Consider the following 57,671-nt stretch of genomic DNA (forward strand, 5'->3'; position numbering starts at 1 on the left):
CTCTTTGAAATTTCAGCGCAAAGTATCTGATGCAGTAAAGAAGGCACGCCAGATGGCATTGCTTCCGTACGTAGCAGACCTTTTAAAATAGTTTATAAGACCTTTTAAAATAGTTTATAATTACAAGGGTAATTGTCAATGGTCAATTATCAAATTAATTAGTCACCTTCCCTAATCCTGCAATGCAGGAGACAGTCTTAAAGCAAATGCTGACTGGGCTCTTGGGAGCTAAACACAAGCAATGAAAGTAATTTTAATAAAAGATGTGGATAACCTGGGCGCACCCAACGAATTGGTTGAGGTAAAAAGCGGCTACGCGCGCAACTATCTTATCCCGATGAAATTAGCTGTTGAAGCTAATCCTTCTAACCTGAAACAATTAGAAGAAAAACAAAAAGTAAAAGCCAAGAAAGAAGCCAGCATGCTGGCTGAAATGAATAAAGTAGTAGAAGTACTGAAAGCAGCTCCTGTAAAACTTACAGCGAAAACCGGTACTTCAGGCAAAATATTCGGTAGCGTTACTTCCCTGCAGATAGCACGCGCCATACGCGAGCAGAAAGGCTACGATATTGACCGCAAGCGCATCAGTATTGTAGATGAAGTAAAAGAACTGGGCGTACACAAAGCAACCATTGATTTCGGTAACAACAACATTACAGAAATTGATTTTGAAGTTGTAGGCGAAAACGGTGAAACCGCTGCTGCTCCTGCTGCTGAAGCTGAAGCATAGCCGGTACTTTAAAGCATATTGAAGCCGTTCAATTTTTGAGCGGCTTTTTTTATTGCCGCTGTGTGAGATGTATGCACACGCCCTGTTTTTTGGTTAGATACATTCATATAATCAGCTTGTTTTGATTAACTTTAAGCCATATTTCAAAACTCAGATATGCTTACGAAACAAGAACAGGAAAAACGTTTTCAAACAATATATGAAGGCTTGAACGAAGCCCAGAAGAAAGCAGTTGATACCATAGAAGGCCCTGTAATGGTGATAGCAGGCCCGGGAACAGGCAAAACGCAAATACTTTCAGCACGCATAGGAAAAATATTATTGACAACAGATGCCCAGCCCGATAATATCCTTTGCCTTACTTATACAGATGCAGGCGTTGTGGCCATGCGCAAAAGGCTGCAATCTTTTATAGGCTCAGATGCTTACAGGGTGCATATAGCCACCTTTCATGCTTTCTGCAACGACATTATCCAGGATAATCTTTCTGTTTTTGAAAAAAATGCGCTTGATCCTGTTTCTGACCTGGAGAAGATTGAATACCTGAAAGAACTGATAGATGCATTTCCGAAAGGACATCCTTTAAAGCGCTATCGCGGAGATGTATATTATGAGATGATGCCGCTGAGCAACCTGTTCAGTACCATGAAGCGCGAAGGCTGGACACCGGATTTTCTCATAGAAAAAATAGATAAATTCCTGTGCGAGATACGTGACTGCGAAGAAGGCAGCAGCCATTTTAAAGCTTACAAATATCAACGTACTACCACCAATTACAAAAAAGGTGATCCCAGGCCTGCAATGCAGGAAATGATAGACAAGATGGAGAAACTGCGGGCAGCAGTAGGCGAATTTGATAACTACCAGGCGCTGATGCACAAAAGAAACCGCTATGATTTTGATGATATGATCAATTGGGTGATCAAAGCTTTTGAAGAAAACAATTTATTACTGCGAAAATACCAGGAGCAGTATCAATACATACTGGTAGATGAATACCAGGATACCAGCGGTACACAAAACCGCCTGGTAAAGCTGCTGATAAGTTTTTGGGATAAACCGAACGTATTTGTGGTAGGCGATGACGACCAGAGTATATACCGCTTCCAGGGCGCCAACGTAGAGAACATGATAGAATTTGCCAACCATTATACCAATGACCTGCTAACCATCATGCTCACCAACAATTACCGTTCATCTCAGCCGATACTGGATACGTCCATGCAGCTGATCAACAACAACCGCGAACGGTTAACGGTGCAACTTCCCGACATTTCCAAGCAACTTATATCGTCCAATGAAAAGGTAAAGAACATTACTTCTTTGCCTGAAGTGTTTGAATATGCGTGCCCGGCACACGAGATGATGGCAATCGCACTCAAGGCTGAAAGCCTGATACAGCAAGGCGTTGAGCCCGGCAGGATAGGAATTATTTATAAAGAGAATAAATACGGAGAGGAGCTGGCCCGCTACCTGCAGGTGAAACAAATACCTTACTATACCAAGCGCAGCGTAAACTTATTTCACGATCCGTTTGCAAAAAAGATATTGTTGTTACTGAGATACCTGGATGCTGAAATGGATACGCCCTACGGCGGCGATGCCATGCTTTTTGAAATACTGCATCATGATTGGTTTTCTATACCGGCTATAGAAATTGCAAAACTTGCCGTGGAAGTGGCCGATAAAAAGTTTACTGCCAATGCTACTTCCCTGCGCAGGGAGATCCACGACAGATCTGTAAAAAATAAAGCCACCTTATTTGACACCGATACCAATAAAAACTTTGCAAGAGCAAGTGACGCCATCGAAAAGCTCATCTCAGATGTGCCGAATGTAACACTGCTAACCCTGTTTGAGCATGTGCTCAACAATACCGGCATCATGCAGTACGTATTGCAGAGCCAGCGTAAAGTAAAATTATTACAGGTTCTTACTGCACTCTTCGATTTCCTGAAAGAAGAAACCAGGCGCGCGCCTATGATGACCCTGAAAGATTTTATTGTACGTTTAGACCTGATGCAGGCAGAAAACATACCGCTGCCGCTGGTAAACATTACCGGCACAGACAAAGGCGTGAACCTGATGACTGCACACGGTTCTAAAGGCCTGGAATTTGAATATGTATTCTTTGCAGGGTGCAATGCTAACTTTTGGGAAAAGAAAAGAAAGATAGGCTTGGGATACGCCTTACCCGGCAATCTCTATGATTCTATTACCGTAAATTCTGATAAGGACAGGGACATTGAAGAATTAAGGCGACTGTTCTATGTAGCCGTTACCCGGGCAGAGCGTGGCCTGCAGATTAGCTACAGCGCATGTAACCATGAAGGCAAAGCCCTGGAAGCTACCATGTTTATTGCTGAGATACTGCAGGCAGCAGATATTAAACCAGTGACGCAGGTATTGGATGATAGCGTGGTTGCTGAATTCCAGGCGCTGCAACTGTTGGAAAATAAAGCGCCGGAAATTGAAAATTCAGAAGCTGATCTTATGGACAGGCTGCTGGAAAAGTTTGTAATGAATGTGACGGCGTTGAATAACTACCTGGATTGCCCGCTGAAATTTTATTATAATAATTTATTGCGCATACCCTCTGCCAAGAATGAGGCTACGGAATTCGGATCTGCCGTGCACTTTGCCTTGCAGCGCCTTTTTGAAAGAATGAAAGACAATGATAATACCTTTCCTGCAAAGCATACCTTTATTGATGATTTTAAATGGTACCTGCACAGGCACCGGGAAAGCTTTACCGAAGAAAGCTACAAAAGACGGCTGGAGTACGGTGAAGAGATCCTTGGCAATTACTATGAAAAATATATCGCTGAGTGGAATAAAGTAGTGGTGGTAGAGCGTACGGTGAAGAACGTAACCGTCAACGGCATTCCCATTAAAGGAAAGCTGGATAAGCTGGAGTTTAGCGGTAAAGAAGTAAATGTTGTGGATTACAAAACGGGTAAATTTGAAAATGCGCTGAAAAAATTAAAAGCCCCTGATGAGAAAGCGCCCTTAGGCGGCGATTACTGGCGCCAGGCTGTGTTTTATAAGATACTCATGGACAATGACCGTATAAAGGACTGGCATGCCGTGAGTGCAGAATTTGATTTTATAGAACCGGATACTAAGAAACAATACAATAAAAAGAAAATAGTGGTATCACCGGAAGATGTGGCTTTTGTTACGGCCCAGATCAAAGATACCTGGCAAAAAATACAGCAAAGGGATTTCTACAAAGGCTGCGGCAAAGCTGACTGTGCTTATTGCAATTTTGTAAAAGACAATAATTTATTTGTGGCATTGCACAATACCCAGGCTGAGCAAGAAGCATGATTTGTGGAATTAAATTTGTATTCATTAAAATAAAAACATGAGTACAGAACTGATCACGGCTTTATTTTTGGGCATCGGGCTTAGTGCCTGCTGCGGTTTCAGGGTTTTTGTGCCATTGCTTGCAGCTTCTCTAGCAGGGCATTTTAATGTGTTGCCGTTTGTCGGAAATTTCTCAGGAAACTTTGCATGGCTGTCTACCTGGCCGGCTATTATAGCTTTTGGTTCTGCGTCGGTAGCAGAGATTCTGGCATATTATATTCCTGTTGTTGATAATTTTCTGGATACCCTAGCATCGCCACTGGCTATGATAGCGGGCGCTTTACTTACTACCTCTATCGTACCCGTTGACAATGAGATCTGGCGCTGGATACTGGGCCTGATTGTAGGTGGCGGCAGTGCGGGCATAGTGCAGTCCGGTACGGTTCTCACGCGTTTGTTTTCCAGCAAGGCCACCCTTACCACCGGCAATGCAGTGGTGTCTACCGGTGAAAATGCAGCAGCTATCGGTGGTTCTGTGCTGGCTATTGTAATACCGGTTGCTATGGGCGCGGTATTTATCCTGCTGTTTATTTTTATTATCCATAAAATGATCAAAAGAAGAAAGAAGGCGGTGGAGCAGTAGCTTTGATATAAACTATAATCGTGTCAAGTGAAGCTCCCTCACACTGCATAACCTGTAAAAGAAGAAAAAAAGCCGGGCAGAAAGCACTGAACAATCAGTCCTCAACTAATATGATTGCAAGCATGTTTTTTACTACATAATAAATTTAATTTTGCAGACGTTTTTTTGAGCAGCCAAAATGTTCCGGCGGCATGTATGAAAATTATTTACAGATAAGTTGTAAATAAAACATTGTTATGACAGTTATTGTCATTCATCATTGCCTCTGCATTGTATTTTCGTAAACTCTAAACATCTGCTGATGATCATTACTAATAAATGGGTAAAGCTTGCTTTGTTGAATATATTCCTGGTTTCGCTGATAGGCTTGCTGATGCGTTATAAGATTGTATTTCCTATGCCCGGCATAGAGCAAAAATACTTATTGCATGCACATTCTCACTTTGCTTTTGTAGGCTGGGTGTCTCATGTACTGTTTATGCTTATTGCAGCCAACCTGGGTAAATACCTCCCTCGGAAATTGCTCAGGAAATATGATTATATCATGGTGATAAATCTGATCAGCGCCTATGGCATGCTGGTTACTTTTTCCATACAGGGCTACGCATTTTTTTCCATTACATTCTCAACATTATCCATTTTTGTATTCTATCTTTTCAGCGTTTTTCTGCTGATGGATCTCAAAAAAATAAACGTTGAGTATCCTGCATCGAAATGGTATAAAGCCGCTGTATTTTTAGGGGTGCTGTCTACAGCCGGTACTTTTTACCTGGTAAAAATGATGGTGACCAAAAGCATCAACCAGGATCATTACCTGGGCGCTATTTATTTTTACCTGCACTTTCAGTACAATGGCTGGTTTTTGTTTGCAGCCTTTGGCATTATCAGCGAGTGGCTGCAAAACAAGCTGCTTGCCTGGAGGGAAGACAGGCGCATCTTCTGGTTGTTTTTCCTCAGCAGCATTCCCTGCTATTTCCTTTCTACATTATGGGCAAAACTGCCGCTATGGTTGTATGTGCTTGTAGTATTGGCCACCTTAGCACAGACTATAGGCTGGTTCTTATTTGCCAAGCAGATCATCGCGTTAAAAAATAATTTTGCACAAAAGATCAGCCGGCTGGCGCGCAATTTATTCGTGCTTGTTATTGTAGCTTTCACGCTAAAGATATTGCTGCAACTGGGTTCTGTGGTTCCTTTGCTGAGTAAGCTGGCCTTTGGCTTCCGCTCTATAGTAATAGCTTACCTGCACCTGATATTGCTTGGCGTGTTCACTATATTTTTTATCGCCTATTTCTTCAGTGAGAAAATGATACGCATCACCAAACTTTCTATAATGTCTGCAAGTGCATTTGTGGTTGGCATTATTTTAAATGAATTTGTATTGATGGTGCAGGGAGCTGCAGGCATCTCATTCAGATCGGTGCCTTATGCCAATGAAGCATTGTTTTACATTACAGTCGGCATGTTTGTAAGCCTGCTGCTTTTATTTATTTCGCAGTTTACCAGGAACAGTCATCATTCTTCCATGTAAACACGCCTAAGCTCCAGCATGTTCATCGGGTCGGAATAAAAGTTTTTAACCTTTGGTTGTATCAGCCGTATCACTTCGTCATAAAACAGCGGTACAATCGGCGCATCATTCATAATCATCTGATCCATTTTCCTGTAAAGATTGTAACGCAGGCTGTCATTGGTTTCCCGGATGGCCTCTTCGTAAAGCCGGTCATAAGCAGCGTTATTGTATCTTGTATAGTTGGGGGGTGCAGGGTTTTTGCTGTAGAAAACAGCCAGGTAATTTTCCGCATCGGGGTAATCTGCAATCCAACTGCCGCGGAAGAAAGCCGCCTGGGATTTAGCTGTCTGTTCCATGAGCACGCTTTTCTGTAATACTTCCAGTTGTAATTTTATGCCGATGTTTTCCAGTTCCCTTGCTACAAAAGAGCCGATATCTGCGTACATGGGTACGGATATCAGTTTTATCACCGGCAGATTCTTCCCTTTCGGAAAACCTGCCTCTTTCAGTAATTGCAGCGCTTTTGCAGGATCATAGTTGTATCCTTTTACAAATTCTGTATTTTCAGAGGGCAGGCCTCTTGGCACAAAACCCGCTTCGGCAGCCATTCCCAGCGAGTTTCTCAGGTAGAGCATAAATTTATTCCTGTCTATACCATAATTGATTGCCTGCCGTATTTTTTTTATTTTTAACGGCGAATTTTTTACCAGCGGGTTGCTTTCATCTACCAGTATGCCGTAGTATTCCACGTTCATAAAAGGCCCTTTCTTCAGCACAAATTTATCTTTCCATTCATCGCGCAGTTCTCCTTTTTTGGAGATTACTTCATCTTTAAACGCAGCATCCACATCATTGATGAAGCTGAGCTTATTTTGTCTTAATAATAAAAATTCTGTGGCTTTATTGGTGTTGTAGCTGATGGAAACCGCTTTCAGGTAGGGCAACCTTTTGCCTGAGGAATCGTACTCCCAGTAATTCGTGTTTTTCTCTAAAACCATGGCCTGGCCTTCGTCCCAGTACCTGAGCATAAACGGGCCCGTTCCGCAGGGATGTTTGCGAAAGTCCTTGCCGTATTTTTCTACTGCTTCTTTCGGAACTATAGAACAATATGGCATACTCAGGATACCAAGGATGGGATGGAAAGGCCTGGACAAATGGAGTTCAAAAATAGTATCGTTAACAGCCCTGAACCCGTCTTTATTTATTCTTTCATTGAATATCCATGCTCCCGGGCTTGCTGTGGCCGGGTCAATGATCCTGTTGAGGCTGTAGGCAACATCTGATGCAGTAAGTTTTCTGCCCCTGCCATTCGGGAAGGCATCGTTGTCATGAAAATAAATACTGTCTCGCAGGTAAAAAGTGTATACAAGCCTGTCGGGGCTTATGTTCCAGCGTTTGGCAATACCCGGCACAATGTTTAAATTTGAATCTATTTCTACAAGGGTATTATAGAGCTGGTGTACCGTCCACATTACAGACTGGCTCCTGGCAAATGCAGGATCCAGCGTTTGTACGCCGCTGGATTCATTGTAATAAAACACCTGGCTGTCATCGGTTGACTGGTTTTTACAACTTACAATCGAAAGCAGGAATACCAGAGATGTAAAAAGATACGTTATATTTTGGGTGCGGCACATACTCAAATATCTAAAAAAATGTACATTTAAAAAATGTTTTTGAAATTTTATTTAGGATGACAGGTAATGAATAGTTGTAAGGATGCTTTACATAAACCATGCATGATTATCCTGAACTACTCCCGGAAAAATCTCAGGGAGATATTAAAATAAATAAAAATACACATTAAACGATGGCTGATAAATTTTTCTCATCACGAAGGCTATTGCCGGAAATGTATATCGAAACATTTAAAATATTGAAAGATTTAAGTAGGAAAATATTCTTATTCTATATTTTTACTGCATTTGTAATTTCTTCGGAAGCACAATTTACAAATACTGCTTATGCGGATTCACGTGCAGATTCTTTGCGCGGAAGCATTACAAGAGAGCGGGCATGGTGGGATGTAATGCGCTACGATATTACGTTTCAGCCGGATTATAATAATAAATCCATCAAAGGAAAAACAGATATTATTTACAAAGTATTGGACGATGGAATAACTTTTATGCAGATAGACCTGCAGAAACCCATGCTTATTGACAGCATTATTTTAAACGGTTTTATCAAACTCAATGTAGCCAAACGCGATGAAAACCTTTTCTATGTAATAATGCCCAAACAGATCAAAAACAAGAAATATAAACTAACCGTGTATTTCGGTGGCAAACCCAAAGAAGCGGTGCGGCCGCCGTGGCAGGGTGGGTTTATCTGGGAAAAAGACAGCCTCGGCAGGCCCTGGATCTCTGTTGCCTGCCAGGGTTTAGGAGCATCTGCCTGGTTTCCATGCAAAGATCACCAAAGTGATAAGCCCGATGAAGGCGCTTCGCTAACAATGATTGTACCTGATACGCTTTCGGCAGTTGCCAACGGCAGGCTGGTTGAGAAAAAAACGTTGAACAATAATCTGGCAAGCTATAAATGGGAGGTGAAAAATCCTATTAATTCGTACAACATTATTCCTTCCATAGGAAAATACATTGCACAGAAACATGTGTACAGAGGTGAGAAAGGCAACCTGGATGTGACTTTATGGTCATTGGATTATAACGTGGCCAGAATGCGGTCGCACGCGCTTCCTGATGTAATGAGAACCCTGGCATCTTTCGAAAAATGGTTTGGTCCATATCCTTTTTATGAAGATGGCTACCAGCTTATAGAATCACCGCACCTCGGCATGGAACATCAGAGTGCTATTGCCTATGGAAACAATTATCTTAATGGCTACAGAGGAAATGACATATCCAATTCAAGCTCCGGGTTGAAGTTTGATTTTATTATTGTACATGAAAGCGGCCATGAGTGGTTTGGCAACAGCATTACTGCTTCGGATATTGCAGACATGTGGATACATGAAAGCTTTACCAACTACAGCGAGGTGTTGTTCGTAGAGGACCATTTTGGTGCGGCCGCTGCTGCCGAATATGTTTACGGCATCAGGGGAAACATTCTGAACGATAAACCAATCATAGGGCAGTATGGTATGAATAGAGCGGGTAGTGGAGATATGTATTATAAAGGCGCAAACATGGTGAACAATATAAGGCTGGGGATAAATAATGACGCTCGTTTCAGGGAATTATTGCGGTCACTAAACAAAGATTTTTATCATAAAGCAGTAAGCAACCGGCAGGTGCAGCAGTACATCAATAAATTTACCGGCATCAACTTCGACAAGACTTTTGAGCAATACCTTACGACTACCCAGATCCCGGTATTTGAATATTATTTTTCTCCTGATAAAAAGGAAGTCTTTTACAGGTATGGCAATTGCGTGAAAGATTTTGATATGCCGCTGGTATTAGCAAACGATTCGCAGTCCATTAGCCTGAAACCGCTTACTACATGGCAAACTTACAGGCTTAAAGGAGCAGCGGAAAAGAATTTTTTTGAAAACGATAGTATAGAAAAGCGTTACTATTTGACTGCAAAACAAGTTGAGGATTGATATAAACAAGGCAGAGATTTGTTAAATAATATTATAAGATTGTTATATAAATTTAGCAGGAAAGAAAACTTGCTAAATTCATTTACTTTTGTTGTGAAATGTATAGAATGAAATAGCCATAAGCAAAGTTGCATGCCAACCGCGGATGAATAAATGCTATTCCATGTGACAATTAAAAAAAAACAGCCGCAAAGCGGCGAACTCAAAAGTACATGAAATAGCCATAAGCAAAGTTGCATGCTATCCGCGAATGAATAAAGGCTATTCCATGCGACCATAAAGAAAAAATAAATAAATACACACATGAAATAACCATAAAGATTAGGAATCTATACCAACCGGGAATGAGTATAAATCTATAAAGCTGGTTATTCCATGTGGCAAACAGAAAAAATTAAATATACACACATGAAACGTGTTATAATTATTTGTGTGGGGATTGTAATGATTACTTTTTCTTCCTGCCGGAACCGTGAAGACGCACAAGCCGAAAAAGATACCATAGACACGGATGCTTTGCTGAAAGATACTATGAGCGCTGTTAACACAGATACCCTATTGAAAGATTCGGGGCAGTTAACGGTCAACAGGGAGAACTCGATCATCAGTTTTTCTAATGCTGTTTTAGAAACTTTGGAGCAGAAGAACTTTGATAAACTGGCTTCCTATGTAGATCCGGTTTTGGGTGTTGTTTTTGCGCCTTACTCCTTTATTGAAAATTCCAGGCAAAATCATTTTACCAAAGATGATGTTGTTAAATTCGGTAAGTCAAACACCAGGCGTATCTGGGGCTATGCTGATGGCAGTGGTGAACCTATTAATCTCTCGTTTAAGGAATACATTGATGAATACGTTTATGATGCTGATTTCCTGATGCTTACCAGCGTGGAAGCCAATAAATCTCTTTTTAGAAAATCGAATGGCGTAGACAACAGCCTGCAAAAGTTTCCGGGCAAGACATTCGTTGATTACTACAAAAAGCCCAAAGCAGGGGAGAGTGAATTCGACTGGAAAAATCTTCGCCTGATTTTTAATGAAAGAGAAGGGCATTACTACCTTATTGCCGTTGTACACAATGAGTGGCAGATATAAGCCAAAACCCTGATTGTTTATTCGCAGTGTTGCTATCGGATTATCTCACCGAATAATTGCTGATTACAGCCCGCGGGTATTCTGAAGTGACCTTTTTGTTGCCGCACATTTTAGTGTACGCTGCTTTACATACTGTTTGTACTTTACCATCGCGCTTTCTCCGGTTGCTTAGATCATGCAAACAGGGTGCAAACGCGGCTCAAAACTAAAGTTCATGCCTAAGCTGTTCCGCAATCCATATTTTTAAATATATTTGTCCACAAAATAATTTAAACTACTATGGCTAAACAGGTATTATTCATTGATAGGGACGGCACATTGATCTACGAAGTACCGGACGGTAAAATCAATGCTTTCGACAGGCTTACTTTTTATCCCGGCGCTTTGCAGTACATGGCTAAGATTGCTGCTGAATTAGATTATGCATTGGTGGTGATCAGCAACCAGGACGGGCTGGGCACCGAAGATTTTCCTGAAGGGCCATTCAATGAGGTAAATGATTTTATCATAAAAACTTTCAAAAACGAAGGTGTTGAATTTGAAGAAGTATTGTTTGACCGCACCTGGCAAAAAGATAATGAATATACCCGCAAGCCCAATCCCGGGCTGCTTTTGCATTACATGAACAATCCTGAAATAGACATGGAAAATTCATTCGTTATCGGCGACAGGATCACTGATGTAATGCTTGCTAAAAACCTCGGCTGTAAAGGCATCTGGATCAACAACGGCGATAATCTCGGCGCACATGAATTATCAGATACTGCAAAAGAGCTCAGAGATTGGATAGCGCTTGATACTACCTGCTGGAAGGAGATCTATGAATTTCTTTCATCAAAAAAAAAACAGTAGTTCATAACCGCAACACCAAAGAAACCCGGATACATGTTGAACTTACCCTGAATGGTAAAGGCAATGCCCATATCCATACCGGTTTGGGGTTCTTTGATCATATGTTGGAGCAAATTGCCCGCCATGGCAGTCTCGATCTCAGGATTGAAACAAATGGCGACCTGCATGTAGATGAACATCACACCATCGAAGATACGGGCATTGCTTTGGGAGAAGCATTTGTAGCTGCTTTAGGCGATAAACGCGGCATAGAGCGGTACGGCTTTGCTTTGCCCATGGATGACGCTGAGGCCAAGGTGCTCATTGACTTTGGCGGCAGGAACTGGATTGTATGGAATGCAGAGTTTAAGCGCGAAAAGGTAGGGGATATGCCTACGGAAATGTTTTTCCATTTTTTTAAATCGTTCAGCGATGCAGCACGCTGCAATTTAAATATTGAATGCAAAGGCGACAACGAGCACCATAAGATTGAAGCCATCTTTAAAGCCTTTGCAAAAGCTATTAAGATGGCAGTAAAAAGAGACCCCATGAGTGATGTGTTGCCAAGTACCAAAGGCGTTTTGTAAATAAATTGCTTATATTTGATGTAATGCAATCTACCTTTTATGCTGAATAAAGACTTACTACTTGATGCCGGCGCCTCTGTAAAAAGCTATAAACAGGGAGAATATATTTATAAAGAGGGTTCACGATGCATGTTTTTCAACCAGTTGATGCATGGCACAGTGCACATTATCAATGAAACTGACGAGGGTAAAGAGTTTTTGCATGAAATAGTTTTTCCTGAAAATTGTTTTGGAGAATTACCCTTGTTTGATGATGCTCCCTATCCCATGACAGCTGTTGCGGGGCAGGGCTGCGAAGTGCTGCAGTTAAGCCGCGATAAATTCCGCAAATTATTAACAGATAAACCTGAGATCAACACATACTTTACTGCTCATTTTGTAAAGAAGATCCGGTTTGAAGTTTCCAGGCTCAAAGAAATTTCTACCACTGACCCCAAGCATAGGATATCATCACTCATCAACTACCTGAAAGACCATGAAGTGTGCATGAATAGAGAGGTTGAAGGCGTTATTTGCAGAAACTGCAGTAAACTGAAACTTACACGCCAGCAGATCGCTTGCATGACAGGGTTGCGTGTAGAAACCGTGATCCGCGCACTGAAAAAAATGGAAGAATCAGGCGAAGTAAAAATCATTAAAGGTAAAGTATACACAGATACGGAATTGCCCTTAGGGCGCTGTACGAAGCCGGAATAGCTTACAGGTCTTTCCTTCTGAATTTTCTAAGAGAAAAAATCAACGGCACAATTATCCACAACAGCAATATGGAAAATGATACCAGCATTCCCCATTGTGTGCCGAAAAAGTTTTTGAATATAGCCCCTGTATAACCCATCAGCGCAGAAACATCCATTTTCAACAATATCAAAATGCGGCTAAGGTCAATCGGGTTTAGTGCAGACAGCACGATCATTACGTTTTCCAGCGGATAATCTTCAAACTGGAACAGCAGCATCAGCACCAGGCTGTCGAACAGGAGGGAGAAATACAGCCACAACATGATGGAAATGCCTATGCCTTTTGCTTTGTCTCTGGTGTAAACCGTAGCCAGCATGGCAATTGATACAAATATTACTGAAAGGAAAAAACCGGTAGCCAACAGCATCATGCCCACAGCATTAAAGTTGAACAACAAGACAGGTATGCCAATGCCGATTAAAAAAGCCAGGGCAAGTGAAGCAGCCAACCCGACAAAGGTGCCCAACCAGATGGTTTTTCGCTTCAAAGGCTGCCCCAGCAACAGTTCCATAAACTCTGAACTGTTGTAGACATATATTGTAGAGAAAATAATGCTCACCAGCGGCACAATGATCAGTACTATATTCAGCAGGCTGAGCATAGCTTTGGTACTGCTGCTTTCCAGGCTGAGGATACCGAAGGATATTGCCAGCAAAAGTACGGTGTAAGCAATAATTATTTTGTTTCGTATGATATCAGTAAGAACGTATTTAATTATTTTTCGCATCAGCAGTAGTTGTAAATATTTTGGTAATTGCTTTGGCCAACTTTTCTTCCCCAGACTGCTCGCGCAATTGTTCTACCGGCTGGTAAATCATAAGTTCGCCTTCATTCATGTAGAGCAAGTGAGAAACCACATCGTCAAGTTCACTCAAAATATGCGAGGAAATGATGATAAGCTTGTTATTGTTTTTTTCTTTGATGATCTTTTCTTTCAGTATTTCAGAGGAGATGGGATCCAGGCCTGCGGTTGGCTCATCCAGTATCAGTACGTCGGGGTTAAAAAGAAAAGCAATACAGGCGCTTACCTTCTGGCGTGTGCCGCCCGAAAGCGTGCGCATGCGTTTGTGATAAAGGCTTTTTAAATTGTATTTCTCTATCAGTTCTTCATCAAAGTCTTTCGCTTCGTCCCTTACATCCCTCATCATTTTTATTACCTGTCCGATAGTCATGTTTTCAGGATAGCGGCCTATCTGCGGCATGTAGCCTATGTTGCGGCGATATAAATAATCGTTTGCTATATTTTTTTCATCAAAAAAAATAGCTCCTTTATCGGGCAGCACCATGCCGAGAATACATTTTATTAATGTAGTTTTTCCGCTTCCGTTGGGCCCTATGAGCGCTATGCTCTGACCTTTATCCATTGACAGCGAAACATTATTCAGTGCAGTAAGCTTGCCGAAATTTTTATGTATATTTTTTATTTCAATCATAAGAGTTGCAAAGGTTTCATGCGTGGTTCATCGTCTTTTAAGTTTTCAGGAGTCAGCCCCGGTATTACTTTCTCGGTCTTATCCATCAGTGTGGTAATAAAACTCCTGAAAAGCATCATCACGGTCGGGTTTCGTTCCACGATCATACTGAACATACTTACCGGCCTGTACGGGACATCACCCGTACCATCCCTGTCCAAATCGTAGCCTTCATACTTATCCCAATAATTGTTGCTAAAACGGTTCAACATCAGCGTACCGTTTGTAGCCACATCAAAAGAGTTGCCGGTAAAATTATTTTCCAGTATATCCAGGTCCATACAGCTGGATTGTATCCTGAATGCCCAACCATTGTTTTTGAAGCTGCTGTGTTGTATCTTCAGCCTGCTTGACCCTTCTGCTACTACCGCTGTTGTATTTTTTTCAAAGTAATTGTGTTCAATTCTTCCATCTGAAATTTCTTTGAGATATAAGCCGTAAGCCGCGTCGCCCCAGCTTTCCAGGAAAAAGTTGTAAATCATGTTCACCTGCCTGGAATACATCACGGCCACACCGGCGCCGTTGCCTTTAAAATAGTTCTGGATGTAATCATCCTGGTGGGAAAACATAAAATGTAACCCGTAACGTATGTTGTTGGTAGAAATGTTACGCGCAATAATTGAGTTGGTAACGAACTCAAAATAAATACCGTCTCTGTGGCGGTCTATCTTATTGTCCAGGATCACAAGGCTGTCGCTCTTCCAGCAATGAATGCCATTGCCGCTGGAGCTTTCACTTCTGGCATTTGAAGATATTGTATTCTTTTCAACGCGGCAGTTGGTGCTGGCTTTGAGAAATATCCCAAAAAAATTATTTTCAAGGATATTGTTCCTCACGGTTACATTCTTTACCGTAGATAATAATATAGCTGCATAGTCTTCAATAGATGATGTGCCTGAGTTGATGAGCCTGAACCCTTCAACCACAGTGCCGTCTGCAGTAACTGTGATGATCTCTGTTTTATTTTCACCGTCTATCACCGGGTGGTCAATGCCTATAAGATACACCCGCTTGTGCAGGTAAATACTTTTTTCCTTGTAGAGGCCGGGGGACACCAGAATGGTATCGCCATCATCTGCCAAGGCAGTTGCTTCGGTGATTGTTTGTACGGTTTGTGTTTTCCCTACACGGATAGTTTTGGCAGTAACAACATTTAAGGAAATAACAATCCATAATGCTGCAATTAATATTCTCATCTATTTATAATCTCTTCCCAAGTTACTACATCTCCAGGATATTTGCCCATTTGGGTTTGTAAAGTTTCCATATTTTTAAATGCAGCTATAGCTCCGTTCATGGGAGTTCTAAGTTCTGCGCTTCTAAGAAAAAACGCATTTTTTACATTAAGCATTTCTTCCGTAATAAAATCTGCAACATAAACTTCTCCAATGTCCTGCTTTTTTACGATCCCCGATTTTATAAAAGCTGTAGTACAATGCAGGTCGTCAAAGGCATACATTTTACCTTTGCTGTTAATGAGCTGGGAAGCGTAGTTCATTTCTGCTATCGGCATTTTACAAAAAGCGCAGGGCGTACCGGATGGTATCTGTTGCGGCTCAGTGCTTACCGAACAGCTTTGTAGTAAAAACAGGCTAATCGCAACGACTAAACAGTGGAAGTAACTTTTCTTTTTCTTAGTAAAAATAAACATAATATTAAAATAAGCCCCGCCGCAACTATCAACCAGCCACCAATATGCGGAAAGGAGAATGCATTAAAGTTTAGCAATTGTTTGTACCCGATCAATGGCGGCTGGTATGCCATGCCGGGAACCTGTATGGCAGCGTGTGGATCCAGGTTGTGCCCATAGTCGTATTCCCATCTCCAGAAATCGTACATAGATACCACTCCGAAGATGATGAAGAATATAAGTAACCACACAACATGTTTTTTCCTGCCGAAAAAGGCAACCAGAAGGTAGAGTACAGCAATAAAAATGAGCAGGTAAGGAAGCACTTTAAATTCTATAAAGTCTTCCTGGTGTATCTCGCGCATACCAATGTAGTGATTCAATCCATTGATAATTTCATAATCTCCGCCTATTTTATTGGGATAGATCAGCATTCTCAATCCCTCCGGGTATTGAGGGGCATCTAAATCTATAAACCACATAGGTACAAACAGTGTTGCTATCATGAAACAGGCGCCTAATACCAGTAAGATTTTAACAGGGGTGCTTAAGTTTTTCATTATTCAGTTTATTTATTTTCCGGAGGCAGCAGTACATTGTCAATCACATGTATCACGCCATTAGACGCAGGCACTGTTGCTATGATCTTTGCATTGTTGTTGAGGGTGATTACAGAATCCTGTATATTTACGGTAATATTCTTCCCGTTAACCATATTCAGCGTCTGGCCGTTCTGCAGCAGGTTCCTGTTCATTACACCAACATAGGCATGATATTCCAGTATGTCTCTCAATGTAGCTTTTTTATCTTCTTTCATCAGGCCGTCAACAGTGCCTTTAGGAAGCTTATCAAAGGCGGCATTGTTGGGTGCAAAAATAGTGAAAGGCCCGGCATTGGAAAGGGTAGTCACCAGCCCTGCCTGCTTTACCGCTGCAGACAAGGTGCTGAAATCTTTGTTTTCAGAAGCGATTTTTACCACGTCTTTTTGCGACACATCATCCTTTACATTTTCCTGGCCCCCCGCTTCTGATTGGGTGGCAGAAGACGGCAATGCTGAATTGTTGTTTGTGTCTTCCGGTGAATTATTGCAGCCTGAAATTATAAACAAACAAAATGAAAAGGCTGTAATACAATAGCTTAAATGTTTCATGTGTTAATATTTAATTTTTCTGTTTGCCACACGGAATAACCAAAACCTTCATTCTTTATTATCATTCCCGGTTGGTATAGATTCTTAATCTTTATGGTTATTTCATGTGTGTTTTATTTATTTGTTTGTCAATTGCCACATGAATAACCATCCTTTTAGATTCAATACTCATTTCGGTTAGTATAGATGCCTGATCTTATGGTTATTTTATGTGTGTATTTTTTATTTTTCTTTATGGTCACACGGAATAGCCTTTATTCATTCACGGTTGGTATGCAACTTTGCTTATGGCTATTTATATGAATGTTTTTGAGAGAATAAAAAAATAGCAATACCGGGCATTACACCGGTACTGCTTTATCATGACCTATTTCTTAACTGTATCTTTATTGCCTGCTTTGGCAGCGTTGGAGTTGCCTGCGGCAGGTGCTTGCGGCTGATTTGTGCCTACGCTGTAAGTCAGCGGTACATTGCTTCCCGGAGGAGACACTCTTAAGTAGCCCTGCATTTCCTGGTGCAGTGCACTACAGAAGTCTGTACAATAGAATGGTACTATGCCCACGCGGTCTGCTGTCCATTTATAAGTGATGGTTTCACCCGGCATGATCAGTATTTCACCGTTAAGCGCGCCTTTTACGGCAAAGCCATGCGGTACATCCCAGTCCTGTTCAAGGTTGGTTACATGGAACAATACTTCATCGCCTACACGTATGCCTTCGATATTGTCGGGTGCAAAGTGAGAGCGTATGCATGTCATGTATACATGTACCGTCTTGCCCTCTCTCACAACCTTGGCATTAGGTTCTCCCTTGGTTACGTAAGGATGCATGTTTTCGTTGATGTTGTAAAATTTCAACGAGTTTTTCATGATCAGTTCAGCAGGTGCGGCCTGTGCATAGTGTGGTTCACCGATGGTAGGGAAATCGAGCAATAGCTGCATTTTATCTCCGCTGATATCGTATAGCTGTGCACTTTGTGTAAGTTCAGGCCCTGTTGGCAGGAAGCGGTCTTTGGTGATTTTGTTGTAAGCAATTACATATTTACCATAAGGCTTACGTGAGTCGCCCCCGGGAACCATGAGGTGGCCAACGGAATAGTAAGTAGGCACACGGTCCACTATGGAAAGGTCTTTCAGGTTCCATCTTACCAGCTCTGATGATACAAAGAAAGAAGTGATGGCGCGGCCATTACCGTCAAACTCCGTGTGCAAAGGTCCTAAGCCGGGTTTTTGTACTTCGCCATGTAAAGCTGCTTCATATTTTACGATAGGAATGCCCTCGAAATCGCCATCATAATTTTTTTCATTAATGGCTTTCATCAGTTTATCAAAACTGAATACAGGGATTACCGTAGCCAGTTTACCGCTGCCCACAATATATTCTCCTGTAGGGTCTACATCACATCCGTGAGGAGATTTGGGGCATGGAATAAGGTAGCATATATCTTTCAGGTCTTCAGTACTTAATACAGTAACTTCTGTTTTCAGTTCAGACTTAGCTGTATGTGTTTTTTCATCAAATTTGTTGTGCCTGTATTTTACAGGTACTTTTTTGCCTTTCCCGGCTTTCAGGTACTCTTCAGCTTTCTTCCAGTTTACGGCCATGATAAAGTCCTTATCTTTCTGTGAAGCATTTACTTCCAGCAATGTATTGGCCTGCTCTGAATTGTAGCACGAGAAGAAGAACCAGCCGTGGGATTTTGCTTTACCCGCGTGGCTCAGATCCCAGTTGAAGCCGGGCGTTTCCAGTTGGAAGGCAATATCCATGTTGCCGTTGTCTTTGTTTACACTTACAAAGCTTATGTAGCCTTTAAAATTTTGCTTGTAGGTGTTGATAGGTACATCACCATTTGCGTTATCCGGAGGCACGCTAAACCTGGTGCCTGCAACAACATACTCTGTATTTTCAGTAATGAAAGGAGAGGAGTGGTTACCAGCGCTGTTGGGCAATTCAATGATCTCGGTAGTTTTAAATGTCCTGAGGTCTACACGGGCAATGCGCGGTGTATTGTTGGCGTTGGCAAAGATCCAGCGTCCGTCAATTTCGCCGTTGGTTTGAGACAGTTCCAGGTGGTGCTGGTCGTCCCAGGGAACGAAGCCATAAGAGGTTTCGAGCATAGGTTTTGTTTCTTCACTGTAGCCCCAGCCTTTTTCCGGGTCTACGGAAAATATGGGTACTACTTTCAAAAGCCTTCCGCTTGGTATGCCGTACACAGACATTTGCCCGCTGAATCCTCCCGATACGAAGTTGTACAATTCGTCATACTTGCCTGGTGGTACATATGTTCTGGATGCGGCATCTGCTGAAACAGCATTTCCCGCGTTTTTAGGCTTACAGCTTTCGATCGAGGTAAGGGCGCACAGAGCTAACCCTGAAAACAAGATAGTTTTAAGATGTTTCATAAAACTTTGATTATTATTAAGATAAAGTAATCTATTTTACACCGTCATTTTTACGCATAAACTCATAGACTCCTTTTGCTTCTTCATCTGTGAGGTTTTGGTTAGGCATTCTTACCAGGCATACTTCCAGTTGCGCCTGCGCTTCCGGGTCTATATTCAGCATTTCGTCTGTGTTGGTAATGAAATTCAATATCCATGCACCTTGCCGGCGTTGCGTAACTCCTTTCCATCCCGGGCCAACCAGCTTTTCATCGGTAAGCTTATGGCAGCTTGCACATTTCATAGTGTATACCTGTTCACCACTCGTTGCGAGCGCCGCATCCAGGTTTGCCGGAGGAGTAAAATCTTTAAATTTACCTGCACCTTTTGCAGTGTCGTAATCTGATGAACCGGAATTTACCATGCTTGTAGCAGCTTCGTCGGTCCCGGCTTTTTGTTCTGTATTATCACCGCCACATGCATAGGCGGCCACTAAAATTGATAAAATAACAGGGATTTTTTTCATAATTCTTTTTTAAGTTAGTTTTTGATCTGAATTAAGTTAATGTTGACCAAAATTAGAGATTATGAAAGCAAAACTTTATGCGTTGAATCATAAAAGACGAATTTATCCTTTATTTCAATATGATTTTTATCATGTTTTTTAATTAGTAACCAGACAGCGCTATTTAATAGCCATATTTTTCTTTCCAGAGCTTACGAAGATGTTTACGGGCTTCGTCTTCCCTAGCATTATTTCCCGGTTCGTAAAATTTAGTTCCCGCTATAGATTCAGGCAGGAATTCCAGGTTTACAAAGTTATTTTCAAAACTATGGGCATATTTATAGCCTTTATGGTAGCCCATATCTTTCATTAATTTGGTAGGAGCGTTACGGATGTGGAGGGGAACTGGCAGGTCGCCCGTCTTTTGTACAAATGCCAAAGCCATGTTGATGGCTTCATAGCTGGCGTTGCTTTTAACGGAAGTTGCCAGGTACACAGCGCATTGAGAGAGTATAATGCGGGCTTCGGGGTGGCCGATTTTATTGACGGCATCAAATGCAGCGTTTGCCAACAGTAAAGCATTGGGATTGGCGTTGCCGATATCTTCACTGGCAAAGATCACCATGCGCCGTGCAATGAATTTTACATCTTCACCGCCTTCAATCATACGGGCAAGATAATATACCGCTGCATTCGGATCTGAGCCACGCATGCTTTTGATAAATGCTGAAATAATGTCGTAATGCTGTTCGCCGCTTTTATCGTACAAAGCGATCTTCTTCTGTGCTACCTGCATCACGATCTTATTGGTAATGGTTATTGCTTTATCTGCAGCAAAAGAGTTTATAACCAGTTCAAAGAGGTTCAGCAGTTTCCGGGCGTCGCCACCTGAAAGATTAATAAGCGCTTCATCTTCTTTAATGTTGATTTTCTTTTGGGAAATGAGCGCATCTTCCTTCATTACCCTGTGGAGCAATTCAAGCAGGTCGTTCTTTTCCAGCGCTTTTAATACGAATACCTGGCTGCGGCTCAGCAATGCTGAATTTACTTCAAAGGACGGGTTTTCAGTAGTAGCCCCGATCAGTGTGATGACGCCTTTTTCAACTGCACCCAATAATGCATCTTGCTGGCTTTTATTGAACCGGTGAATCTCATCTATGAATAATATGGCAGAAGTTTGTTTTTTCGCGGTTTCAATTACCTCGCGCACATCTTTTACGCCACTGCTGATAGCGCTTAGCTGGTAAAACGGTAGCTCCAAAGTATTGGCTATAATATTGGCAATGGTGGTTTTGCCCACGCCGGGCGGTCCCCACAGGATCATAGACGGGATTTTGCCATTTTCAATTGCTGTACGCAGAATGCTGCCATCTCCTGTAAGATGCTTTTGTCCTACAAGTTCTTCCAGTGTATGCGGGCGCATGCGTTCTGCCAGTGGTACAGCCATAGATCTTCTATGTTTAATTCAGTTAAAAGTAAGCAATTATGAGGAAAAATAGATTGTGAAATAGCCGTTGGGCCGGCTGATTTAATTTTTGCCGGGTTTCTCCTGCATAAAATATTCAAGTCTGCCTCCGTTGGCTAAATCCGCATGTTTAATAAACGGGGTCTGAAGCTTTTTGCCGTTCAGCAACACTTTGGCAACATACACGTTTTGTTCTGACTGGTTGTGTGCAATGATCTTTAAACTTTTTCCATGTTCTAATTTTATGTGGGCAGATTTTATCAGCGGGCTTCCCAAAGCATACTGATCACTTCCCGGAGCAACAGGGTAGAAGCCAAACGCTGAAAACAAATACCAGGCGCTCATTTGCCCGCAATCGTCATTACCTCCAAGGCCATCCGGACCGTTATTGTATTGCGACTTAATGATCATTCGCACTTTTTCCTGTGTCTTCCAAGGTTGGTTTGTAAAGTTATAGAGATATGCTACATGGTGCGCAGGCTCATTACCATGATTGTAATTGCCAATTAACCCTTCCCTGGAAATATCCTCGGTGTTTGCAAAATATTTATCATCGAGATGCATGGTGAAGAGCTGATCAAGCTTTTCTACGAACTTGTTGTTGCCGCCCATAAGCTTAATCAACTCTGACGGCGCATGAGGTACGAAAAATGAAAAATTCCAGGAGTTGCCTTCAATAAAGCCTTCTCCATGTGTTTGCAACGGATCGAACTGCTGCCTGAACCGGCCATTTGCCGATTTAGGGCGCATAAAACCGATAGACGTATCAAATACGTTTTTATAGCTTTCAGAACGCTTGATAAATTCATTGTACACTTTCGTATTGCCTATTTTTTTAGCCATTTGCGCTATACACCAATCGTCGTAAGCATATTCAAGTGTGGTAGATACAGACGTGCCGCTGTTCTCATCAGGTATGTAGCCATATTTTTTATAATTGGCTATGTTATCGTAATAACGGTTATTGGCTGTGGCCACACAAGCTTCCAATGCACGTTTTGCATCAAATGTATTCATACCTTTTACTACAGCATCTGACAATACCGATACAGAATGATAGCCGGTCATACACCAGTTTTCATTGGCATAGTGCGACCATACAGGCAGCATTTTATGTACACTCTGATCATAGTGCGCCAGCATGGACTTGATCATGTCATTTGCCCTGGACGGCTGTAGTATAGTGAGCAAAGGATGCAGCGCTCTGTATGTATCCCATAAAGAGAAGGTGGTATAATTATTAAAATCTTTTGCTTCATGTATGTTCTGATCAAGGCCCATGTACTTTCCATCTACATCCTGGTAAATTGTGGGATTGATAAATGCATGGTATACGGCGGTGTAGAAATTTATTTTGTCCTCTTCACTCAACATCTCTACAGTAATCTTTTCCAGTTCTTTCTGCCATTTTCGCTGACCTTCATTTTTTATTTTGTTAAAATTCCAGCCGGGGGCTTCTTTTTCCAGGTTTCTCATAGCGCCTTCTGTGCTCACTGGCGATAAGGCAAATTTTACTACTATTTTTTCATTGCTTTCTGTATCAAAATCAAAAAAAGCACGAATCTCATGGCCGGCCATTTCAGGGAAGTTGTTGTAGATATCAAACCTGCGCCAGAACCCTGTGTAGGTTTCATTGCGGGCATAACTTTTATATCCGTAATTTTTAAACGGTTTTGAAAACCGGGCAGCAAAAAATACTTTCCTGTTTTTTGCCCAGCCGTTTGTCTGGCGATAACCGGTAATGGTGTGGTCGTTTTCTACACGAATGTATGTCCAGACATTCTTGCCATCGTAATTGTAAATATTATACATCATATCCAGTATGATGTGTGCCTCCTCAGATTTTGGAAAAGTATACTGATGCACGCCCACACGTTCAGTAGTGGTGAGCTCTGCTGTAATATTGTGGTCATCTAATTTTACTTTGTAGTAGTTTGCTTCTGCAACTTCATTGCTATGAGAAAATGCAGAGCGGTAACCACTGCACGGGTTGTCAGCAGTTCCGGGATTAAGCTGCAGCTTACCTGCTGTGGGCATTACTAAAAAATCTCCGAGGTCAGCGTGTCCTGTGCCGTTGAAATGAGTGTGCGCAAAACCTACAATTGTCTTGTCTTCATATTTATAGCCTGCACAATATTCATAAACTCTTTTGTTGTATTCGCCGTTTACCTGCATAGGCACTGTATCTGTTTCAGGGCTTAGCTGCACACTGCCAAAGGGAACGGTCGGGCCGGGATATGTATGCCCCATGCGTTCGGTCCCTATCAGCGGGTTGATGTATTTAATCAGGCTGTTGTTTTTTTGTTGTGCCATTGTGAATGTATATGGTAAGCAGATAGCAATGAAAAATATCTTCTTCATAATTATTTTATTAGAAGTATTAAAAGTATGAAAATTTTCCAAAATTGTTTACTATCGGATAATTTAAAATTTATACTATCCGATAATAAGAAAAAATAATTATCTTTGTGATGATGACGTGGAAGAATTATACATATGAAAACAGCGATCTGGACAAAACGTTGCAGCGCATCGACGGAAAGAAAAATCAATTAGATAAACTTCGCCCGTTGCCTGCTGTTGCTGTGAATAAGATAAAAGAAAGCCTGGCCATAGAATGGACATACAATTCCAATGCTATTGAAGGCAACACGCTTACATTGCGCGAAACACAGATGGTAATAGAAGAGGGTATAACCGTAAAAGGAAAATCCCTGCGAGAGCATTTTGAAGCAGTGAACCACCAGGAAGCCATTGCTTTTATTGAGGAGCTGGCTCATGCAAAATATGTGCTGGATGCTACAGATGTTCTGTCGCTACATGCACTGATCTTGCAAAAGATCGAAAAGGACTTTGCAGGCATGTACCGCAATATGGGTGTAAGGATCACCGGAGCTAATTTTGTATCGCCCAATGCTGCAAAGGTAGACAGCTATATGGATGAGCTGATAGAATGGGTAAATGAAAATTCCGGGTTGCATCTGCTGGTCAAAACTGCAATATTCCATCATCGTTTTGTGTGGATACATCCTTTTTTTGACGGAAACGGGCGTACAGCAAGGCTTCTGATGAACCTGCTATTAATGAAGGAAGGCTACCCGCCGGCGGTGATCTTAAAAAATGACCGTAAGAAATATTACGATGCACTGAATAAAGCAAACAACGGAGATTACAGCAAACTTCTGTTATTGGTGTTGCAGGCAGCCGAGCGCAGCCTGGATATTTACCTGGGCAACTTTGCCAATACTTACGATCAATATCAACCTATAACAGATATTGTAAACGAGCGTGATGTGCCTTACGGACAAGAATACATAAGCCTTCTGGCAAGGCAGGGTAAGATTGATGCGTTTAAAGAAGGCAGGAACTGGCTTACAACAAAAGAAGCCGTAATAAATTATATGGAAAAAAGAGAAAGAAAAAGGAAGGTGTAAGCCTTGATTTAATGTTATGATAATCTGCGCTTTGTACAGAATTACCACAATGATTTTCTTTTTGTCTGCTTTGGCTAAAAATAATCTCAAACACAAGGGCCACAAAGGTTGCACAAGGTGCACTATTTGACACGGAGATACGAATACACGAAGATTTGTTTGTGATACTTAGCAGGATTGTGGTTTGCAAAAATATCTATTTCCCGCAAAGCCCGCAAAGTTATTCACGCAAAGATCGGAAAGTAAGCAATATACTATCTCTGCATACTTTGCGCAAGTCTTCGCGCGCTCTGCGAGAAGCCTTCCAGCTTTTTTCTTCGTGAAGCTTAGTTGCCGTTGTGGTCATAAAAATAATCTGAAACACAGGGGCCACAAAGGTTGCACAAGGTGCACTATTTGCCACGGAGATACGAAAGCAAGAAGATTTGTTTGTGATACTTAGCAGGATTGTGGTTTGCAAAAATATCTATTTCCCGCAAAGCCCGCAAAGTTGTCCAGGCAAAGACCGGAAAGTAAGCAATATACTATCTCTGCGTACTCTGCGCAAGTCTTCGCGCGCTCTGCGAGAAGCCTTCCAGCTTTTTTCTTCGTGAAGCTTAGTTGCCGTTGTGGTAATAAAAATAATCTGAAACATAAGGGCTCCTATTTGCCACGGAGATACGAATACACGAAGATTTGTTTGTGATACTTAGCAGGATTGTGGTTAACAAAAATATCTATTTCCCGCAAAGCCCGCAAAGTTATTCACGCAAAGATCGGAAAGTAAGCAATATACTATCTCTGCGTACTTTGCGCAAGTCTTCACGCGCTCTGCGAGAAGCCTTTCAGCTTTTTTCTTCGTGAAGCTTAGTTGCCGTTGTGGTGATAAAAATAATTTCAAACACAAGGGCCACAAAGGTTACACAAGGTGCATTATTTGACACGGAGATACGAAAGCAAGAAGATTTGTTTGTGATACTTAGCAGGATTGTGGTTTGCAAAAATATCTATTTCCCGCAAAGCCCGCAAAGTTATTCACGCAAAGATCGGAAAGTAAGCAATATACTATCTCTGCATACTTTGCGCAAGTCTTCGCGCGCTCTGCGAGAAGCCTTCCAGCTTTTTTCTTCGTGAAGCTTAGTTGCCGTTGTGGTAATAAAAATAATTTCAAACACAAGGGCCACAAAGGTTGCACAAGGTGCACTATTGCCACGGATACATTAAGGCAAGAAGATTTCTTTGTGAACGCTGTGCCTTCTTCGTGAACATAGTGGTTAATTGCATTAACCCGATCCAGCAATATTATTCTATTGATAGAGATACCTTTTAATACTGCGTTTGGGCGTTTTGATAAACTCTTCTTTCTGTATCTGGAAGGAAGATACCTGGGCAAAAGATGGCACTTTGTGGTTGAGCGCCTGTATATTTTTCTTAAAGATTTTATTGAGGTCTTCTTCTGAAATCTTTTCGCGGTTAACTACCTCTGCATCCGGGAAAATAAGCGCCACCAGTTTATTATTCCGTTTTATGATCACGCTTTCGGCCACGGCATGCATGTTGTTTAAGATAGCTTCAATTTCGTCGGGATAGATATTCTGGCCACTGGCGCCTAACAGCATAGTCTTGCTTCGCCCTTTGATGTAAACCGTCTGGTCGGGATCCATGGTTCCCAGGTCGCCGGTGTGCATCCAGCCGTCTTCTTCAATTATTTCCTGTGTAAGCTCCGGGTTTTTATAGTAGCCAACCATTACATGCTCGCCTTTTACCATGATCTCGCCAGGCACTTTTTCGGGATCTTCCGAAACGATTTTTACTTCCAGGTTGTCAACCACTTTCCCTGAAGAACCTAATTTAAAATCCCGCCAGTCTGTGTAGCTTATCAACGGGCCGCATTCCGTCATGCCATAGCCAACCGAGTAACGGAATTTTATTTTCTTAAAAAATACTTCCACTTCTCGGCTCAGCGGCGCACCTCCTATAACAATGGCTTTAAAATTCCCTCCGAAAGCATCTGAAAGCGATTTGTTTATTTTGCGGTAAACCAGACCTCTCAATAACGGAATTTTGGTCATGATGCGCACTTTCGTCTGTACCAGCGCCGGTATGATCCTGCTTTTGTAAATCTTTTCAATTACCAGCGGAACGGTGAGTATCAATGCAGGCTTCACTTCGCCAAATGCCTGCATGGCCACTTGCGGCGAAGGGCTTTTGGTGAGAATGGTTATGTGGCAGCCGAGGGAAAAAGGAAACAGCAATTCAAAGGCACAGCCAAAAGCATGTGCAAATGGCAGTAGTGATACAATCTTGTCGCCTGCCTCCAGCGGCATGTTTTCCCTGGCAAATTTTACGTTGGAAGCAAGGCTGTTGTTGAGCAGCATTACACCTTTTACAGAGCCGGTAGTGCCCGAAGTATAGCTGATCACTGCAAGATTTTCGTTAGGTATATCCGGCAGGTCAAAGTGGCCTTTGGATACATCTTGGATGTTGCACTGCGCATAAATATCATCGTATTCATGATGATTGGTGTGCAGCGTGGCAAAGCTGGAGACAGAGAATATGCATTTGAGGTTTTGCATTACATTGTGCTCTTCGAACTTTGAGAAGATGTTGTCTTCAATATATAGTATTACAGCGTCTGAATGGTTTACCAGTTGCTGCAGGTCATCAGCCTTAAAATCGGGAAGTATGGGCACTATGGTTGCGCCGTAGCTGACTGCTGAAAAATAGATTATTGCCCAACGGGCTGAATTCTTACCGATTAGCGCGATCTTGTCGCCCTGTTTAATGCCCATTTTACGGAACATTTCATGCATGCGTAAAATAATAATACCAACTTCGGCATAAGTGAAAGATTCTCCACGGTAGTCTGTCAATGCGGGTTGCGTCCAGTTATCACAAATCGCGGTTTCTATATATTTTATAAAGTTTTCTTTAACCATATGGTTTAGGGTTTAAATTCAAAAATAAAGAAAATTATTTCAATTGTTGCAACAGCGGAATTATTTGGCTAACATAAATGTTTCTTTCAATAACCTGGCTGCAACCTTATCTATCGGCAGGGTTACCGATTGCTCTGAAAACTGCTCCACTGGCATAAACCTGTAAGATTCTGTGTTGAGGTGAATGTTGTTTCGGTCAACGCGGAATAGGGGGACGTTGCTTGTTGCTATGGCAGTGAGGCAGGGCGGAGCTACCACATAATAATAAATGGAAATAATCTGCTCCCTGTTGCCAAATACGGATGGCTGAAAATAATCGGTTGTATAAAAATGGCTGCCGATTTCCACGCTGAGGTTCATCTCTTCCAGGAACTCTCTTTTCAGGCAGTCGCGCGTGCCTTCACCAAATTCCAGCCCGCCGCCGGGAAATTTGGTGTATTCTTTTCCGTTGATCATTTCATCGCTGAGCAATACACGATCGTGGTCTATGAGAATGCCGTAAACTCTTATATTGAATGGGAATGACATGGATAAGCGGTAATATGGATGCGAATTTATTCTATTATTTCGCTGAGCTCCAGCCAGCGCATTTCTTTTTCTTCCAGCTCCTGAGCAATCTCACCGATGCGCTTGCTTGCTTTGTTGAGTAATTCATAATCGGTGCCGTCAGCTGAGAGCTGTTCTTCCAGCAAAGAACGTTCTGTTTCCAGCGAAGCGATCTCATTTTCGAGCATTTCAAATTCTCTTTTTTCTTTGAATGATGCTTTCTTTTTCTCAGCAGGTTTATGCTCCGCAAATTTTCTTGGCTGCTTTTCGGCGGCTGTTTTCTGTTTCTGCTCTTCTTGTTTCTGCCAGAGCCTGTACTGCGTATAGTTCCCGGGGAAATCGCGGATATTGCCATTGCCTTCAAATACAAACAGATGATCTACCAGCTTATCCATAAAATAGCGGTCGTGGGAAACAATTAATATACAGCCGGGATATTCAGAAAGGAAATTTTCCAGCACAGCCAGCGTTGGCAGGTCAAGGTCATTTGTCGGTTCATCCAGTATCAGGAAGTTGGGGTTGCTGAACAGAATAGTCAGTAATTGTAAACGCTTTTTTTCTCCTCCGCTCAGCGACTCCAGGAATGTGAACTGCTTCTCCGGCGGAAAGAGGAAAAGCTCCAGGAACTGCGCTGCGCTCAAGCTTCCGCCCTTGGCAAGCGGAAAGTTTTCTGCAAATGATTTTACATATTCTATCACGCGCACATTCTCTTTAAAAGTGAGCCCTTGCTGGGAATAGTTGCCGAATACAACGGTGTCGCCGACATTGATCTTGCCGCTGTCAGCTTTTTCCAGGCCCTGTAGAATATTCAGGAAAGTAGATTTGCCAGCACCGTTTTTACCCACGATGCCTATACGTTCGCCCTTGCTGAAAGTGTAGTCAAATCCCTTTAGAATGGTGAGCTCACCGAAGGATTTGTACACCTTTTTCATTTCAATGATCTTGCCGCCCAGCCTTGACATTTTCATATCGAGTTCCAGCCGCGAATCAACAATTTTCTGACCGGCTTTTTCTGCTACTGCGTAAAAATTATCCTGCCTGGCCTTGCTTTTCGTAGTCCTTGCCCGGGGCTGTTTGCGCATCCATTCCAGCTCTTTCCTGTATAAATTCTTTGCCTTATCAATGCTTGCCAGTTCACTTTCAATGCGCATGGCTTTCTTCTCCATGTAATTTGCATAATCTCCTTTGTAGGTGTACATTTCAGATCGCTCCAGCTCCCATATTTCATCACATACATCTTCCAGGAAATAACGGTCGTGCGTAACCAGCAGCAGGGTGATCTTTTCGTAATTGAGGTATTGCTCCAGCCACTCAATCATTTCTACATCCAGATGGTTGGTGGGTTCATCCATCATCAACAGGGTATGTTTTTCTTCAAAGCCAATATCTACGAGGGTTTTGGCAAGAGCAACTCTTTTGCGCTGGCCGCCGCTTAAGGTATTTACCGGCTGATCTGAAATGTTGATGTTGAGCTTGCCTATGATTTCTTTTACTTTATGTTCAAAATCCCAGGCGCCGGCATCATCCATTTTAGAGATCAGCGAAGTAAGCAATGCTGTGTTTTGTTGTTGTACAGCCTCTTCGTATTGCTTTACCAGTTGAATGGTGGGATGTTGCAGGTGCAGTATATTTTCCAGGATGGTTTTTTCTTCTTCAAATACCGGGTTTTGTTCAAATAAGGCTACAGAAACATCTTTGTGTATCCACAATTTGCCGGCATCAGGCGTTTCTTTGCCTGCCAGAATCCTGAGTAAAGTGGTTTTGCCAACGCCGTTGCGTGCTATCAGCGCAATTTTATCTCCCTCGTTGATGTGGAAGGAAATATTTTCAAAAAGGGGAGTGATTCCGAAACTTTTGGTTAAGCCTTCAGCCGATAAATAATGCATGCGGCGAAGATAGAATTTTAATGGTAAATGATCATTGTAGATTCAATCAGGATAAAGTAATTTTCAAATCTGATTAAACTATCAGTTGAATAAAAAAGCCTCAGCCGAATTACTTTAACTGAGGCTTTATACTTAATGCATCAACAGCATCTAATTCCCATATTCCGCTAAAAACTTGATGCGCATGATCTTGAGTTGTTCGTAGTCGTAATCGCCATCGGTAAGCTCCTGCTTGGCTACTTCCAGGTCAGAGGTTTCGCAGCTTTTAAAATAGTCGATAATATCTTCCTGGTCGTACTCGTCAAGCATGTCATCAATGGCATAGTTGAGGTTGAGCTTGGTGCCGCCTGAAACAATGGATTCCATTTCATCGAGCAATTCATCCAGCTTCAGATCCTTGTTTTTAGCAATGGTTTCCAGCGGTATTTTTTTATCTACATTCTGGATGATGTAGATCTTATGGCTGCTTTTGTTGGCAACGGACTTCATTACAAAATCTTCCGGCTTCTCTATATCATTTTCTTCCACGTATTTAGCAATCAGCTCTACGAATGGTTTACCGTATTTTATAGCCTTACCTTTGCTTACGCCGGAACATTTTTCCAGCTCTGCCAGTGAAGTTGGGTACACGGTGGCCATATCCTGCAAAGAAGATTCCAGGAAAAGCACAAACGGTGGCAGCTTTTTCTTTTTGGATTCTTTCTGGCGCAGCTCTTTCATCATTTCCAGCAGGGTCTCATCGACTGCAGAGGCAGTATTGCCGCCAGTTTCGGCCTCATCATCGTCGGCATTGGCTTCTTCAAAAGTATTCGCCATCACTATTTTAAAAGACACAGGCTTTTTCAGGAATTTTTCCCCGGCGGGAGTCAGCTTCAGCAGCCCGTACTCTTCAATATCTTTTCTCAGATACTGGTCCAGCAGCAGCTGCCTTATCAGCGTATTCCAGAAAAGTTCATCACGGTCGTCGCCTATGCCGAATGTTTTATTTTTTTCATGGCGGTACATCTGTACCTGTGGTGTGGCGCGGCCTATCAGGATGTTTACCACGTATTTTGTGTCAAAGCGTTCATCCAGCTCCTGCACAACTTTCAGCACTTTCAGCGCCTCGTCTTTAGCTTCTACCTTCTCTTTAGGATTGGTACAATTATCGCAGTTTCCGCAGTTCTCACTCTTCCATTCCTCTCCGAAATAATGCATTAGTACTTTCCTGCGGCAGACCGAGGTTTCCACAAATGCCAATGTTTCATTAATAAGCTGTGCTCCGATCTCGCGTTCGCTCAACGGTTTATCGCGCATAAGATGCTCCAGTTTTGCCACATCTTTGTGGGAATAATACAGGATACATTTTCCTTCGAGGCCATCGCGTCCTGCACGGCCTGTTTCCTGGTAATAGTTTTCAATGGATTTGGGAATGTTGTAGTGTATTACAAAACGGATGTCAGGTTTATCAATACCCATACCAAATGCAATGGTGGCAACGATCACCTGCGTATCTTCATTTAAAAAATTGTCCTGCCGCTCTGCCCGCAGCTTGGAGTCAAGGCCGGCGTGGTAGGCAACAGCTTTGATGTTGTTTGCCATGAGTACTTCTGCCAGCTCTTCGGTGGTTCTGCGGTTAAGTGTGTAAATAATCCCGCTTTTGCCTTTGTTCTGAGCAATGAATTTTACAATATTTTTTATGGTAATGTCTTTCTTAACCTTGGGCTGGATTTCATAGTAAAGGTTCTCACGGTTGAAGGAAGAAATAAAAATATCCGGGTCGCGCAGCCCCAGATTTTTAACAATATCGCTCTGCACTTTGGGCGTTGCAGTTGCTGTAAGGGCGATCACGGAAATGTTCTCGTCTATTGCATCCATCATTTCTCGCAGGCGCCTGTATTCGGGTCGGAAGTCGTGTCCCCATTCAGAGATACAATGTGCCTCGTCTACTGCAAAAAATGAAATAGGGATAGATTTAAAGAAGTCAAGGTTTTCCTGTTTGGTGAGTGTTTCAGGCGCTACATACAGCAGCTTTGTTTTGCCGGCTGCAAGGTCTTCTTTTACTTCCCGTAGTTGTGTCTTATTGAGCGAGGAGTTCATAAAGTGCGCCACATCATCATTTTCACTGTAGCCTCTTACCAGGTCTACCTGGTTTTTCATCAGCGCTATAAGCGGGCTAACCACTATGGCACATCCGTCCATGATCATTGCCGGAAGCTGGTAGCAAAGGCTTTTGCCGCCTCCGGTAGGCATTATCACGAATGTGTCTTTGCCGCTTAGCAGGCTGTTGATAGCTTCTTCCTGCCGCCCTTTAAACTGGGTGAACCCGAAATATTTTTCAAGATTTGTATAGATATCGTATTGGTGTGATGTCGTTTTACCGGTTGGTTTTGCTTTTGTTTTCTCTTTTGTGGAAGTTTTGGTTAATACTCCCTTTACACTTTTTGCCATAATTAATAATACATATTACTGTACGAATATTTTTCTAATTTACGACATATTCGTAAATAATAAAAAAATTTTTGATGCTTACTGATCGGCCAACACGAATTTTTTAACACATGAAATAACCATAAAGATTAGGAATCTATACCAACCGGGAATGAGTATTGAATCTAAAAAGCTGGTTATTCCATGTGGCAAACAGAAAAAATAAAAATTATACACATGAAATAACCATAAGCAAAGGTGCATACCAACCGCGGATGAATAAAGGCTATTCCATGCGACCATAAAGAAAAATAAAATATACACATGAAATAGCCATAAGCAAAGTTGCATACCAACTGCGAATGAATAAAGGCTATTCCATGCGACCATAAAGAAAAATAAAAATTATACACATGAAATAACCATAAGCAAAGGTGCATACCAACCGCGGATGAATAAAAGCCTATTCCATGTGGCCATTAAAAACAGCCGCAAAGCAGCGAACTAAAAAAACCCCGTAAGTATCACTTACAGGGTTGGTTATAATAAAATCCTAAATAAAAGACTACATACATTCGTGGAAGGTTCTTTCAATTACTTCCAGCTGGTGTGCCTTGGAAAGCCTTACAAAATTAACAGCATAGCCAGATACGCGAATCGTTAACTGCGGATAATTTTCAGGATGGTTGTAAGCATCCATCAGCAATTCCCTGTTGAGCACATTTACATTCAGGTGGTGTGCATTTTTAGCAAAATAACCCGTCATCATATCTTCCAGGTTGTCGATCTGTTCCTGCCTGGTAGCTCCTAATGCTTTCGGGATGATGGAGAAAGTATTGGAAATACCGTCTTGTGCATCTTCGTAATCCAGTTTCGCAACGGAGTTCAGAGAACTGATAGCGCCTGAACAGTCGCGTCCGTGCATTGGGTTAGCGCCCGGAGCAAAAGATTCATGAGCCTGTCTTCCGTCAGGAGTAGCGCCTGTGTTTTTACCGTACATTACGTTTGAAGTAATGGTGAGCAAAGACATGGTAGGTGTGGCGTTTTTATAAGCTGTGTGCTTGTTCAGTTCCTGTGAGAAGAAAGAAGCAATTTCCTTGGCGATGCTGTCAACCCTGTCGTCATCATTTCCGTATTTAGGAAAATCTCCTTCAATTTTGAAATCAACAGTCAGGCCTATTTCATTTCTTACAGGTGTTACTTTTGCGTATTTAATAGCAGAAAGAGAGTCAGCGATGATGGAGATGCCGGCAGCGCCGTAAGCAACGTCTACATGCGGGTTCGTATCGATCATTGCCATTTGTGCCCTTTCATAATAATATTTATCGTGCATGTAGTGGATGATGTACATGGATTTGGCGTACACTCTTGCCAGGTCTACCATTGCTTTCTTAAAGTTAGCCAGTACTTCCTCGTATTGTAGGGGCCCGTCGCTCAGCGGAGCAATACCTTGCATGATCTCGATGCCTTTTTCTTCCTCTCTACCAGTGTTAAGCGCCAGCAATAAAGCTTTTGGCAGGTTTACACGGGCTCCGAAGTGCTGGATGGATTTACCTATAGCCTGGTGAGATACACAACATGCAATACCGTAGTCGTCACTGCCTCTTGAGGCACGCATCAGATCGTCGTTTTCGTATTGGATAGAAGAAGTATCTATAGATGCCTGTGCACAGAATTTTTTAAATCCTTCGGGAAGGTCTTTGCTCCAGAGTACTGTAAGGTTTGGTTCGGGAGAAGGTCCTAAGTTGTATAATGTTTGTAAGAAACGGAAGGATGTTTTGGTAACTTTTGTTCTTCCGTCGAACAACTGTCCGCCGATAGCTTCAGTAACCCAGGTAGGGTCTCCGCCGAAAATATCATCGTAAGAGCCGGGGCGCAGGTGGCGTACCAGCCTTAATTTTACTACAAAATCATCAATTATTTCCTGGGCTTCCGCCTCTGTAAGCATACCCTGTTGAATATCTTTTTCAAAATAAATATCCAGGAAGGTAGAAACATTACCCATAGACATTGCTGCACCATCCTGTTCTTTGATGGCAGCCAGGTATGCGAAATAAACCCATTGAGTAGCTTCTTTGGCAGTAGTAGCTGGTTTGGATACGTCAAAGCCGTAAGCAGCCGCCATTTTCTTGATATCTTTCAGCGCTGCGATCTGCATAGATATTTCTTCGCGCAGCCTTACTTTTTCGTCTGTCATTTGCCCGTCTACAGCTGCTGCATCTGCCTGTTTGAATGCGATCAGCCGGTCAGCGCCGTAAAGTGCCAGCCTTCTGTAGTCACCGATAATGCGGCCTCTTGCGTAGTTGTCCGGCAAGCCGGTAACGATATGGTTGCTTCTGTAAAGACGTATCTCTTTGTCGTATGCTGAAAAAACCGCGTCGTTGTGGTTCTTAGCGTATTGAAATATTTCCTGTACTTTAGGGGAGATTTTCAGGTTTCTCTCTTCTAAAGCGCTCTCTACCAATTTGATACCACCGAAAGGTTTGATGGAGCGGCGAAGAGGTTCGTCGGTTTGCAAGCCAACAATCAACTCCTTTTCCTGGAGAATGTAGCCGGGTTTGTGGCTGGTAATGGTAGAGATTGTTTCTACGTCTACACTTCTGAGACCGTTATTTTTTCTTTCTTCAAGAAGATATTCTTTTGTCTTGTTCCATAACTCCTGCGTTCTTTCCGTAGGCCCTTCAAGGAAGGAAGCATCTCCTGTGTAAGGAGTAATATTTTCGATAATAAAGTTATTGACGTCAATTGTCTCTTTCCATCTGGTTCCCTGAAATTCAGGAGCAGTTACTTTAGTTTCTGTATTCATTTTATTGAGGATTTTTTGGTATTTTATTATAACAGTACAAAGGTAAGACGGAAAAACTAACGAAAAGATGAATTTAAAGATAAAAATAAGTGATTTATTTCATTGGAATATCCGGAAAAAATACTTATCTTTGCAGGCTTTTACTTCACTATAATATTTTCCAAGCCTTCTTCTTCAAATATCCGCACCGTGCGCTCTTTGAGTTCGGCTGTCGGCGATTGTATGCCATGTAATTTATATTCTTTGCCCAGCTCGCCGTATTTAGGCACACCCAGTGTATGATAAGGCAGCACCTCTATGCGCTCTACACCGGGGAGGGTATGAACAAATTTTGCCCAGTTTCTTAAGTCATTATCAGCATCGTTCCATTCGGGTACCAGTACATACCTGATCCACAATCTTTTATGAAGCGGTTTAATTTTTTCAGTAAAGTCAAGGATGGGGGCCAGGTGCACGCCCGTAAGTTTTTTATGGGTTTTGGGGTCAATGTGTTTAATATCCAGCAGTACGTAATCGGTATGCTTCAGCAATTCTTCCACATGTTCATTCCAGACGAACCCGTTGGTATCCAGAGCGGTATTGATACCTTTTTCATGAAGGGCTTTAAAAAGCGGAATCAGCCCTTCTGCCTGCAACAAAGGTTCGCCGCCGGAAACCGTAACACCGCCGCGCGTGCCGAAATATTCTTTCTGGCGCAAAGCCTTGTCAAGCAATTCTTCCCAGCTCATGGCAGTGCCGCCTTTAAAAGGCAGTGTATCGGGGTTTTGGCAGTAGAGGCAGCGCATTTTACAGCCTTGTGTAAAAATTACCATTCTTATTCCCGGGCCATCCTGTGTACCAAAACTTTCGATGTAATTTACCTGAACTTTTTTCATGCAGTTGAGCGTTGACAATTGAGGCGCAAAGGTACAAAAACCTTTTGAGTCTTGCTTTCTTGAAAAGTTCTTATCTTCTAAAGTAGAATTATTTTACATTTACACATGAATTTCCTGGCGCATGCATACCTGTCCTTTGATTATGAACCCTTCATTATCGGTAATATGATCAGCGATTTCGTGAAAGGAAAAAAGAAGTATGCATTTGATGATAAAATACAGGCAGGTATTCAACTCCATCGCGATATTGATACTTTTACAGACGAACACCCCGTGATCGCGGAGGCTAAGCAGGTTTTCAGGCAGAAAACAGGCTTGTATGCGGGAGCATTTGTAGATGTAGCCTTTGATTATTTTGTTGCCAATGACCTGTCGCTGAAAACGCCGCTGCAATGGCAGCAATTTTCAGAGAAGGTTTACAATGTATTGAGTAAGAATATACATATACTGCCGGAGCATTTCCTGAAAATATTGCCTTGGATGGTACGTGAAGACTGGTTGTACAATTACCGGTTTAAATGGGGCATTCAAAACAGTTTTAACCATGTAACGCGGCGCGCCAAATTCCTGGATAATGACCTGGACGTTTTTGCTGATTTTGAGGAGAACCTTGATTTTCTCCGGGAAAAATTTAATACCTTCTTTCCGCAGCTCTACCTTCATGCAAAAGATACCGTTCGTGCACTCATCAGGGAACGGGAGCTGTAATACTTGTATACATTAGCGCTATTTTAAACCCGTTTTTTCCTTCGAATTGTAATTTGAAGCATGTATCTTCGCCATCTGTTTTAACAATATACAATATCAAATGAATATAAGAATTGGTTACGGCATAGATTACCACCGGCTTGAGGCCGGGCGCGATCTGTGGATCGGCGGTATTAAAGTTCCGCATTCAAAAGGCAGCATCGGGCACAGTGATGCCGACGTATTGTTACACGCCATTTGCGATGCCCTGCTTGGTGCGCTGGCTTTAGGTGACATTGGCACGCATTTTCCTGATACAGATGCAGCTTATAAGGATATTGACAGTAAAATTTTACTCTCAAAAACTTTTGAACTGATACAAACCGAGGGCTATACTATTGTGAACGTTGATGCTTCATTATGTTTACAGGAACCTAAAATTAAGCCCTACATTGCTGAAATGCAGCAAGTGATAGCCGGGCTTTTAAACCTCGGCGTAAAAGATGTTTCTATAAAAGCAACTACTACCGAGCTGATGGGTTTTGTGGGCAGGGAAGAAGGATTAACGGCACATGCCGTTGTGCTGCTTCAAAAAATAACAGATCAAATATAGCAGGAAATAGCCATAAGCGTGCGGCATATAAAGCGTTATAATTATTTGGCTTTCCACATAGCTGTCGGAACTTATTAAAAAAAATTAAATACACGGATGAAGGTAAATATTATCAATAAATCAACAAATGCATTACCGCATTATGCCACGGCAGGCTCTTCGGGCATGGACTTAAGAGCAGATATTGCGGAACCGGTGACTTTAAAATCATTGGAAAGAAAACTAATCCCTACAGGTCTGTTTATAGAGCTGCCACAAGGTTTTGAAGCGCAGATCAGGCCGCGCAGCGGGCTGGCAGCCAAGCAGGGCATTACCTGTTTAAACACGCCTGGGACCATAGACGCTGATTACCGCGGAGAAATAAAAGTGATCCTGATAAACCTGTCCAATGAAGACCAGGTGATTCATCCTGCTGACAGGATTGCGCAGATGGTGATACAAAAAGTGGAAATGATCAGTTGGAATGAAGTGTCCGAGATCAATGAAACAGACAGAGGCGCAGGTGGTTTCGGCCATACAGGTAAAAATTAACCTAAAAATAAGCGTAGTAGCTATAAAGCACATACCAACCGCGGATGAATAAGCGAAAAGAGTTCACCGCAAATATTGCATCTGGCAACTGAAAAAACAAATAATACAAACATGCAAATGAAAAGATATATTATATTGCTGGGCGTTGCAGCATTAAGTTTTTCTGCCTGTAAAACGGTGCGTAAAACACAGGCCAATCCTGCAGTTGACCATTCCGGCAAAGTAGTGGCTGTTGACGATGCGAAGAAAGCAGAAAAAGATTATGCTTTGAAGCTGCTGAATGAAATCAGGAACAATAAGATCGATTTCAACACATTTTCTGCTAAAATCGGTTTGCAATTTCAAAGCCCTAAAATGAGTCAAAGCGCCAACGCAAACCTGCGCATGGAAAAAAATAAAGTTATCTGGATGTCGGTAACAGGGCCGTTCGGTATAGAAGTATTCCGTGCTAAGGTTACGCCGGATAGTGTTGTATTAATTGATAAGCTGCAAAGCAAGGTGATACGCAGAGATACGCGATACCTGCAGAGCCTGGTTAAAGTACCGGTAAATTTTTATGACCTGCAGGACCTGCTCGTAGGCAACCCGGTGTTTATAAACGGTGAGCCTGAAAGTTTTCAGAACTCGTCAGACAACATTCAATACACGCTTGTTGCCGATGCCATCAGGAATTTATTAACGGTAATGAAAAGCAATACCGGCGCGTCTTATGCATCTACCAGCCAGGTTTCCGAGGCCACATCATCCCGTACTGCAAATATTACTTATGGTGATTACCGTAACCTGTCTGGGAAAAACTTTTCTTATCTAAGGAATATTGTTGTGAAAGAAAACGGCGCTACCACTAAAATTCACCTGGAATATAAAGAACCTGTTTTTGATCAACCGGTTACTTTTCCTTTCAGTGTACCCAGGGGATATTCAGAAGGATAATTTTAATAGCTTATAAACACTAAAGCTATCAGTTTATTAATATATTCGTACGATTAAATCAGAACCTTATTGATGATCCGCAGACATTATTTCTTAGTAATATTATTTTTAACTGGCGGCCTACACTTTTCTCATGCCCAGACCAAAGAACAGATCCGGGCGCAGCAGCAGGCATTACAGAAAGAGCTGAGCGAGCTGAACTCTAACCTGAAAGAAGTAAAGAAGACACAGAAAATATCTTTGGCACAATTAAAACTTATTGAAGAAAAAATATCTACCCGCCAGCAGCTCATCAACAATATAAGCACAGACATCAAAAATCTCGACGGCCAGATTGCTGCTTACAACGGACAGCTTGAAAAGCACCGGCAGGAACTGGATACCTTAAAGGCCAAATACGCGCAAAGCCTGGTGGAGGCATATAAAAAAAGAAATAACTACGATTACATTAATTTCATATTCTCTTCCAATTCTTTCAACGATGCATTTAAGCGGCTGCAATACTTAAAAAGCTACCGCACTTACCGTGATGCACAGGTGAGCGACATTAAAAATACGCAAGCGCTGATACAGGGCAAGCTTGACGAGATATCTAGGTTAAAAGGCAATAAGAACGTAGCATTGAATACCCAAAGCGGGCAGCTAAAAGGCCTTGAGTCCGATAAGCTCGAAAAAGATGAGGCCATAAAATTATTGCAGGGAAGAGAAGGTGAGCTGGGAGAAGAGATCGCTGCAAGAGAAAAACAAAGAGATCAGCTTCGCCGCGTGCTCAATGATGTTATCCGCAGGGAAATAGCCGAAGCGCAAAGGCAGGAAAGAGAACGCCTCGCTAAAATTGCTGCAGCCCGGATTGCAGAAGAAGAAAGGCAGGCACGCATAGAGGCACAGCGGCTTGCGGATGCTGCTGTAGAAAAAGAAAAAATAGCGGCGTATGAAAAGGCAAAAAGAGAGCGCGAAGAAGCTGCTGCAAGAGCTGCCGCGGCAGAGAAAGAGAGAAAACTGGCAGAAGAAAGAATGGTGAGGGAGAAAAAAGAACGCGAAGAAAGATTAGCCCGGGAGACAAAAGAAATGGAAGAGCGCCTGGCACGCGAAAAAGCCGATGCTGCACGCAAAGCAGAACGCGACCGCCAGTTGAAGCGCATGGAAGAAAGAAACCGTGCCATAGATGAAGCCAACGCACGTGACCTGGCCAAGAAAAAAGCCGAGGAAGAAAAAGCAAAACAGGAAGTAGCGCGGCTGGAAAAAGAGCGGGAAACAGCACGGGTGGCAGCAGCAGTGCCTAAAACGGAAGAACAGAAAGCGGAAGTAAAAAGAAGGGTAGAGCAGGAAGTGGTACAGGAATCGCGCGAAGCTGCTACCAACCGCGGGCGTACCTACAACGTGCTCGAAGCATCGAAAGAAAACATGACCCAGTCGCTTGATTTTGAAAAGAATAGGGGCGCTCTGCCATGGCCGGCATCAGGATATGTGAGCCAGCCTTTCGGAAACTACACCTTGCCCGGCTCCAAGATACGCGAATACAATCCCGGCATTGAGATCACATCCAACGGCGATCCCGGTGTGCGCTCTGTAGCTAATGGCGTTGTATCGGTAGTGGTAAATATGGATGATGGCTATACGGTAATTGTGCGCCATGGTAAATATTTCACTACTTATAATCATCTTGCCAATGTATTTGTAAGCAAAGGCCAGAATGTACAGGCCGGCACGCCTTTAGGTGCAATGGCAACAGGCATTCACGGAAAGCATACCATGTTATTTATTGTAAGTGACGACAGGGGAAATGATATGAACCCTTCCGGATGGCTGAGGTAATTTTTAAAAATAAATTTAAATATAAAAATATGAATAACCATACAGATTAGGGATCATACCAACCGGGGATGAGTATTGAATCTAAAAAAATGGTTATTCCATGTGGCAACTGAAAAAACAAATAAATATAATACACATGAAAGGACCCATATCGCAATTTATAGAACATCATTACAGGCATTTCAATGCGGCGGCATTAATGGATGCGGCCAAAGGTTATGAAACTCATTTAAACGAAGGCGGCAAAATGCTGATATCGCTGGCCGGCGCCATGAGTACAGCCGAGCTGGGTATTTCTCTTGCAGAGATGATACGCCAGGATAAAGTTGCCATCATCTCCTGCACCGGAGCCAACCTGGAAGAAGATGTGATGAACCTGGTAGCGCATTCGCATTACAAAAGAGTGCCTAACTACCGCGACCTCACACCCAGGGAAGAATGGGAATTACTGGAAAATCACTACAACCGCGTTACCGATACCTGTATTCCGGAAGAGGAGGCATTCCGCAGGCTGCAAAAACATTTGCACAAAGTATGGAAAGATGCTGAAGATAAAGGTGAACGCTATTTCCCGCACGAGTTTTTATACCAGGTGGTCAAGAGCGGCGTGCTGGAAGAGCATTATGAAATAGATCCGAAGAACAGCTGGATACTGGCTGCAGCAGAAAAAAATATACCTGTGATAGTACCGGGATGGGAAGACAGCACTACCGGTAACATTTTTGCCAGCTACTGCATTAAAGGCGAGTTGAAAGCAAGCACCGTGAAATCAGGTATTGAATACATGATGTATCTTACAGAATGGTACCGCGCCAACAGCGGGGGCAAAGGCGTTGGCTTCTTCCAGATCGGCGGCGGCATTGCCGGCGATTTCCCTATTTGCGTAGTACCCATGATGTACCAGGACCTGGAGTGGCATGATGTGCCGTTCTGGTCTTATTTCTGCCAGATATCAGATTCCACTACTTCTTACGGTTCTTATTCAGGCGCTGTGCCCAATGAAAAAATTACCTGGGGCAAGCTGGATATTGATACACCTAAGTTTATTGTGGAAAGCGATGCTACCATTGTAGCGCCGCTGATCTTTGCCTGGGTACTGGGCCAGTAATATTGTAATCAAATTTTTGTGATACCGGGAGGATGCCTCCTGGTATTTTTTATATCAACTTCAGGGAAATGAATCTATATTTTATCGCGGTGGAACCGCCACGTGAAATTTCTGATAAGATACGTGCAGTCAGCAAAGACTTTGCAGACAGGTTTGAAAGTGTAAAGGCGTACAAAAACTTTCCGCACATTACCATTATCCCCGTTTTTAAACTGCCGGAAGAAAAAGAAGAATTGCTGTTGAATAACTTTTCTTCCATAAAATTGGAAACGCCGGCTTTTGAGCTGCAGCTCAATGGATTCCAGGCTTTCCAGAATAAGAAAAATCCTGTGATATACATTCACCCGGAAAATAAAGAACAGCTGAAACAACTTTTCAGTGAACTGTCTGTGTTTTTTAATGCCTCATCCGGTAAAAGTTTTCACCCCCATCTAACCGTAGCTTACAGGGACCTTACGCTTCAGAACTTTGAACTTGCATGGAGTGAATATGAAGGCAAGCCTTTCAGGGAAAGTTTCACGGTTCATAAAACAGGCTTGTATAAATACATCAATAACCGCTGGGTATTGCAGCGGGAAATTAACCTGCCTGCTGAAACTGTTTAGTGAATTTTTATGGAAAAGATTATTACGCGCCACCGGCATCTCGATCAGTATCCTATTTCAAAAGATGCCAGCAAGCTGATCGTGGGTACCATTCACCCGCATAATCACGATACATTCCAGCTCCCGTTTTTTTATGGTAATAAAAATTCTATATGGGAAATATTTGCCGACGCCTTTCCCTCATTGCTTTCCCGCCCTTTGACTGTTGATAAGATACTTAGCTTTCTGAAGAAAAAGAAAATCGCGGTAAGCGACACCATTGTTGCGTGTGAACGGCAGGCATCTACTTACCTCGATAATGACCTGATACCAACAGAACTAAATACCGCGTTGGTGGAGCAAATAAAAAACTCTAACATTAAAGATGTATATTTTACAAGCGGCTTTGGCAAAAACAATGCTTTTAAATTGTTTTACGTAAACATACTGCATAGAAAAATTACGCCGGAGATCAGAAAAAACAGAAAGGTGGTGGTTGATGATGTTTTCGGGCGCAAAGTGACGTTGCATGTTTTGTATTCACCTTCCGGCAGCGCTAATGTGGCCTGGTCTGCTTCTAAAATGTATAGGCAAAATGCGCACTTGTATAAAGAATCAAAAAGGCCTGTTTACGATTTTAAAGTAAATTATTACCGGGAGCTTTTCAAATAATTTCCATGTGTGTATATTTTATTTTTTCTTTATGGTCACATGCAATAGGCTTTATTCATTTACAGTTGGTATAAGTTCCTAATTTCATGACATTTTACATTGTTAAAACCTTACCGGGGAAGCCTTTATGTTAAATCCTGATTTGTTTAAAAAATATTTTCCATGAAGTGTAGCGAATGAATACCTAACTACGTATAAGAGGTAATAAGATTCCTGATATATTTGTTTAGTCAGTATTTTACGATTGCTTGTCAAAACAAAAAGCGAAAGATTACCGTCTTTCGCTTAATTTTTTAATAGTGTTATTGCTATTGGTAATGGTTCTCGTCTATATAAAAATATCCGTCTGATCTTTTCCAGTACCACAATGCATTGTTGGGGATTTTATAAAGAAAATATACGCCTTTTGTTCCCTGTTTTTGCATGCTTGCCGGCACATAGATCACGCGCGGAGGTATAAAGTTGTACCTGCTTGATAAGTTCTTTGCCTGGTTAGGCGTATACGCACGCACTACCATGCTGATAGAATCCAGGTTGTGATTGACGTGTGCCGGTAGCGTATTACGATCAATCACCACATTGCCTTTACTGTCTATAACAGCCACAGCCTTCTCGGCAGCGGTTGGTGCTTTTGCAGCATTGGCTTTAATGTTGGCTTCTACATTTTCATTGCCTTCAACTTTATTCACCGGCACCGTAGCTTTTACCATATATTTCTTATCATCAGCAATACGGTCAGGAGCCACGGGCGGGCGCTCAGTTGTTACGGTAGTAGTTGTTTTTGCAGGTATATTTTTCCTGCCGCAGGCAGCAAACAAAAGGATGGAAAATATAGCCAGCAGGAAAATTTTATTGTTCATAGGTAAAACTTAAAGCTTAAAATTAATCATTCGCAAGCAATCGTGATCAGGAGCGAAGATAATTTATCATTTCTTTTATATTGTGGTTATCAAAAGATAATTGTTCGCCTTTGCTGAGGTTTTTAATGTTGCATTTATTTTGTTTCACTTCTTCTTCGCCCATGATCACCACAAACGGAATGCGTTTTTTATCGGCATATTTAAACTGCTTATCAAACTTTGCTTTCTCATGGTACATTTCACAGCGGATATTTTCCCGGCGCAACTGTTGCATCAGTGCGAAGGCAGCCATACTTTCTTGTTCGCCGAGGTTAAAAAACAAAACATCTGTGGCGTGCTGTAAAGTTTCTGGGAAAAGATTAAGCTCATCCATTACATCATAGATCCTGTCAACACCAAAGCTGATGCCCACTCCGGGCATGCCTGGCAAGCCAAACAAGCCGGTAAGATCGTCGTAACGCCCGCCGCCGCCGATGCTGCCAATGGTTACATTCTTAGCTTTTACTTCAAAGATAGTTCCTGTATAATAATTAAGACCGCGCGCCAGTGTAAAATCTATATGTAGCCTGCCATACTCAAGATTGGTGTGTTTCAGCAGGTATTCCAGTTCCGAAAGGCCCTCTTCTGCCAGACTGATGCCGCTCAACAACGTTTTTACCTGTGCAATCTTTTCTTCACTACTGCCACTTACAGAGAGGTATTTTTCAATAGTGCCTATTTGTGCAGCATCTAAACCCCGGGCAGCTAATTCTTCCTTTACTTTCTCCAGCCCTATCTTATCAAGCTTATCAATAGCAATGGTAATGTCGGTAAGCTTATCTGCGCCGCCGCATTTTTCGGCAAGCGAGGCAAGTATTTTCCTGTTATTGATTTTGATTTCAACGTCAACCCGCAGCTTATCAAAAGCGCTGTTGTAAATCTGGATCAACTCCAGCTCATTCATCAATGTACTGCTTCCCACAATATCACAATCGCACTGGTAAAATTCCCTGTAACGACCGCGCTGCGGGCGGTCTGCGCGCCATACGGGTTGCACCTGGTAGCGTTTAAACGGAAAGGTAAGTTGCCCGTGATTCATGGCTATGTAGCGTGCAAAGGGAATGGTAAGGTCGTAGCGCAATGCTCTTTCCGTAATGTTTTTGTCTGATCTTCCTGCAAGTATCTGTTGAAAACCTGCTTCCGTTTTTTCTTTTTTGTTGGGATTATCAAGCCCGTTGTTGAGCACTTTAAAAATAAGCTTATCGCCTTCTTCGCCATATTTCCCCATAAGTGTATCCAGGTTTTCCATCGCCGGTGTTTCCAGCGGTTCAAAGCCGTACAACTCAAATACAGAGCGGATGGTATTAAAAATATAATTACGTTTCCGCACTACTTCCGCGCTAAAGTCCCTGGTGCCCTGCGGTATGGATGGTTTCATTTTTTATAATGTTATAGGTTGATGTTAGAAAACACATATCAGTTTTAGCTAAGCATATTTTTTAATGATATGATCGGTAGCCTTGTCCAGCAGATCGTATACTTCGCTGAAAGCCTCGTCTGTATTGGCATACCACGGATCAGGCACCTGCATGTTTTTGCCGGTATACACTTCATTCATGATCAGGTCTATCTTGTTTTCATCAAAATATTTACCTGCCATGCGTTTTACTTCCTGGTAGTTTTCGCTGTCCATTACATAGATCTTGTCATAATATTCAAAATCTTCTTTTTTGAATTTGCGTCCTTTCAGGTCGCAGATATCAAACCCTTTTAACCTGGCAATTTTTTGTGAACCGGCATGTGGTGGTTCGCCCACGTGCCAGCCGCCTGTGCCTGCACTGTCTATTTCCCAGTTGAGCCCGGCCTGTTTTACTTTATGTCTCAGGATGCCCTCAGCCAGCGGGCTGCGGCAGATATTTCCCAGGCATACCATTAAAATTTTCATGGCGCGAAGATAATGAATGTAAAAGAAACATGCCCTGCGTGATAGTGATCAACCATTAATATATAGATTAAAGTTATTCTAAAATAGATAAATCGAATAGTTTACACATATAATGTGTTGTAAGTTTGCATAGTCAATTAATTATAAAACCATTAAATTATACACTATGTCATTTGTAGGAAAAAAGTTCCCGAATTTAACAGTCGATGCCATGTCAGAAATGGGCGATAATCTTAGGATCAATGTTTATAAAGAAGCGGTAGAGAACAACAAGAAAGTACTTTTATTCTGGTATCCTAAAGATTTTACTTTTGTTTGCCCGACTGAATTACATGCTTTCCAGGAAGCTTTGGGAGAATTTGAAAAAAGAAATACAACAGTTATCGGCGCATCCTGCGATACACCTGAGGTGCACTTCGCATGGCTGAACACACCGAAAGAAAACGGCGGTATTGAAGGCGTTACTTACCCAATACTGGCAGATACACACAGGGCGCTTGCAGACAGGCTTGATATCCTGGATGTAGACTATACCATTAATGAAGAGACCGATGAAGAAGAGATCATTGGCGGCAATGTGAGCTACCGCGCTACATACCTCATAGACGAGGATGGAAAAGTATTCCACGAAAGCATCAACGATATGCCTTTGGGAAGAAACGTGCAGGAATTTTTAAGACTAATAGATGCTTACGCACACGTGCAGAAGCACGGTGAAGTGTGCCCTGCAAACTGGGAAGAAGGAAAAGATGCCATGAGTGCAGACAGAAAAGGCGTAGCAGAATATTTAAGTTCACACTAAAAATTTAATAGTATGTTCCAGGAATTGACCGAAGATAAACTTGACAGTATTATAAACGGGCAGCAAAAAGTAATGGTTCAGTATGGCGCTACCTGGTGTGGCAACTGCCGTATCATGAAGCCGAAATTTAAAAAACTTGCATCTGAAAATAGCGATGTTGCTTTCGTGTACGTAGATGCAGAAAAATTTCCCGAAAGCAGGAAGTTTGCAAAGGTTGACAACCTGCCAACCTTTGCTGCATTTAAAAACGGCCAGCTTGTAAACCAGGTGCAAACCAACCAGGCTGAATCCCTGCATAATTTATTCAAAGAACTTAACTAAGTTTTTGAATGGTACGCATGCGAACCGGGGGTAGCGCACAGTTTTATAACATCACTGTTTATCATTGCTGTAAACATATTTGAAAACAAAAAACAGCTATGCCACAACCCCCGGATAGCTATTGCGTTCATTAAAAACAATAAGAATATATAAAATGAAATTACCGATAATCAGACAATTGTACCAGACTGTAGAACCCGGCAAGCTGGAAGCTGCAGCAGAAGTGTTGGAATCATTTTCAGATTTCCGCGGTGTATCCGATGAAGAGCTGAATGTTGCCGGTGAATTAATGACCAACATTTTCGGCGCCATTGAAGTGCACCGCCTGGTGAAAGAAGGAAAAAAAGAATCAGAGGCGTTGAATGCATTTGCACAAAAAGTGTTAGGCGCTATAGACAAATAAATTTTTCATAGGGATTTGTAGATAGAAAAAGACTGCCTGATTCTTCAGGCGGTTTTTTTATTGCATATGTTGATCATACATCAAAATATAATACATTTGCAACGTTTCAACCCAAAATAGCAACTACTTATGAATTACACTTACAATAAATCGCTAACAGAATTCAAGAACCTGGTGGGCACACGCTTTCAGCTTTACAACAGCCTGTTTACATCCCTGCCTTTTCATAAAGTAGAAAAAACGGGCGTACTGCTGTCTTTGTTCCTGCTGCATTGCGAAGAAGGCTATGTAAAAGGTAAAAACCCGATGGAACTGGTAGATTCTTTTTTAAGTGAATATGCTCATTATTCCAGGGAGCAGCATAAGATAGACCTGCTGTTTCGTTTTATACAATTTGCAGAAAGGCAGGTAGTGTTGTTCGATGCGCTCGAAGATGCTTCCTTCGGTAAAGTAAACGACATGAACGGCCGCGGCACGGTAAAACAACTGGAAAGCATTGTTTCTCAAAACAACAAAGAAGACGATCTGCGCCAGCGGTTAAAAGATTTTTCCGTAAGGCTTGTACTTACGGCTCATCCCACACAATTCTACCCGGGAGAGGTGCTTGGTATTATTCACGACCTGAGTGATGCGCTGGAAGAAGGCCATACAGAAGAAGTAAACTCTTACCTGAAACAATTGGGCAGAACGCCGTTTTTTAGAAAACAAAAACCCACGCCTTACAACGAGGCGCTTAGCCTGGTATGGTACCTGGAGAATGTATTTTATCACGCAGCAGGCAATATTTTACACCAGTTAAAAACTTTATTCAACGATGTGGTAGACGATAAAAACCCCGTAATCAGGTTAGGCTTCTGGCCTGGCGGCGACCGTGATGGTAACCCGTTTGTGAAGTCAGAAACAACTTTGCAGGTGGCCAGGAAACTCAAAAATGCCATCATGCATTGTTATTACCGCGATGTGCGGGAAATGAAGCGCAGACTTACTTTCAGGAACGTAGATACCGTGTTGCAGGAGGTGGAGGCGTCTCTTTACGGATTTTTATTTGAAAACAAAGACAGCAGCTATATTTCACAAGACGAACTCATAGCAATCTTCACAAAATTGCGGGATGTAGTTCAGAGAGATCACAATGGTTTACACATCAGCATGATCGATCAATTTATAGCCAGAGTGCAGATATTCGGTACTTTTTTTGCTACGCTCGACATTCGCCAGGACAGCTCTGTACACAGGGAACTGGTGCGCTGCCTTAATGAGAAATTTCACTTGCTTCCAAAGAACTACGATGCTTTAAGCGAAGAGGAAAAAATTGAAGCGCTGCTGAAAATGAAGGCTGAAAAGGATCTTGCTTACCCCAATGAGACTTTTGAAGACACGCTGAAGGTAATGAAAACGGTGAAACAAATTCAGAAAGAGAATGGCGAACAAGGCTGTAACCGTTACATCATCAGCCATTGCGAGACGGCGCTGGATATGATGGAGGTATTTGCGTTGTTTAAATTGTCCGGCTGGAATATGCATAAGCTTTCTGTAGATATTGTGCCTTTATTTGAAACTATTGAGGATCTGCAGAATGCAGAGAAAGTGATGAAACAGCTGTATGAAAATAAGGTCTACAGCAAACATATTGCACAGCGGGGCAATAACCAGACCATCATGCTAGGTTTTTCAGACGGCACCAAAGACGGCGGCTACCTTATGGCCAACTGGCGCATCTACCAGGCAAAGGAAAAACTTACAGCGCTCTCCAGGCAATACAATATCAATGTGTTATTCTTCGACGGCAGAGGAGGCCCTCCTTCGCGCGGCGGCGGAAAAACACACCGTTTCTATGCCTCCATGGGTGAAACTATTGAAAACAAAGAAATACAGCTAACCATACAGGGACAAACCGTAAGCTCTAATTTCGGTACCATAGACTCGGCGATCTACAATATCGAACAGCTTATCAACGCGGGCATAGTTGATGATGTATCTGATGAAAAAGTAAAAGCATTTACTGAAAAAGAAAATGCATTGTTTGAAGAGTTGGCAAATGAAAGCTTCCGGTCATACACCGAGCTAAAGTCGCATCCGTATTTCCTGGAATATCTGTCTCATGCAAGCCCTCTGCGTTTTTACGGCGATACCAATATCGGCAGCAGGCCTGCTAAGCGCAATGCATCTTCGAAAATAAACATGAATGACCTGCGTGCTATTCCGTATGTCGGCTCCTGGAGCCAGATAAAGCAAAACGTTACCGGCTATTACGGCCTTGGCACTGCTTTAAGTGTATTGGAGAAAAAAGGAAAATGGAAGGAGTTGAAAGCTTTGTATAGCAGTTCATTGTTTTTCCGCGCCCTGATGGACAACAGCCAGATGTCTATGCAGAAATGTTTTTTTCCCATCACACGCCACCAGTCTGAACACCCGGTGTACGGTGAAGTATGGGAAATGGTTCACGAAGAGTTCCTGCTTACAGAAAAGATGGTACTAAAGCTGGCCGGCGAATCGGAACTGATGGAAAAATACCCGGTAGAAAAAATGTCTATCCAGATGCGCGAAAGAATTGTATTGCCATTGCTCACCATACAGCAGTACGCTATGCATAAGGTCAGCGAGATCAATGCCAGGCACAGCGATTCGGACTTCAAGTCCACTTATGAAAAAATGATCATGCGCTGCTCTTTCGGCATTATTAACGCGGGAAGAAATTCGGCGTAGAGGCATTAGCCCGGATCATATTGTTACAGCATTGCAGGCCTGCTATTTAGAAAATAGCGGGCTTGTTACTTAACAGCCTCCAATAAAAAAGGATGCCTTTCGACATCCTTCTGTAGCGGAGACGGGAGTTGAACCCGTGACCTCAGGGTTATGAATCCTGCGCTCTAACCATCTGAGCTACCCCGCCAAAAAAATTGAGAACTTATACACTTGCTCATCTCCTAAATCACGCTGTATAAATGATTATCACCGGTATTGCAAGGGTTGCAAAAGTAATTCTATTTTTCAAATCATCAAAAAATAACACCAGGATTTTTGATAAAAAAAAAAGGCCCGTAGTGGAAACTACAGACCGTCTTCGATTGCTTGCCATATGAAAAAAGAGTTAAATAAATTTTTGTGAACCAGGCACTCTGCCTCGTTTTGCACAGCCTTCAAGTACAAAGATAAAGATGTGATTGAAATAAACAAAAAAATCCAATGTTTTTGTCTTTATCTTTTGTAGACTTTTAGTGCTTCCTCTAAAACGTCCATTGCCTCGTTTATACTATCTGAATTTAATACGTAGGCAAGGCGCACTTCGTTTCTTCCCAAACCCCTGGTAGCATAGAACCCGGGGGCCGGCGCTATCATCACGGTTTTTCCATTGTGCGAGAAACTTTCCAGCAGCCACTGGCAAAAATCTTCAGCATCCTCAATAGGCAGTTTAGCCATTGCATAAAAAGCGCCGCCAGGAGTAGGGCATACAACGCCTTCCATTTTCTGTAAGCGTGATACCAGCGTGTCACGGCGTTTGCGGTATTCCTCTTTGGTTGCTTCAAAATAATCTGCAGGCAGTTCTGTCGCTGCTTCGCCCAATACCTGTCCGAAAGTGGGCGGGCTAAGGCGTGCCTGTGCAAATTTCATTACCGTATTATACAGTTCTTTGTTTTTAGTGACCAATGCGCCAATGCGCGCGCCGCATGCACTGTAGCGCTTACTGATAGTATCTACCAGCACTACATTGTTTTCCGCACCTTTGAGGTTCATGGCGCTGAAGTGGTCGCCGTCGTAACAAAACTCTCTGTAGGCTTCATCTGAAAACAGGTACAGGTTGTGCTTTAAAATTATTTCCTTAAGGGTTTCCATTTCTTCGCGGCTGTACAGGTAACCCGTGGGATTATTTGGATTACAAATGACAATCGCTTTGGTCCTGGATGTGATCAGTTTTTCAAAATCAGTCACAGGCGGCAGTGCAAAACCATTATCTATGGAAGAGGCAACCGGTACAATACTGATGCCGCCTTCGATTGCAAAGCTGTTGTAGTTAGCATAGAGCGGTTCGGGGATAATGATCTCATCACCTGCATCGCAACAGGCCATAAAGCCGAAGATAATAGCTTCTGAACCGCCCGTGGTAATAATGATGTCTGTATAATCTACATCAATGCCTGCACGTTTATAATTTTCAGCCAGTTTTCTCCTGTAAGATTCATTGCCTGCACTGTGTGAGTATTCCACGATCTTTGAAGAGTAATTCTTTACAGCCTGAACGGCAGCTTCCGGGGTTTCTATATCCGGCTGGCCGATATTCAGGTGGAATACCTGAATACCGCGTGCTTTGGCAGCTTCTGCATATGGTACCAGTTTCCTGATCGGGGATTCAGGCATTTGCCCGCCTCTTTTACTAATGGTTAACGACATAGTATTTGTTTTTAAACGCCGATTTTTTCTTCTATTAAATAAACATTCCTTTCCGAAGCATTCCTTGTAACCAGTTCTCCTACAAAGCCTGCAAGGAACAACTGCATACCAATGATCATGACCGTGAGTGAAATATAAAAAGCAGGGCTATTGGTAAGCCAGAAGTGCGGCAATACAAGCTTTTGCACGATCAGGAATAATATGATGAGCAAACCGATTATAAAAAACAAAGTTCCGTACAACCCGAAAAAATGCATGGGCCGCTTACCGAATTTACTGATAAAACTGATGGTAAACAAATCCAGAAAACCATTGACAAAACGGTTAAGCCCGAATTTGGTAACGCCATATTTCCTGGGGCGATGCTCCACAACCTTTTCGCCTATTTTCCTGAAGCCTGCCCATTTGGCCAGCACAGGGATGTAGCGGTGCATTTCCCCGAACACCTCAATGCTTTTAACTACTTTATTCCTGTATGCTTTCAGCCCGCAGTTAAAATCGTGCAGTTGTATTTTAGAACTTTTCCTGGCAACAGCATTGAATAATTTGGAAGGCAGGTTTTTAGTAAGCTTATTGTCGTAACGCTTTTTTTTCCAGCCGCTCACCACATCGTATCCGCCATGGATGATCATATCTCTTAAACCCGGTATTTCGTCGGGGCTGTCCTGCATATCGGCATCCATGGTAATTACCACATCGCCTTTTGCCGCTTTGAAGCCTTCATTGAGCGCGGCAGATTTTCCATAATTCCGCTGGAATTTTATGCCTTTAAAATTGGTATTTATTTTCGAGATGTGCTGGATGATCTCCCAGCTTGTATCGGTACTACCATCGTCGATCATTATTACTTCATAAGTAAAATTATTCTCTTTCATCACGCGTGTGATCCAGTCGCTCAGCTCCGGCAAAGATTCTTCTTCATTAAACAAGGGAACAACTACTGTAATATCCATAAATATCTATTTAATTTCTGTTTGGTCGTATGCATTGTTTTTCTTTACTAAAGATGCTGCAAGCAATGCGCCTACTATACCCGATATTGCATACATAAACAGGGTAGAGCTTATAGTAAGTACATTAAAATATTTTTTAGAGAAACTGAATTGCTGTTCCACTTCTTCTCTGGGTACGCCTACTTCAATTAATTCTTTCTGTCGCTCTGCAATGAGCCTGGTGGTGTGTTCAGGAAAAATTACCTGGGAAGCCAGGATATTCCAGGCTACCATGATCAGCGCTGTAACGCAAATAGCTTTAAAGCCGTAGCCGAATACATCACTGAAACGCGTATTGCCTGTGCGTTTTGCATAATTGAAACAAAAAAATATCACCGCAATTACTATAAGCGGGTAAATAAGATAGCTTAAATAATTATTGCCGTAAACCCCTGTAAGGTGATATATGACGGCGAGTACAATCAAAAAAACTGCAAGCAGCGCACCGTCTCTGATATGCGTTCCTGATCTTTTATTCATCGCAAAGAAATTTAATTTTTATAAAAATTATTTTTTGCAAATACTGCTTCTACTCTGCCTTTCAGCTCCTTGCCAAAAAAAGGAGAGTTGATAGATTTGCTCTTGTTTATTTCTTTCGTAAATATAAATGTTTTTTCTGTAGAAAACACGGTAAGCTCTGCCGGCTGGCCTTTTTTAATTGTTGTGGGCAGCCCAAAGATGGCTCGGTTGTTTAGGGAGAAAAGCCTTGCAATTTGCAATGGAGTAAGTTCAGGTATGGCGGTCTTTACAACGGGATATGCGGTTTGTAAACCGATCATGCCGTTTTTGGCGTATTCAAATTCGCAATCTTTATCATCCAGATGCTGGGGGAAATGATGTACGGCAATAGAATCGATCTGGCCATTGCTTACTGCGTCTCTCAACGCATCGCGGTCGCTGCGGTTTCTTAATGGCGTGTTGAGTTTCAGGTTGGTGTCATAACTTGTAAGGTCTTCATCGCAGAGCAGCAGGTGATAGGGCGTAACACTGCAAGTGATGTTGAGGCCTTCTTTTTTTGCATTGCTGATAAGCTCCACACTTTTAGCTGTTGATATACCGGTGATGTGCAGCCTGCTGTTTGTATACCGCAATAGTTCAATATCGCGCATGATCATAATATGCTCGGCCACCGCAGGCATTCCGGGGAGGCCCAGTTGGGTGGATACAATTCCTTCGTTCATTAAGCCGTTGCTGCCAAAGGTAGATTCTACGGGCTGTGTAATGATGAGGCCATTGATGGTTTTAATATATTGTAAGGCTTTTACCAGCAAGCCCGGAGACTGTATTGTTTTTTTGCCGTCGGAAAATGCGGTGCTGCCTGAGTCAGCCATATCGTACATTTCAGCCAGGTCTTTTCCTTCCAGTTCACGGCTTACGGCACCCAGTGGAATGATGTCTGCCGCTGCATTGTTTGCTTTGTTCACCACATATTCCACCGAAGCTTTATTCTGTACCGAAGGAGATGTGTTGGGTAGAATAAGCACTTTGGTAAAGCCTCCGTGTACGGCGGCAAGCGCACCGGTTGTAATGGTTTCTTTATGTTCAAAGCCAGGATCTGCAAAATCAGAAAATATCTCCATCCAGCCTGGAGAAACAAATGTGTTTTGCGCATCGAAACATTCAATATCATTTTTTGAAATATCATTTTCTATTGCCGTAATAATGCCGTTTTCAATTAAAATGTCTGTTTTTTTGTTGTTGTGTGAAGCGTTATCATCAACAATATGCGCGTTCTTAATGAGCAAATCCATAATCTTTCAAAAAATTTAGTGCAATATACTTTAAATCAGTAAAAACGTATTAAATTTGTGCCCCCAACTTTAAAGTTCGGGACGTAGCGCAGCCCGGTAGCGCACTTGCATGGGGTGCAAGGGGTCGCTAGTTCGAATCTAGTCGTCCCGACTGTTTTAAAAGCACTTACAAATTAAAAAATGTAGGTGCTTTTTTTTATGTATTGATTTACTGTTTAAAATATCTGTGCTTTCAACAGTAGTTCTCCGATAAAAGCTTATTACAGTATTTATAAGCGTTGGTAGCATATTCAACGGATGCAGGTATTGTGCAAAAACAATTCACAGCCTCCATAATGCATCTCTTACTATTATACTATACTCGTGATCTCTTAATTACTAAAAAAAATTTACCACATTTTAGGTTTGAAATAGTTTGCGACCACATGCTTTCACAACTAGCGAAACTTTATAAAAGTATTTCTATACTGCAGATGTGAAGATTTTTTATTAAGTTTGTTTTCTATCGGTTTATTAATGACGAAGGAGCATATTGCATATTTAAATTATAAAATTTCTGAAGAGGACGATCAGCAAGCCTTTGAGCAGCTATACAGGCATTATTATTCTGGATTGCTGAGCTATGCAATGACCTTCCTCGAAAACAGGGAACTTGCCGAAGAAGTTGTGGAAGATGTGTTTGTAAAAATATGGACCAATAGAAAAACCCTGACCACTATCTCACGCTTTTCTTATTACTTATACACTGCTACCAAGCATACCTCTCTTAATTACCACAGCAAAAGAAAAAAAATTGCGACGGATTCTATAGACCCGGCTGACAATGAAATATTCTTAGATTACAATGACCCTGAAATCTCAGTAATCAGAAAAGAAAATATCAGTGCAATAGAAAATGCGATCAACACACTACCAGAAAAATGCCGCCTCATTTTCCGGCTGATAAAAGATGACGGCCTGAAATACAAAGAAGTTGCGCAGCTTTTAGGTCTTTCTCAAAAGACAATAGAAGCACATATGAGCCTGGCTTACAGCCGTATACTAACCAGCTTGCAGGAAAACCTTCCTGAATATGCATTAAACAGATCTTCCAGGGCCGGCAATTATTAATAAATTATTATTTCTTAACTAAGGGTTTCTTAAAATATTATTGTCTTAGTAGTAAGAACGATATTTTTTGTGCCTGATAACAACAATCGCTTAATAGAATTGCTGATTAAAAAAGAATCAGAAAATCTTACGCTGCTTGAGCGGAAAGAGTTGCTAAAGCTTTTGGAAGAAGACGAAAGTTATCTGGATCTTGTACATTTTCTGGATGTAGCTGATAAAAAACAAGAAGTTTTTTTTAATAAGAATAAACAAGAGGATGTTGAAAAGAGTATTCAACGCCTGAAAAAAAAGATCAATGTAAAAACCAGACGCTTGCCCGTAAAAAAATATTTACTGGTAGCAGCGTCTGTTTTAGCGGCTTTTGTATTTATAAAATTTATGGCGTTTGAGGCAGATACAAAGAAACTGGCCGGTAATACTTACAAAACGGAAAAGGGCTCTAAATCTAATCTCACGCTGCCTGACGGTTCAAAAATCTGGATTAATTCCGATACAAAAATCAGCTATAAGGATGATTTCGGAAAAACCAGCCGTGAAATATTTTTAGAAGGAGAAGCGTATTTCGATATTGTAAAAGATGTGTCGAGACCATTCATTGTGCACACATCAAATATGAATATAAAAGTGTTGGGCACCGTTTTTAATGTGCGTGCCTACAACGATGAAAGCAATACACAGGCATCTTTGATAAAAGGCTCAATTGAGGTAACACTTACAAAAGATAAATCCAAAATCATAAGGCTTAAGCCTAATGAAAAGATTATCCTGAGAAACAATGTTCATAAAATGGCCCAAGGTAAAAATGCCGATGAGCCTGCTATCTTAATTACAAATATCAAAAGGCTGGAAGCAGATTCAAGCGTAGTAGAAACGCTTTGGATAGAAAATAAACTGGCATTCAGAGAAGAAAGCCTTGAGAATATTATCCTGTTATTAAAGCATTGGTATAATGTGGAAATTATAATAGCCGATGCAAGTTTAAAAAACAACTTATACAGCGGAACATTTAAGGGAGACAATATAACCGATGTAATGAATGCCTTGTCTTTAACCGGGGATTTTAGTTACAGTAAAAAGAACGATACCATATTCATTATACCTAAATAAAATTATGTAACAATAAAAAATAACAGACTATGTAAACAAGCCAATAAATAAACGGAGAGTGTTCGCACCACCCTCCGTAGAAAAAATTGAAAGAATCAACGCCCCTCCAGGCATTTATCCATCATTTTAACTTTGTAAAATTATGAAAAATAATGATACGCGTATCATTGACAAGCGAATACAGACCTTCATCAATTACTTACTCATGATGAAATTTACCATCTTACTTCTTCTTATTTCTTTTCAGTCGGTAGCGTTCAACAGCACCGCGCAGGATAAGATAGATCTGAACATTAAGAATACGCCCATTGTGCATGTGCTTCAAAGTATTGAACAACAAGGCAAATATCGTTTTGTATATAAAAATGATATCATCCCTGAAAGAACAAGAGTGAGCATCAACGTAAAAAATGCAGATTTTGACATGGTGATGAATAAGGTATTAAACAATACTTTATTAACGTATCAAAAGCTCAACAACGGTCTTGTTGCTATTGTAAAAAAAGCTCCGCAAAGAATACCGGTTCGGGGCGTCATCCGCGACTCTACCGGGAATCCATTGCCGAATGTAAGCATTATAGA

Annotated in this window: 50 protein-coding genes and 2 tRNA genes (2 of these 52 cut by a window edge); 27 read left to right on the top strand and 25 right to left on the bottom strand. The window is 42.0% G+C overall.

Annotated elements, in window-relative coordinates; genetic code table 11:
- The 5 genes from rpsR to OD355_RS08370 form a co-directional block, all read left to right on the top strand.
- A protein-coding gene (rpsR, locus tag OD355_RS08350) for a 30S ribosomal protein S18 (RefSeq protein WP_263038009.1) crosses the window boundary here: on the top strand, positions 1 to 91 show its final stretch. The gene continues 176 nt to the left of window position 1, outside the view; 91 of the gene's 267 nt are visible here — the last part of the coding sequence; its start codon lies off the left edge, out of view; its stop codon occupies positions 89 to 91.
- A gap of 150 nt (positions 92 to 241) precedes the next feature.
- Positions 242 to 730, top strand: a complete 489-nt coding sequence (gene rplI, locus OD355_RS08355) for a 50S ribosomal protein L9 (RefSeq protein ID WP_263038010.1) — start codon at positions 242 to 244, stop codon at positions 728 to 730.
- A 156-nt stretch (positions 731 to 886) separates the two neighbouring features.
- Positions 887 to 4,060, top strand: a complete 3,174-nt coding sequence (locus OD355_RS08360; protein ID WP_263038011.1) for an ATP-dependent helicase — start codon at positions 887 to 889, stop codon at positions 4,058 to 4,060.
- Positions 4,061 to 4,097: 37 nt separating this feature from the next.
- Complete coding sequence (locus tag OD355_RS08365; protein ID WP_263038012.1) at positions 4,098 to 4,682, top strand: DUF4126 domain-containing protein; 585 nt, start codon at positions 4,098 to 4,100, stop codon at positions 4,680 to 4,682.
- A 301-nt stretch (positions 4,683 to 4,983) separates the two neighbouring features.
- The gene (locus OD355_RS08370; protein ID WP_263038013.1) at positions 4,984 to 6,213 is read left to right on the top strand and encodes a hypothetical protein; all 1,230 of its coding nucleotides are present in this window, start codon (positions 4,984 to 4,986) and stop codon (positions 6,211 to 6,213) included.
- Here the strand turns inward: OD355_RS08370 and OD355_RS08375 are convergent.
- Positions 6,198 to 7,832 carry an ABC transporter substrate-binding protein gene (locus OD355_RS08375; protein WP_263038014.1) on the bottom strand — a complete coding sequence of 545 codons (1,635 nt, stop codon included), beginning with the start codon at positions 7,830 to 7,832 and terminating at the stop codon, positions 6,198 to 6,200. The two genes, OD355_RS08370 and OD355_RS08375, sit on opposite strands and share 16 nt — an antisense overlap.
- A gap of 173 nt (positions 7,833 to 8,005) precedes the next feature.
- Between OD355_RS08375 and OD355_RS08380 the strand changes: the two genes are divergently transcribed.
- From OD355_RS08380 to OD355_RS08400, 5 genes are all read left to right on the top strand, one after another.
- Positions 8,006 to 9,763 carry a M1 family metallopeptidase gene (locus tag OD355_RS08380; protein WP_263038015.1) on the top strand — a complete coding sequence of 586 codons (1,758 nt, stop codon included), beginning with the start codon at positions 8,006 to 8,008 and terminating at the stop codon, positions 9,761 to 9,763.
- Positions 9,764 to 10,171: 408 nt separating this feature from the next.
- Entirely contained in the window at positions 10,172 to 10,855 is a 684-nt protein-coding gene (locus OD355_RS08385; protein WP_263038016.1) for a hypothetical protein, read from the top strand.
- Between the two features lie 279 nt (positions 10,856 to 11,134).
- On the top strand, positions 11,135 to 11,707 hold the full coding sequence (hisB, locus tag OD355_RS08390; RefSeq protein WP_263038017.1) for a histidinol-phosphatase: 573 nt from the start codon (positions 11,135 to 11,137) through the stop codon (positions 11,705 to 11,707).
- 47 nt (positions 11,708 to 11,754) lie between these two features.
- Entirely contained in the window at positions 11,755 to 12,273 is a 519-nt protein-coding gene (hisB, locus tag OD355_RS08395; protein WP_263038064.1) for an imidazoleglycerol-phosphate dehydratase HisB, read from the top strand.
- A 39-nt stretch (positions 12,274 to 12,312) separates the two neighbouring features.
- On the top strand, positions 12,313 to 12,969 hold the full coding sequence (locus OD355_RS08400; protein WP_263038018.1) for a Crp/Fnr family transcriptional regulator: 657 nt from the start codon (positions 12,313 to 12,315) through the stop codon (positions 12,967 to 12,969).
- A gap of 1 nt (position 12,970) precedes the next feature.
- On the opposite strand, the gene OD355_RS08405 is transcribed toward OD355_RS08400, so the two are convergent.
- The 10 genes from OD355_RS08405 to OD355_RS08450 form a co-directional block, all read right to left on the bottom strand.
- On the bottom strand, positions 12,971 to 13,738 hold the full coding sequence (locus OD355_RS08405; RefSeq protein WP_263038019.1) for an ABC transporter permease: 768 nt from the start codon (positions 13,736 to 13,738) through the stop codon (positions 12,971 to 12,973).
- The gene (locus tag OD355_RS08410) at positions 13,722 to 14,444 is read right to left on the bottom strand and encodes an ABC transporter ATP-binding protein (RefSeq protein WP_263038020.1); all 723 of its coding nucleotides are present in this window, start codon (positions 14,442 to 14,444) and stop codon (positions 13,722 to 13,724) included. Before OD355_RS08410 ends, OD355_RS08405 begins: the two co-directional genes overlap by 17 nt.
- Entirely contained in the window at positions 14,441 to 15,679 is a 1,239-nt protein-coding gene (gene nosD, locus OD355_RS08415; protein ID WP_263038021.1) for a nitrous oxide reductase family maturation protein NosD, read from the bottom strand. Before nosD ends, OD355_RS08410 begins: the two co-directional genes overlap by 4 nt.
- Entirely contained in the window at positions 15,676 to 16,134 is a 459-nt protein-coding gene (locus tag OD355_RS08420) for a nitrous oxide reductase accessory protein NosL (RefSeq protein ID WP_263038022.1), read from the bottom strand. The genes nosD and OD355_RS08420 overlap by 4 nt, the downstream gene beginning before the upstream one ends.
- Positions 16,089 to 16,673: a hypothetical protein gene (locus tag OD355_RS08425; RefSeq protein ID WP_263038023.1), complete on the bottom strand. Its 585-nt coding sequence runs from the start codon at positions 16,671 to 16,673 to the stop codon at positions 16,089 to 16,091. Before OD355_RS08425 ends, OD355_RS08420 begins: the two co-directional genes overlap by 46 nt.
- A gap of 8 nt (positions 16,674 to 16,681) precedes the next feature.
- Entirely contained in the window at positions 16,682 to 17,263 is a 582-nt protein-coding gene (locus OD355_RS08430) for a fasciclin domain-containing protein (protein WP_263038024.1), read from the bottom strand.
- A gap of 367 nt (positions 17,264 to 17,630) precedes the next feature.
- The gene (gene nosZ, locus OD355_RS08435; protein ID WP_263038025.1) at positions 17,631 to 19,664 is read right to left on the bottom strand and encodes a Sec-dependent nitrous-oxide reductase; all 2,034 of its coding nucleotides are present in this window, start codon (positions 19,662 to 19,664) and stop codon (positions 17,631 to 17,633) included.
- A gap of 31 nt (positions 19,665 to 19,695) precedes the next feature.
- Positions 19,696 to 20,169, bottom strand: a complete 474-nt coding sequence (locus tag OD355_RS08440; RefSeq protein ID WP_263038026.1) for a cytochrome c — start codon at positions 20,167 to 20,169, stop codon at positions 19,696 to 19,698.
- Between the two features lie 163 nt (positions 20,170 to 20,332).
- Entirely contained in the window at positions 20,333 to 21,595 is a 1,263-nt protein-coding gene (locus OD355_RS08445; RefSeq protein ID WP_263038027.1) for a replication-associated recombination protein A, read from the bottom strand.
- A gap of 81 nt (positions 21,596 to 21,676) precedes the next feature.
- Complete coding sequence (locus OD355_RS08450) at positions 21,677 to 23,974, bottom strand: GH92 family glycosyl hydrolase (protein WP_263038028.1); 2,298 nt, start codon at positions 23,972 to 23,974, stop codon at positions 21,677 to 21,679.
- A 113-nt stretch (positions 23,975 to 24,087) separates the two neighbouring features.
- On the opposite strand from OD355_RS08450, the gene OD355_RS08455 reads away from it, so the two are divergent.
- Positions 24,088 to 25,047: a Fic family protein gene (locus tag OD355_RS08455; RefSeq protein ID WP_263038029.1), complete on the top strand. Its 960-nt coding sequence runs from the start codon at positions 24,088 to 24,090 to the stop codon at positions 25,045 to 25,047.
- A 1,286-nt stretch (positions 25,048 to 26,333) separates the two neighbouring features.
- Here OD355_RS08455 and OD355_RS08460 read toward each other — a convergent pair.
- From OD355_RS08460 to pflA, 6 genes are all read right to left on the bottom strand, one after another.
- Positions 26,334 to 27,965 carry an AMP-binding protein gene (locus tag OD355_RS08460; RefSeq protein ID WP_263038030.1) on the bottom strand — a complete coding sequence of 544 codons (1,632 nt, stop codon included), beginning with the start codon at positions 27,963 to 27,965 and terminating at the stop codon, positions 26,334 to 26,336.
- A gap of 60 nt (positions 27,966 to 28,025) precedes the next feature.
- Complete coding sequence (locus tag OD355_RS08465) at positions 28,026 to 28,493, bottom strand: NUDIX hydrolase (protein WP_263038031.1); 468 nt, start codon at positions 28,491 to 28,493, stop codon at positions 28,026 to 28,028.
- Between the two features lie 26 nt (positions 28,494 to 28,519).
- Complete coding sequence (locus OD355_RS08470; RefSeq protein WP_263038032.1) at positions 28,520 to 30,397, bottom strand: ABC-F family ATP-binding cassette domain-containing protein; 1,878 nt, start codon at positions 30,395 to 30,397, stop codon at positions 28,520 to 28,522.
- Positions 30,398 to 30,547: 150 nt separating this feature from the next.
- Complete coding sequence (gene recQ, locus OD355_RS08475) at positions 30,548 to 32,827, bottom strand: DNA helicase RecQ (protein ID WP_263038033.1); 2,280 nt, start codon at positions 32,825 to 32,827, stop codon at positions 30,548 to 30,550.
- Between the two features lie 544 nt (positions 32,828 to 33,371).
- Positions 33,372 to 35,612 (bottom strand): formate C-acetyltransferase, encoded by a 2,241-nt coding sequence (gene pflB / locus OD355_RS08480; protein ID WP_263038034.1) that lies wholly within the window; start codon positions 35,610 to 35,612, stop codon positions 33,372 to 33,374.
- Between the two features lie 140 nt (positions 35,613 to 35,752).
- Positions 35,753 to 36,487, bottom strand: coding sequence for a pyruvate formate-lyase-activating protein (pflA, locus tag OD355_RS08485; protein ID WP_263038035.1), 735 nt, complete (start codon positions 36,485 to 36,487; stop codon positions 35,753 to 35,755).
- A 105-nt stretch (positions 36,488 to 36,592) separates the two neighbouring features.
- Between pflA and OD355_RS08490 the strand changes: the two genes are divergently transcribed.
- From OD355_RS08490 to OD355_RS08525, 8 genes are all read left to right on the top strand, one after another.
- Positions 36,593 to 37,195 carry an acyl carrier protein phosphodiesterase gene (locus tag OD355_RS08490; protein ID WP_263038036.1) on the top strand — a complete coding sequence of 201 codons (603 nt, stop codon included), beginning with the start codon at positions 36,593 to 36,595 and terminating at the stop codon, positions 37,193 to 37,195.
- Between the two features lie 100 nt (positions 37,196 to 37,295).
- Positions 37,296 to 37,787 carry a 2-C-methyl-D-erythritol 2,4-cyclodiphosphate synthase gene (gene ispF, locus OD355_RS08495; RefSeq protein WP_263038037.1) on the top strand — a complete coding sequence of 164 codons (492 nt, stop codon included), beginning with the start codon at positions 37,296 to 37,298 and terminating at the stop codon, positions 37,785 to 37,787.
- Between the two features lie 96 nt (positions 37,788 to 37,883).
- Positions 37,884 to 38,318, top strand: a complete 435-nt coding sequence (dut, locus tag OD355_RS08500; protein WP_263038038.1) for a dUTP diphosphatase — start codon at positions 37,884 to 37,886, stop codon at positions 38,316 to 38,318.
- Between the two features lie 117 nt (positions 38,319 to 38,435).
- On the top strand, positions 38,436 to 39,251 hold the full coding sequence (locus OD355_RS08505; protein ID WP_263038039.1) for a DUF4292 domain-containing protein: 816 nt from the start codon (positions 38,436 to 38,438) through the stop codon (positions 39,249 to 39,251).
- 72 nt (positions 39,252 to 39,323) lie between these two features.
- Positions 39,324 to 41,066, top strand: a complete 1,743-nt coding sequence (locus OD355_RS08510; protein ID WP_263038040.1) for a peptidoglycan DD-metalloendopeptidase family protein — start codon at positions 39,324 to 39,326, stop codon at positions 41,064 to 41,066.
- A 136-nt stretch (positions 41,067 to 41,202) separates the two neighbouring features.
- Positions 41,203 to 42,174, top strand: a complete 972-nt coding sequence (locus OD355_RS08515; protein WP_263038041.1) for a deoxyhypusine synthase family protein — start codon at positions 41,203 to 41,205, stop codon at positions 42,172 to 42,174.
- A 68-nt stretch (positions 42,175 to 42,242) separates the two neighbouring features.
- Entirely contained in the window at positions 42,243 to 42,779 is a 537-nt protein-coding gene (locus tag OD355_RS08520; RefSeq protein ID WP_263038042.1) for a 2'-5' RNA ligase family protein, read from the top strand.
- A gap of 9 nt (positions 42,780 to 42,788) precedes the next feature.
- Positions 42,789 to 43,430: a uracil-DNA glycosylase family protein gene (locus tag OD355_RS08525; protein WP_263038043.1), complete on the top strand. Its 642-nt coding sequence runs from the start codon at positions 42,789 to 42,791 to the stop codon at positions 43,428 to 43,430.
- A 308-nt stretch (positions 43,431 to 43,738) separates the two neighbouring features.
- Here the strand turns inward: OD355_RS08525 and OD355_RS08530 are convergent, their stop codons facing one another.
- The 3 genes from OD355_RS08530 to OD355_RS08540 are packed head-to-tail and all read right to left on the bottom strand — an operon-like array spanning position 43,739 to position 46,214.
- A complete protein-coding gene (locus OD355_RS08530; RefSeq protein ID WP_263038044.1) occupies positions 43,739 to 44,290 on the bottom strand; it encodes a hypothetical protein in 552 nt (183 codons plus the stop codon).
- Positions 44,291 to 44,336: 46 nt separating this feature from the next.
- Positions 44,337 to 45,707, bottom strand: coding sequence for a histidine--tRNA ligase (hisS, locus tag OD355_RS08535; protein WP_263038045.1), 1,371 nt, complete (start codon positions 45,705 to 45,707; stop codon positions 44,337 to 44,339).
- A 48-nt stretch (positions 45,708 to 45,755) separates the two neighbouring features.
- A complete protein-coding gene (locus OD355_RS08540) occupies positions 45,756 to 46,214 on the bottom strand; it encodes a low molecular weight protein-tyrosine-phosphatase (protein ID WP_263038046.1) in 459 nt (152 codons plus the stop codon).
- A gap of 166 nt (positions 46,215 to 46,380) precedes the next feature.
- Between OD355_RS08540 and OD355_RS08545 the strand changes: the two genes are divergently transcribed.
- The 4 genes from OD355_RS08545 (at position 46,381) to OD355_RS08560 (ending at position 50,446) form a co-directional block, all read left to right on the top strand.
- On the top strand, positions 46,381 to 47,016 hold the full coding sequence (locus OD355_RS08545; protein ID WP_263038047.1) for a peroxiredoxin: 636 nt from the start codon (positions 46,381 to 46,383) through the stop codon (positions 47,014 to 47,016).
- A 12-nt stretch (positions 47,017 to 47,028) separates the two neighbouring features.
- Positions 47,029 to 47,337: a thioredoxin family protein gene (locus OD355_RS08550; RefSeq protein ID WP_263038048.1), complete on the top strand. Its 309-nt coding sequence runs from the start codon at positions 47,029 to 47,031 to the stop codon at positions 47,335 to 47,337.
- Between the two features lie 154 nt (positions 47,338 to 47,491).
- On the top strand, positions 47,492 to 47,740 hold the full coding sequence (locus OD355_RS08555) for a DUF6952 family protein (protein WP_263038049.1): 249 nt from the start codon (positions 47,492 to 47,494) through the stop codon (positions 47,738 to 47,740).
- A 129-nt stretch (positions 47,741 to 47,869) separates the two neighbouring features.
- Positions 47,870 to 50,446 carry a phosphoenolpyruvate carboxylase gene (locus tag OD355_RS08560; protein ID WP_263038050.1) on the top strand — a complete coding sequence of 859 codons (2,577 nt, stop codon included), beginning with the start codon at positions 47,870 to 47,872 and terminating at the stop codon, positions 50,444 to 50,446.
- A gap of 113 nt (positions 50,447 to 50,559) precedes the next feature.
- On the opposite strand, the gene OD355_RS08565 is transcribed toward OD355_RS08560, so the two are convergent.
- From OD355_RS08565 to OD355_RS08585, 5 genes are all read right to left on the bottom strand, one after another.
- A tRNA-Met gene (locus OD355_RS08565) sits at positions 50,560 to 50,633 on the bottom strand.
- 305 nt (positions 50,634 to 50,938) lie between these two features.
- Positions 50,939 to 52,129 carry a pyridoxal phosphate-dependent aminotransferase gene (locus OD355_RS08570; RefSeq protein ID WP_263038051.1) on the bottom strand — a complete coding sequence of 397 codons (1,191 nt, stop codon included), beginning with the start codon at positions 52,127 to 52,129 and terminating at the stop codon, positions 50,939 to 50,941.
- A gap of 11 nt (positions 52,130 to 52,140) precedes the next feature.
- On the bottom strand, positions 52,141 to 53,082 hold the full coding sequence (locus tag OD355_RS08575) for a glycosyltransferase family 2 protein (RefSeq protein WP_263038052.1): 942 nt from the start codon (positions 53,080 to 53,082) through the stop codon (positions 52,141 to 52,143).
- Positions 53,083 to 53,088: 6 nt separating this feature from the next.
- Positions 53,089 to 53,601 (bottom strand): DUF4199 domain-containing protein, encoded by a 513-nt coding sequence (locus OD355_RS08580; RefSeq protein WP_263038053.1) that lies wholly within the window; start codon positions 53,599 to 53,601, stop codon positions 53,089 to 53,091.
- Positions 53,602 to 53,612: 11 nt separating this feature from the next.
- Positions 53,613 to 54,872: a dihydroorotase gene (locus OD355_RS08585; protein WP_263038054.1), complete on the bottom strand. Its 1,260-nt coding sequence runs from the start codon at positions 54,870 to 54,872 to the stop codon at positions 53,613 to 53,615.
- 77 nt (positions 54,873 to 54,949) lie between these two features.
- Between OD355_RS08585 and OD355_RS08590 the strand changes: the two genes are divergently transcribed.
- The 4 genes from OD355_RS08590 to OD355_RS08605 form a co-directional block, all read left to right on the top strand.
- Positions 54,950 to 55,023 (top strand) — tRNA-Pro (locus tag OD355_RS08590).
- Between the two features lie 365 nt (positions 55,024 to 55,388).
- A complete protein-coding gene (locus OD355_RS08595; protein WP_263038055.1) occupies positions 55,389 to 55,982 on the top strand; it encodes an RNA polymerase sigma-70 factor in 594 nt (197 codons plus the stop codon).
- Between the two features lie 69 nt (positions 55,983 to 56,051).
- Positions 56,052 to 57,089: a FecR family protein gene (locus OD355_RS08600; protein WP_263038056.1), complete on the top strand. Its 1,038-nt coding sequence runs from the start codon at positions 56,052 to 56,054 to the stop codon at positions 57,087 to 57,089.
- 142 nt (positions 57,090 to 57,231) lie between these two features.
- Positions 57,232 to 57,671 carry the 5' end (the start) of a TonB-dependent receptor gene (locus OD355_RS08605; protein WP_263038057.1) on the top strand. 2,944 nt of this gene lie beyond the right edge of the window, so the window shows 440 of its 3,384 coding nt (coding positions 1–440); its start codon is at positions 57,232 to 57,234; the stop codon falls past the right edge of the window.

It is taken from the genome of Haoranjiania flava, from assembly GCF_025631005.1.
Taxonomy (GTDB): Bacteria; Bacteroidota; Bacteroidia; order Chitinophagales; family Chitinophagaceae; genus Haoranjiania; species Haoranjiania flava.

Bases quoted from the DNA above. Each gene is read 5' to 3' on its own strand.
- rplI (WP_263038010.1), top strand. From the start codon at position 242: ATGAAAGTAATTTTAATAAAAGATGTGGATAACCTGGGCGCACCCAAC.
- OD355_RS08360 (WP_263038011.1), top strand. From the start codon at position 887: ATGCTTACGAAACAAGAACAGGAAAAACGTTTTCAAACAATATATGAA.
- OD355_RS08365 (WP_263038012.1), top strand. From the start codon at position 4,098: ATGAGTACAGAACTGATCACGGCTTTATTTTTGGGCATCGGGCTTAGT.
- OD355_RS08370 (WP_263038013.1), top strand. From the start codon at position 4,984: ATGATCATTACTAATAAATGGGTAAAGCTTGCTTTGTTGAATATATTC.
- OD355_RS08375 (WP_263038014.1), bottom strand. From the start codon at position 7,832: ATGTGCCGCACCCAAAATATAACGTATCTTTTTACATCTCTGGTATTC.
- OD355_RS08380 (WP_263038015.1), top strand. From the start codon at position 8,006: ATGGCTGATAAATTTTTCTCATCACGAAGGCTATTGCCGGAAATGTAT.
- OD355_RS08385 (WP_263038016.1), top strand. From the start codon at position 10,172: ATGAAACGTGTTATAATTATTTGTGTGGGGATTGTAATGATTACTTTT.
- hisB (WP_263038017.1), top strand. From the start codon at position 11,135: ATGGCTAAACAGGTATTATTCATTGATAGGGACGGCACATTGATCTAC.
- OD355_RS08400 (WP_263038018.1), top strand. From the start codon at position 12,313: ATGCTGAATAAAGACTTACTACTTGATGCCGGCGCCTCTGTAAAAAGC.
- OD355_RS08405 (WP_263038019.1), bottom strand. From the start codon at position 13,738: ATGCGAAAAATAATTAAATACGTTCTTACTGATATCATACGAAACAAA.
- OD355_RS08410 (WP_263038020.1), bottom strand. From the start codon at position 14,444: ATGATTGAAATAAAAAATATACATAAAAATTTCGGCAAGCTTACTGCA.
- nosD (WP_263038021.1), bottom strand. From the start codon at position 15,679: ATGAGAATATTAATTGCAGCATTATGGATTGTTATTTCCTTAAATGTT.
- OD355_RS08420 (WP_263038022.1), bottom strand. From the start codon at position 16,134: ATGTTTATTTTTACTAAGAAAAAGAAAAGTTACTTCCACTGTTTAGTC.
- OD355_RS08425 (WP_263038023.1), bottom strand. From the start codon at position 16,673: ATGAAAAACTTAAGCACCCCTGTTAAAATCTTACTGGTATTAGGCGCC.
- OD355_RS08430 (WP_263038024.1), bottom strand. From the start codon at position 17,263: ATGAAACATTTAAGCTATTGTATTACAGCCTTTTCATTTTGTTTGTTT.
- nosZ (WP_263038025.1), bottom strand. From the start codon at position 19,664: ATGAAACATCTTAAAACTATCTTGTTTTCAGGGTTAGCTCTGTGCGCC.
- OD355_RS08440 (WP_263038026.1), bottom strand. From the start codon at position 20,169: ATGAAAAAAATCCCTGTTATTTTATCAATTTTAGTGGCCGCCTATGCA.
- OD355_RS08445 (WP_263038027.1), bottom strand. From the start codon at position 21,595: ATGGCTGTACCACTGGCAGAACGCATGCGCCCGCATACACTGGAAGAA.
- OD355_RS08450 (WP_263038028.1), bottom strand. From the start codon at position 23,974: ATGAAGAAGATATTTTTCATTGCTATCTGCTTACCATATACATTCACA.
- OD355_RS08455 (WP_263038029.1), top strand. From the start codon at position 24,088: ATGACGTGGAAGAATTATACATATGAAAACAGCGATCTGGACAAAACG.
- OD355_RS08460 (WP_263038030.1), bottom strand. From the start codon at position 27,965: ATGGTTAAAGAAAACTTTATAAAATATATAGAAACCGCGATTTGTGAT.
- OD355_RS08465 (WP_263038031.1), bottom strand. From the start codon at position 28,493: ATGTCATTCCCATTCAATATAAGAGTTTACGGCATTCTCATAGACCAC.
- OD355_RS08470 (WP_263038032.1), bottom strand. From the start codon at position 30,397: ATGCATTATTTATCGGCTGAAGGCTTAACCAAAAGTTTCGGAATCACT.
- recQ (WP_263038033.1), bottom strand. From the start codon at position 32,827: ATGGCAAAAAGTGTAAAGGGAGTATTAACCAAAACTTCCACAAAAGAG.
- pflB (WP_263038034.1), bottom strand. From the start codon at position 35,612: ATGAATACAGAAACTAAAGTAACTGCTCCTGAATTTCAGGGAACCAGA.
- pflA (WP_263038035.1), bottom strand. From the start codon at position 36,487: ATGAAAAAAGTTCAGGTAAATTACATCGAAAGTTTTGGTACACAGGAT.
- OD355_RS08490 (WP_263038036.1), top strand. From the start codon at position 36,593: ATGAATTTCCTGGCGCATGCATACCTGTCCTTTGATTATGAACCCTTC.
- ispF (WP_263038037.1), top strand. From the start codon at position 37,296: ATGAATATAAGAATTGGTTACGGCATAGATTACCACCGGCTTGAGGCC.
- dut (WP_263038038.1), top strand. From the start codon at position 37,884: ATGAAGGTAAATATTATCAATAAATCAACAAATGCATTACCGCATTAT.
- OD355_RS08505 (WP_263038039.1), top strand. From the start codon at position 38,436: ATGAAAAGATATATTATATTGCTGGGCGTTGCAGCATTAAGTTTTTCT.
- OD355_RS08510 (WP_263038040.1), top strand. From the start codon at position 39,324: ATGATCCGCAGACATTATTTCTTAGTAATATTATTTTTAACTGGCGGC.
- OD355_RS08515 (WP_263038041.1), top strand. From the start codon at position 41,203: ATGAAAGGACCCATATCGCAATTTATAGAACATCATTACAGGCATTTC.
- OD355_RS08520 (WP_263038042.1), top strand. From the start codon at position 42,243: ATGAATCTATATTTTATCGCGGTGGAACCGCCACGTGAAATTTCTGAT.
- OD355_RS08525 (WP_263038043.1), top strand. From the start codon at position 42,789: ATGGAAAAGATTATTACGCGCCACCGGCATCTCGATCAGTATCCTATT.
- OD355_RS08530 (WP_263038044.1), bottom strand. From the start codon at position 44,290: ATGAACAATAAAATTTTCCTGCTGGCTATATTTTCCATCCTTTTGTTT.
- hisS (WP_263038045.1), bottom strand. From the start codon at position 45,707: ATGAAACCATCCATACCGCAGGGCACCAGGGACTTTAGCGCGGAAGTA.
- OD355_RS08540 (WP_263038046.1), bottom strand. From the start codon at position 46,214: ATGAAAATTTTAATGGTATGCCTGGGAAATATCTGCCGCAGCCCGCTG.
- OD355_RS08545 (WP_263038047.1), top strand. From the start codon at position 46,381: ATGTCATTTGTAGGAAAAAAGTTCCCGAATTTAACAGTCGATGCCATG.
- OD355_RS08550 (WP_263038048.1), top strand. From the start codon at position 47,029: ATGTTCCAGGAATTGACCGAAGATAAACTTGACAGTATTATAAACGGG.
- OD355_RS08555 (WP_263038049.1), top strand. From the start codon at position 47,492: ATGAAATTACCGATAATCAGACAATTGTACCAGACTGTAGAACCCGGC.
- OD355_RS08560 (WP_263038050.1), top strand. From the start codon at position 47,870: ATGAATTACACTTACAATAAATCGCTAACAGAATTCAAGAACCTGGTG.
- OD355_RS08570 (WP_263038051.1), bottom strand. From the start codon at position 52,129: ATGTCGTTAACCATTAGTAAAAGAGGCGGGCAAATGCCTGAATCCCCG.
- OD355_RS08575 (WP_263038052.1), bottom strand. From the start codon at position 53,082: ATGGATATTACAGTAGTTGTTCCCTTGTTTAATGAAGAAGAATCTTTG.
- OD355_RS08580 (WP_263038053.1), bottom strand. From the start codon at position 53,601: ATGAATAAAAGATCAGGAACGCATATCAGAGACGGTGCGCTGCTTGCA.
- OD355_RS08585 (WP_263038054.1), bottom strand. From the start codon at position 54,872: ATGGATTTGCTCATTAAGAACGCGCATATTGTTGATGATAACGCTTCA.
- OD355_RS08595 (WP_263038055.1), top strand. From the start codon at position 55,389: ATGACGAAGGAGCATATTGCATATTTAAATTATAAAATTTCTGAAGAG.